General features: G+C 72.3%; 55 protein-coding genes and 4 pseudogenes (1 of these 59 running past the window's edge). 36 read left to right on the forward strand and 23 right to left on the reverse strand.

Annotation, left to right across the window (positions count from 1 at the left end; genetic code table 11):
* Positions 1-168: 168 nt before the first annotated feature.
* From IG99_RS44465 to IG99_RS35460, 4 genes are all read right to left on the reverse strand, one after another.
* Positions 169-648 (reverse strand): hypothetical protein, encoded by a 480-nt coding sequence (locus tag IG99_RS44465; protein WP_051866268.1) that lies wholly within the window; start codon positions 646-648, stop codon positions 169-171.
* Positions 645-2306 (reverse strand): polyprenyl synthetase family protein, encoded by a 1662-nt coding sequence (locus IG99_RS35450; RefSeq protein WP_037681582.1) that lies wholly within the window; start codon positions 2304-2306, stop codon positions 645-647. The genes IG99_RS44465 and IG99_RS35450 overlap by 4 nt, the downstream gene beginning before the upstream one ends.
* Entirely contained in the window at positions 2296-3363 is a 1068-nt protein-coding gene (locus tag IG99_RS35455; protein ID WP_234312068.1) for a hypothetical protein, read from the reverse strand. The genes IG99_RS35450 and IG99_RS35455 overlap by 11 nt, the downstream gene beginning before the upstream one ends.
* 151 nt (positions 3364-3514) lie before the next feature.
* Positions 3515-4351, reverse strand: a complete 837-nt coding sequence (locus IG99_RS35460) for an NAD-dependent epimerase/dehydratase family protein (protein ID WP_037681584.1) — start codon at positions 4349-4351, stop codon at positions 3515-3517.
* Positions 4352-4431: 80 nt separating this feature from the next.
* On the opposite strand from IG99_RS35460, the gene IG99_RS35465 reads away from it, so the two are divergent.
* A complete protein-coding gene (locus IG99_RS35465; protein WP_037681587.1) occupies positions 4432-5397 on the forward strand; it encodes an AraC family transcriptional regulator in 966 nt (321 codons plus the stop codon).
* Between the two features lie 76 nt (positions 5398-5473).
* Here IG99_RS35465 and IG99_RS35470 read toward each other — a convergent pair whose 3' ends face one another.
* A complete protein-coding gene (locus IG99_RS35470) occupies positions 5474-6505 on the reverse strand; it encodes a helix-turn-helix transcriptional regulator (protein ID WP_037681589.1) in 1032 nt (343 codons plus the stop codon).
* A gap of 247 nt (positions 6506-6752) precedes the next feature.
* Between IG99_RS35470 and IG99_RS35475 the strand changes: the two genes are divergently transcribed.
* The 5 genes from IG99_RS35475 to IG99_RS35495 are packed head-to-tail and all read left to right on the forward strand — an operon-like array spanning position 6753 to position 13103.
* Complete coding sequence (locus IG99_RS35475) at positions 6753-7787, forward strand: sugar ABC transporter substrate-binding protein (RefSeq protein ID WP_037681592.1); 1035 nt, start codon at positions 6753-6755, stop codon at positions 7785-7787.
* 10 nt (positions 7788-7797) lie between these two features.
* The gene (locus IG99_RS35480; RefSeq protein WP_051866270.1) at positions 7798-9405 is read left to right on the forward strand and encodes a sugar ABC transporter ATP-binding protein; all 1608 of its coding nucleotides are present in this window, start codon (positions 7798-7800) and stop codon (positions 9403-9405) included.
* Positions 9402-10400 carry an ABC transporter permease gene (locus tag IG99_RS35485; protein WP_037681595.1) on the forward strand — a complete coding sequence of 333 codons (999 nt, stop codon included), beginning with the start codon at positions 9402-9404 and terminating at the stop codon, positions 10398-10400. Before IG99_RS35480 ends, IG99_RS35485 begins: the two co-directional genes overlap by 4 nt.
* A gap of 37 nt (positions 10401-10437) precedes the next feature.
* Positions 10438-12156 (forward strand): amidohydrolase, encoded by a 1719-nt coding sequence (locus IG99_RS35490; RefSeq protein WP_037681674.1) that lies wholly within the window; start codon positions 10438-10440, stop codon positions 12154-12156.
* Entirely contained in the window at positions 12153-13103 is a 951-nt protein-coding gene (locus tag IG99_RS35495) for an LLM class flavin-dependent oxidoreductase (protein ID WP_037681597.1), read from the forward strand. The genes IG99_RS35490 and IG99_RS35495 overlap by 4 nt, the downstream gene beginning before the upstream one ends.
* An 81-nt stretch (positions 13104-13184) precedes the next feature.
* Here the strand turns inward: IG99_RS35495 and hypE are convergent, their stop codons facing one another.
* From hypE to hypA, 6 genes are all read right to left on the reverse strand, one after another.
* Complete coding sequence (gene hypE, locus IG99_RS35500; RefSeq protein WP_199815680.1) at positions 13185-14174, reverse strand: hydrogenase expression/formation protein HypE; 990 nt, start codon at positions 14172-14174, stop codon at positions 13185-13187.
* 70 nt (positions 14175-14244) lie between these two features.
* Positions 14245-15348: a hydrogenase formation protein HypD gene (gene hypD, locus IG99_RS35505; protein WP_037681603.1), complete on the reverse strand. Its 1104-nt coding sequence runs from the start codon at positions 15346-15348 to the stop codon at positions 14245-14247.
* Positions 15345-15677, reverse strand: coding sequence for a HypC/HybG/HupF family hydrogenase formation chaperone (locus IG99_RS35510; protein WP_051866271.1), 333 nt, complete (start codon positions 15675-15677; stop codon positions 15345-15347). Before IG99_RS35510 ends, hypD begins: the two co-directional genes overlap by 4 nt.
* On the reverse strand, positions 15677-18022 hold the full coding sequence (hypF, locus tag IG99_RS35515; RefSeq protein WP_037681606.1) for a carbamoyltransferase HypF: 2346 nt from the start codon (positions 18020-18022) through the stop codon (positions 15677-15679). Before hypF ends, IG99_RS35510 begins: the two co-directional genes overlap by 1 nt.
* Positions 18019-18828 carry a hydrogenase nickel incorporation protein HypB gene (gene hypB, locus IG99_RS35520; RefSeq protein ID WP_037681609.1) on the reverse strand — a complete coding sequence of 270 codons (810 nt, stop codon included), beginning with the start codon at positions 18826-18828 and terminating at the stop codon, positions 18019-18021. The genes hypF and hypB overlap by 4 nt, the downstream gene beginning before the upstream one ends.
* Positions 18828-19181, reverse strand: coding sequence for a hydrogenase maturation nickel metallochaperone HypA (gene hypA / locus IG99_RS35525; RefSeq protein WP_037681612.1), 354 nt, complete (start codon positions 19179-19181; stop codon positions 18828-18830). Before hypA ends, hypB begins: the two co-directional genes overlap by 1 nt.
* 146 nt (positions 19182-19327) lie before the next feature.
* On the opposite strand from hypA, the gene IG99_RS35530 reads away from it, so the two are divergent.
* From IG99_RS35530 to IG99_RS51490, 10 genes are read left to right on the forward strand one after another with little or no spacing between them, the layout of a single operon-like run.
* Positions 19328-21025 (forward strand): hydrogenase maturation protein, encoded by a 1698-nt coding sequence (locus IG99_RS35530; protein WP_037681614.1) that lies wholly within the window; start codon positions 19328-19330, stop codon positions 21023-21025.
* 50 nt (positions 21026-21075) lie between these two features.
* Positions 21076-22131 (forward strand): NADH-quinone oxidoreductase subunit B family protein, encoded by a 1056-nt coding sequence (locus tag IG99_RS35535; protein ID WP_037681618.1) that lies wholly within the window; start codon positions 21076-21078, stop codon positions 22129-22131.
* A 46-nt stretch (positions 22132-22177) separates the two neighbouring features.
* A complete protein-coding gene (locus IG99_RS35540; protein WP_037681620.1) occupies positions 22178-23968 on the forward strand; it encodes a nickel-dependent hydrogenase large subunit in 1791 nt (596 codons plus the stop codon).
* An 11-nt stretch (positions 23969-23979) separates the two neighbouring features.
* Complete coding sequence (locus IG99_RS35545) at positions 23980-24507, forward strand: hypothetical protein (protein ID WP_051866273.1); 528 nt, start codon at positions 23980-23982, stop codon at positions 24505-24507.
* Positions 24507-25175: a DUF5947 family protein gene (locus tag IG99_RS35550; protein ID WP_063768369.1), complete on the forward strand. Its 669-nt coding sequence runs from the start codon at positions 24507-24509 to the stop codon at positions 25173-25175. Before IG99_RS35545 ends, IG99_RS35550 begins: the two co-directional genes overlap by 1 nt.
* Positions 25160-25366 carry a hypothetical protein gene (locus IG99_RS35555; RefSeq protein WP_037681622.1) on the forward strand — a complete coding sequence of 69 codons (207 nt, stop codon included), beginning with the start codon at positions 25160-25162 and terminating at the stop codon, positions 25364-25366. The genes IG99_RS35550 and IG99_RS35555 overlap by 16 nt, the downstream gene beginning before the upstream one ends.
* A complete protein-coding gene (locus IG99_RS35560) occupies positions 25363-26124 on the forward strand; it encodes a DUF6084 family protein (RefSeq protein ID WP_051866275.1) in 762 nt (253 codons plus the stop codon). Before IG99_RS35555 ends, IG99_RS35560 begins: the two co-directional genes overlap by 4 nt.
* The gene (locus tag IG99_RS35565; protein WP_037681624.1) at positions 26121-27143 is read left to right on the forward strand and encodes a hypothetical protein; all 1023 of its coding nucleotides are present in this window, start codon (positions 26121-26123) and stop codon (positions 27141-27143) included. Before IG99_RS35560 ends, IG99_RS35565 begins: the two co-directional genes overlap by 4 nt.
* Entirely contained in the window at positions 27140-27913 is a 774-nt protein-coding gene (locus IG99_RS46495; protein WP_037681626.1) for a hydrogenase maturation protease, read from the forward strand. The genes IG99_RS35565 and IG99_RS46495 overlap by 4 nt, the downstream gene beginning before the upstream one ends.
* A complete protein-coding gene (locus tag IG99_RS51490; protein ID WP_267882585.1) occupies positions 27910-28041 on the forward strand; it encodes a hypothetical protein in 132 nt (43 codons plus the stop codon). Before IG99_RS46495 ends, IG99_RS51490 begins: the two co-directional genes overlap by 4 nt.
* 100 nt (positions 28042-28141) lie before the next feature.
* On the opposite strand, the gene IG99_RS35575 is transcribed toward IG99_RS51490, so the two are convergent.
* The gene (locus tag IG99_RS35575) at positions 28142-28636 is read right to left on the reverse strand and encodes a lamin tail domain-containing protein (protein ID WP_037681628.1); all 495 of its coding nucleotides are present in this window, start codon (positions 28634-28636) and stop codon (positions 28142-28144) included.
* A 499-nt stretch (positions 28637-29135) separates the two neighbouring features.
* Between IG99_RS35575 and IG99_RS48130 the strand changes: the two genes are divergently transcribed.
* The 5 genes from IG99_RS48130 to IG99_RS35595 are packed head-to-tail and all read left to right on the forward strand — an operon-like array spanning position 29136 to position 33639.
* Positions 29136-29246, forward strand: coding sequence for a keywimysin-related RiPP (locus IG99_RS48130; RefSeq protein ID WP_107056101.1), 111 nt, complete (start codon positions 29136-29138; stop codon positions 29244-29246).
* Positions 29247-29272: 26 nt separating this feature from the next.
* Entirely contained in the window at positions 29273-31123 is a 1851-nt protein-coding gene (locus tag IG99_RS35580) for a lasso peptide isopeptide bond-forming cyclase (protein ID WP_037681630.1), read from the forward strand.
* A 28-nt stretch (positions 31124-31151) separates the two neighbouring features.
* Positions 31152-31406 (forward strand): lasso peptide biosynthesis PqqD family chaperone, encoded by a 255-nt coding sequence (locus tag IG99_RS35585; protein WP_037681632.1) that lies wholly within the window; start codon positions 31152-31154, stop codon positions 31404-31406.
* Positions 31403-31840, forward strand: coding sequence for a lasso peptide biosynthesis B2 protein (locus IG99_RS35590; RefSeq protein WP_037681635.1), 438 nt, complete (start codon positions 31403-31405; stop codon positions 31838-31840). The genes IG99_RS35585 and IG99_RS35590 overlap by 4 nt, the downstream gene beginning before the upstream one ends.
* Positions 31837-33639 (forward strand): ABC transporter ATP-binding protein, encoded by a 1803-nt coding sequence (locus IG99_RS35595; RefSeq protein WP_037681637.1) that lies wholly within the window; start codon positions 31837-31839, stop codon positions 33637-33639. Before IG99_RS35590 ends, IG99_RS35595 begins: the two co-directional genes overlap by 4 nt.
* 17 nt (positions 33640-33656) lie before the next feature.
* Here IG99_RS35595 and IG99_RS35600 read toward each other — a convergent pair whose 3' ends face one another.
* The 3 genes from IG99_RS35600 to IG99_RS51770 form a co-directional block, all read right to left on the reverse strand.
* Positions 33657-38012, reverse strand: coding sequence for a cation-translocating P-type ATPase (locus IG99_RS35600; RefSeq protein WP_037681639.1), 4356 nt, complete (start codon positions 38010-38012; stop codon positions 33657-33659).
* A 9-nt stretch (positions 38013-38021) separates the two neighbouring features.
* Positions 38022-38660, reverse strand: coding sequence for a hypothetical protein (locus IG99_RS50795; protein WP_051866276.1), 639 nt, complete (start codon positions 38658-38660; stop codon positions 38022-38024).
* Between the two features lie 113 nt (positions 38661-38773).
* Positions 38774-38905 (reverse strand): hypothetical protein, encoded by a 132-nt coding sequence (locus tag IG99_RS51770; RefSeq protein ID WP_324606158.1) that lies wholly within the window; start codon positions 38903-38905, stop codon positions 38774-38776.
* On the opposite strand from IG99_RS51770, the pseudogene IG99_RS51775 reads away from it, so the two are divergent.
* From IG99_RS51775 to IG99_RS35620, 3 genes and pseudogenes are all read left to right on the forward strand, one after another.
* Positions 38897-40362 (forward strand): annotated as a pseudogene (locus IG99_RS51775) (aminotransferase class I/II-fold pyridoxal phosphate-dependent enzyme). The gene IG99_RS51770 and the pseudogene IG99_RS51775 sit on opposite strands and share 9 nt — an antisense overlap.
* A gap of 76 nt (positions 40363-40438) precedes the next feature.
* On the forward strand, positions 40439-40705 hold the full coding sequence (locus IG99_RS35615) for a hypothetical protein (RefSeq protein WP_037681642.1): 267 nt from the start codon (positions 40439-40441) through the stop codon (positions 40703-40705).
* Positions 40702-41535, forward strand: a pseudogene (locus tag IG99_RS35620) (YqjF family protein). The gene IG99_RS35615 and the pseudogene IG99_RS35620 overlap by 4 nt, the downstream one beginning before the upstream one ends.
* A gap of 9 nt (positions 41536-41544) precedes the next feature.
* Here the strand turns inward: IG99_RS35620 and IG99_RS35625 are convergent.
* Complete coding sequence (locus IG99_RS35625) at positions 41545-42339, reverse strand: IclR family transcriptional regulator (RefSeq protein WP_037681685.1); 795 nt, start codon at positions 42337-42339, stop codon at positions 41545-41547.
* Between the two features lie 27 nt (positions 42340-42366).
* Here IG99_RS35625 and IG99_RS35630 point away from each other — a divergent pair, with 27 nt between their 5' ends.
* Complete coding sequence (locus IG99_RS35630; RefSeq protein ID WP_267882589.1) at positions 42367-42783, forward strand: zinc-binding dehydrogenase; 417 nt, start codon at positions 42367-42369, stop codon at positions 42781-42783.
* 47 nt (positions 42784-42830) lie between these two features.
* The gene (locus IG99_RS35635) at positions 42831-43187 is read left to right on the forward strand and encodes a hypothetical protein (RefSeq protein WP_037681645.1); all 357 of its coding nucleotides are present in this window, start codon (positions 42831-42833) and stop codon (positions 43185-43187) included.
* A gap of 215 nt (positions 43188-43402) precedes the next feature.
* Here the strand turns inward: IG99_RS35635 and IG99_RS52410 are convergent.
* Positions 43403-43780 (reverse strand): annotated as a pseudogene (locus tag IG99_RS52410) (SCO2400 family protein); the annotation flags it as partial.
* A 276-nt stretch (positions 43781-44056) separates the two neighbouring features.
* On the opposite strand from IG99_RS52410, the gene IG99_RS35645 reads away from it, so the two are divergent.
* Both IG99_RS35645 and IG99_RS35650 read left to right on the forward strand, forming a co-directional pair.
* Entirely contained in the window at positions 44057-44608 is a 552-nt protein-coding gene (locus IG99_RS35645) for a hypothetical protein (protein WP_051866278.1), read from the forward strand.
* Positions 44609-44802: 194 nt separating this feature from the next.
* Positions 44803-46112: pseudogene (locus IG99_RS35650) on the forward strand (phytase).
* Positions 46113-46144: 32 nt separating this feature from the next.
* Here IG99_RS35650 and IG99_RS35655 read toward each other — a convergent pair.
* A complete protein-coding gene (locus tag IG99_RS35655) occupies positions 46145-46369 on the reverse strand; it encodes a hypothetical protein (RefSeq protein WP_037681650.1) in 225 nt (74 codons plus the stop codon).
* A gap of 86 nt (positions 46370-46455) precedes the next feature.
* Positions 46456-46869, reverse strand: coding sequence for an ATP-binding protein (locus IG99_RS35660; RefSeq protein ID WP_037681691.1), 414 nt, complete (start codon positions 46867-46869; stop codon positions 46456-46458).
* A 189-nt stretch (positions 46870-47058) separates the two neighbouring features.
* On the opposite strand from IG99_RS35660, the gene IG99_RS35665 reads away from it, so the two are divergent.
* From IG99_RS35665 to IG99_RS51515, 4 genes are all read left to right on the forward strand, one after another.
* Entirely contained in the window at positions 47059-47424 is a 366-nt protein-coding gene (locus tag IG99_RS35665; protein WP_037681652.1) for an STAS domain-containing protein, read from the forward strand.
* A gap of 182 nt (positions 47425-47606) precedes the next feature.
* Positions 47607-47897, forward strand: coding sequence for a zinc-ribbon domain-containing protein (locus tag IG99_RS35670; protein WP_037681653.1), 291 nt, complete (start codon positions 47607-47609; stop codon positions 47895-47897).
* Positions 47898-47967: 70 nt separating this feature from the next.
* On the forward strand, positions 47968-48093 hold the full coding sequence (locus IG99_RS51510) for a hypothetical protein (RefSeq protein ID WP_267882587.1): 126 nt from the start codon (positions 47968-47970) through the stop codon (positions 48091-48093).
* A gap of 82 nt (positions 48094-48175) precedes the next feature.
* Positions 48176-48280 (forward strand): response regulator transcription factor, encoded by a 105-nt coding sequence (locus IG99_RS51515; protein WP_199815676.1) that lies wholly within the window; start codon positions 48176-48178, stop codon positions 48278-48280.
* A 21-nt stretch (positions 48281-48301) separates the two neighbouring features.
* Here the strand turns inward: IG99_RS51515 and IG99_RS35675 are convergent, their stop codons facing one another.
* Positions 48302-48976, reverse strand: a complete 675-nt coding sequence (locus IG99_RS35675; RefSeq protein WP_051866281.1) for an expansin EXLX1 family cellulose-binding protein — start codon at positions 48974-48976, stop codon at positions 48302-48304.
* A gap of 132 nt (positions 48977-49108) precedes the next feature.
* Between IG99_RS35675 and IG99_RS35680 the strand changes: the two genes are divergently transcribed.
* Both IG99_RS35680 and IG99_RS35685 read left to right on the forward strand, forming a co-directional pair.
* The gene (locus tag IG99_RS35680; RefSeq protein WP_037681654.1) at positions 49109-49834 is read left to right on the forward strand and encodes a DUF6333 family protein; all 726 of its coding nucleotides are present in this window, start codon (positions 49109-49111) and stop codon (positions 49832-49834) included.
* A 168-nt stretch (positions 49835-50002) separates the two neighbouring features.
* Entirely contained in the window at positions 50003-52447 is a 2445-nt protein-coding gene (locus IG99_RS35685) for an LAETG motif-containing sortase-dependent surface protein (protein ID WP_051866283.1), read from the forward strand.
* 65 nt (positions 52448-52512) lie between these two features.
* Here the strand turns inward: IG99_RS35685 and IG99_RS35690 are convergent, their stop codons facing one another.
* Genes IG99_RS35690 through IG99_RS35700 form a run of 3 tightly spaced genes read right to left on the reverse strand, consistent with a single transcriptional unit; the run spans position 52513 to position 55074 of the window.
* A complete protein-coding gene (locus tag IG99_RS35690) occupies positions 52513-53319 on the reverse strand; it encodes a hypothetical protein (protein ID WP_051866285.1) in 807 nt (268 codons plus the stop codon).
* Positions 53316-54581 carry a glycosyltransferase family 4 protein gene (locus IG99_RS35695; protein WP_037681655.1) on the reverse strand — a complete coding sequence of 422 codons (1266 nt, stop codon included), beginning with the start codon at positions 54579-54581 and terminating at the stop codon, positions 53316-53318. The genes IG99_RS35690 and IG99_RS35695 overlap by 4 nt, the downstream gene beginning before the upstream one ends.
* A 25-nt stretch (positions 54582-54606) precedes the next feature.
* The gene (locus IG99_RS35700; protein ID WP_063768372.1) at positions 54607-55074 is read right to left on the reverse strand and encodes a ribosomal maturation YjgA family protein; all 468 of its coding nucleotides are present in this window, start codon (positions 55072-55074) and stop codon (positions 54607-54609) included.
* A gap of 266 nt (positions 55075-55340) precedes the next feature.
* Here IG99_RS35700 and IG99_RS52135 point away from each other — a divergent pair, with 266 nt between their 5' ends.
* Positions 55341-55565 (forward strand): FAD-dependent monooxygenase, encoded by a 225-nt coding sequence (locus tag IG99_RS52135; protein ID WP_394298061.1) that lies wholly within the window; start codon positions 55341-55343, stop codon positions 55563-55565.
* Positions 55566-55567: 2 nt separating this feature from the next.
* A protein-coding gene (locus IG99_RS35705) for a flavin reductase family protein (protein ID WP_051866291.1) crosses the window boundary here: on the forward strand, positions 55568-55790 show its 5' end (the start). The gene runs 269 nt beyond the window's last position; only the first 223 of its 492 coding nucleotides appear in the window; the start codon lies at positions 55568-55570; its stop codon lies beyond the right edge, outside the window.

A 55790-nucleotide genomic window follows, 5' to 3' on the forward strand; every position in this document is an offset into this window, starting at 1 on the left:
TCCTTCCGTCACGGCCGGGCAGCCGACGCCTCGTCAGCTGAACGACCCGGTCTTGACGTGATCCACCGTCAAACAGCCACACCGATCCCACCACTCCAGACGCTCACTCGGGCGAACGGGACCGCTCAGGAGGCCCCTGACCCCCCCGGCGGCACCGGTCGCGGCCCGCTACGGAGCGGCCGGCTCGGCACCCAGCAGCAGACAGCACGCCTGCCACGCGCCGAGCGTGACGTCCTGGTAGAGGTACCTGCCGCTCTCCAGCTGCGGAAGATCCTCCGCCGCCGGGGCGGCCGGGGCGACCCACTCACCGTCGAAGGCGTCCGACACCCGGGCGGCGGCCGTCCGCAGCCACGTCAGGGGAAGCCCCACGGTGTCGATGGCCTCGCCGAGCGGAAGGGGCGGGGGCGGGTCGCCGTCGAGCATGAAGTCCTCCCACTCCATGAGGTCGAAGAGGAACTGCCCGGCCTTGTAGGGAGGCCACGGCGCGAGCGTGTCCAGCAGGTGCCGGGCCCGGTCGGCGTCGTCCCGCCGTAGCGCCGCGCCGTGGCGGGCGAGCGTGCAGAGGGCGGCACGCGTCCACTGGTTGGCCGTGTCGAGGACTTCGCGTACCCGCTCGTCGGAGGCGTGCGGTGAGGGAGGGGTGGTCATAGCGGCCTCGACGTGACGTAGTGGGCGATCTGACGGAGTACGGCCTTGCCCTGGTTCTCCGGGACGACGTCGAGGTCCCGCTCGAAGTGGGCGATGCCACGAGCGGCGAGGTCGTCGGCGAGCGCCACGGCGTAGTCGACACAGCCGTGGCGGTGCATCGACCGCAGCACGACACGGACGTCCGCGTCGTTCTGCTCGTGCCGGGGCCGCAGCACGATCTTGCGCAGCAGCGCGCGCTCCTCGGGGTCGGGGACCGTGCGCAGCAGGTGGATGAGCATCACGGTCCGTTTGCCCTCCCAGAGGTCGCCGAGGGCCTCCTTGCCGTAGAGGACCTCGTCGCCGACGAGGTTGAGGACGTCGTCCTGGATCTGGAAGGCGATGCCGATCAGCCGGAACGCCTCGTCGAAGCGGTCCAGTACCGCCGGGTCGGTGACGCCCGCGCACACGGCACCGATCCGGCACGGGCTGATGCAGGTGTACCAGCCGGTCTTCTTGGTGCTCATCGTGAGGTACGAGGTGTCGTCGGCGGGCACCTCGCCGTGCCGGATCCAGCCCAGTTCCATGGCCTGGCCCTCGACGCTCTCCCGGCACATGTGCAGCGTCTCCCGGATCAGCCCGAGCGTGCGGGCCAGACCGAGGGTCGTCAGGTTCGACAGCAACGCGTCGACAGCGAGCAGGTTCAGCCCGTCTCCCACGTTCACCGCCAGCCCCGCACCGTGCGCGACCTGAAGGGTGGGCAGCCCGCGGCGGTGCGTGGACTCGTCCGCGATGTCGTCGTGGACCAGGAAGCCGTTGTGGAACAGCTCCAGCGCCGCCGCACTGCGTACGGCGTCCTGGGCGCGCCCCCCGAACGCCACGCACGCCGCCACGGTGAGCGTCGGGCGCAGCCCCTTGCCCTGGCGCGCCGGGTAGGCGCGCATCAGGTCGTACAGGTCGCGGCGCGGTTCCCGGTCGGGGATCAGCCGGCGCATCTCCCCCGCGACCCGGTCCCGGCAGACCCGCATCGTCTCCACCAAGTCCGCGTCGGTGAGGGGGAGCTCCTCCCACCAGGGGGCCGCGGCGCGACCGTCCCACAGGAGGCGGGGAGCGGTCGCCGGGCTCCAGTCGGGGGCGGCTCCCCCCGGCGCGGCCGGGGCCGGGCGACGCCGGTTGAGGTAGTCCAGGGCGGTCCAGCCCGTCGCCTCCGGTACGTCCGCGGTGCCGCCCCCCGCGGGCACGGCGCCCCACAGGCCGGGGGAGCGGCGCCGGTACTCCTCCCACAGCCGCTGGACGAACCGTAGTCCCGACCCGCGCTGCGACAGCAGGGTGAACGCCCGCCACACCGCGAGCACCTGCTCCGGCGCACCCCGTACGTCGAGGCTGCCGGGCAGCACCTGGTCCACCGGACGGCACTGCAGGTCGAACAGCAGGTTCATGGCCCGGTCGTCGAAGACCACCTCGACGTCCGCCGCGTCCGCCCGTCCGGCCCCCACCACCAGGCGCCCGCGACGCGGGGTCAGCGAGGCGGCCGTACCGTCGTTGAACGACAGGCCCAGTCGGATGCCGCGCAGCTGCTCCGCGGCCGCGGCCACCACGGCGGGCGCCCGCTCCGACAGCGCGACCACCGTGTCCCGCAGCAGCGCCGCGCCCGTACCGGCGTCCGCTCGCTCAGTACTCATCGGCTCCCCCGGCGAACTCGACGATGCCCCGCGTGTCGAATGCCACGGGCCGCCCGGAGACCACGCCCCGCACCCTGCACGGGCCGAGCGTCTCGTGCACGCTGAACGGCCGCAGACCGCGCTCGCACGGGTTCGCGATCCGTGCCGCCGCACGGCTGGTGAAGTCCACCAGCAGATGGTCCCGGCCCATCCGGGCGCTGAGCACCAGTCGGCCCGGCACCATCGCGCACACCGGCGCGTCCAGCAGCTCCGCCAGCGGCGGCACCAGCACGACGGAGTCCCGGTCCAGCCCGCCCTCCACCGCCACCTCCAGACACCGGCGGGGAAAGTGCCGTACCAGCCTGCCGTCGCGCCACAGCATCAGCGATCCGTTGGCGGCGTCGCCGGGGGAGCGGGGCTGCACGAGCGTGAAGACGACGGACGCGGACGGGGGAGCGGGCTCCGCGTCCACGACCGCGCAGCCGGGGGCGTCGTGGGCCGCGTTGACGAATCCGAACACCCAGCCGCCCAGCGCCGGCCAGCTCCACCGGCCCCGGACGCGCTCGTGATAGCCGGTCAGCTCCACCTCCCGTGCGCGTCCGTGCGCCGTGACCACACCGGAGCCCAGCACGCCGGGCTCGGACTGCCAGCGCAGGAACTCGCCGTCGCCGAACGGCGCGCACTGCGACGTGCACGCGCGTCCGGTGCCGCGCAGCCGCACGTCGAGCGCGGGCGAGCCGGCCACCGCCGCCACCGTGAACCTCTCCGCACCACGAGGCCGCGGCAGGCGGAACGACGACCACGGCACGTCCTGTTGACTGGCGTTGAACTGACTCGCCTCCCACCCGCCCCCCTCGTCGTGCACCAGCACGATCCCCCGGCGGTGCGGCGGCTCGTCCGCGCCGTCGGCTCCCAGGACCGACAGATTGGCGATCACGGCCAGGTCGCCGCCCCGGGACAGGAACGCGTAGTGCAGCCACTGCCGCTCCAGCGGGCCGCCCCGCAGCCCCCCGGGCACACCGGCCGGGAACGGGCCCGCCGGTCCCAGGGACCGCTCGTCCACCACTGCTCTCGTCATCACGCGCAGACGGTAACAGCCAGTGACTGATGACTACTTATTGTCGTGGTGCTGGGTTGACGTCAGGAGCCGGACGCGCGGGGTGTTGTCGCCGGACCGAACGCACCGAGGGGTCACTCGTCAGGGTGAGCCCACCTCCGGTCGTCGCGCCTCACCGGTGCCACACCCCCGTGGCGGCCGTGTGCCGCGCGTAGTCCGTGAAATCGCGGGGCTCGCGACCCAGGGCGCGTTGGACGCCGTCGGCGAGGTCGGCGAAGCGGTTCTCGCCGATCCAGGCGTAGAGGGTGTTGAGGAGGGCGGCGTAGTCCTCGGACAGGCCGCGTCCGGTGGCGTAGGCCATGTGGTCGGCGGGGGAGATGGGGTGGTGGGTGAGGCGACGGCCGGTGGCTCGGGCGATCTCGGCGGTGACGGCGGCCAGGCTCAGTCGGCGCGGGCCGGTGAGTTCGTACGACTGCCCGGCGTGGCCGTCCTGGGTGAGGGCCGCGACGGCGACGTCGGCGATGTCGTCAGCGTCGACGAACGGCTCCACTCCGTCCCCGGCCGACGTCACCACGTCGCCGTCCACGATCTGCCGGCGGAAGAACGCGTCCTCGCTGAAGTTCTGCGCGAACCAGGCCGGCTTCAGGATCGTCCACGCCGCGCCCGACTCGCGCACCACACGCTCGGAGGGCAGCTTCTCCTCGCCGGCCGGCACCACCCAGTCGCGGTTGGACAGCAGCACCAGCCGTTCGACCCCGCCGTCCACGGCGAGTCGGCTGAAGTCCCGCAGCGTGCCGGCGGCGTCATCGAGCTGGGAGTCGATCAGGTAGGCCGCGCCGACCCCCTTCAGCACCGGCTCCCACGTGCTCTCGTCACTCCAGTCGAATCGGGCCGGCCCGTTGCGGGACGCCGCCCGGACCTCGTGCCCGCGCTCCCGGAGCCGGGAGGCCACCCGGCGTCCCGTCTTGCCCGTGCCGCCGAGGACCAGAATCGGTCGTGTTGTCGTCATGGGTCCAGCAAACCGGGCCGCGGCGAGCGGGAGAATGGCTGATCGGCTCATCCCGATGTCTCAGCGTCTAACCTTGCCCCATGGACGCGTTGGGGAGCCTGCTGTACGAAGTCCGGTCCGACGGTGCCTTGTTCAGCCGGAACTTCGTCACCCCACCGTGGTCCGTACGCTTCGCCGACCGGACCCCGCTCACCCTGATCACCATGCTGTACGGCACGGGCTGGGTCGTCCCCGGCGACGATGACGACGGTGACGGCGTCCCGCCCGTCGCACTCGCTCAGGGCGACGTGGCCGTCGTGGTCGGACCGGAGCCGTTCACCGTCACCGACGACGCCGACACCCGCAGAGCACCGCTGTACGTGGTGCACGCCGACCACTGCACGACGGCCGGCGGCGAGGACATCAGCGACGACGTCATCCTGGGCCTGCGTACCTGCGGCACCGGCCAGGACAGCCCGACCGTCCTGCTCGCCGGCGGCTACCAGGTCGGCGGCCGGGTCTCCGAACGGCTGCTGAGCGCGCTGCCCCGGGTGGTCGTGGTTCCCCGCGACGGCACCCCCGCCCCGATCCTGGACCTCACCGCCGCGGAGGTCGGCCGGGACGCACCTGGACAACAGGCCGTCCTCGACCGGCTCCTGGACCTGTTGCTGCTGTCCACGCTCCGCGCGTGGTTCGACCGTCCGGAGGCGAAGCCGCCGGGGTGGTACCGAGCCCTCGGCGACCCCGTCGTGGGCCGGGCGCTGCGGCTGATCCACGACAGACCGGCCCGCTCGTGGACCGTCACGGCCCTCGCCGAGGAGGCCGGGGTCTCCCGCGCGACCTTCGCCCGCCGCTTCACCGAACTGGTCGGCGAACCGCCCATGACCTACCTCACCGGCTGGCGCCTGGCTCTCGCGGCCGACCTGCTGACGCGCACCGAGGCCACCGTTGACTCGATCGCCCGCCAGGTCGGCTACCAGAGCGCCTTCGGTCTGAGTGTGGCTTTCAAGCGCGTCCACGGGACCCGCCCCAGCGAACACCGGGCGGCGGCCCGCCAGGACGCCTGACCGGTCAGGGCCGACCGACCCCGCCGCACCGGTTCTCCCCGCCGCGGCCGGCCCGCTGCCTCGGCACCGGCTCCGTTCAACCGCCCGGCACCCGCTCCACGAAATGTTCGAGGTCCTCGGGGGTGGGTCGCAGGACACCGTCGCGCACGGCGAGCGCCGTGGCCTCGGCGCGTGACGCGCAGCCCGTCTTGCGCAACAGGTGCTCGATGTGGCTGTGCACCGTCCGCGGCGACAGGAACAGGGCCTGCGCGATGGCCTGGTTGGTCTGGCCCCGCGCGGCCCGCGTGAGCACCTCCAGCTCACGCGGACTGAGCCCGTACGGCAGCTCCACCGGCACCTCGGACACCAGGACCGCATGCCGTACGAGCGTCGAACCGGCCGTGCACCGGCGCAGTTCCACCCGGCACCAGCCGCGTCCGCCGACCGGCCACAGGAGCCGCAGCCGCAGGCCGCCCGAGTCGGCGAACGCGCGCACCAGCCGGCCGAACTCGTCGTCGGTCAGCACCTCGGCGGGCTCCCGCCCCGGCAGACCGACGACGCCGGCGGCCGTGACGAGGTTCGCCCCCGCCTGGCCCGGCAGGTCGTGCAGGTCGTCGGTGTGGGCCGTCGGGTCGGCGAGGGCGCCCAGTGCGGGCAGGACCGAGGCCAGCAGTCGCCGCGCCTCCGTGTCGTAGACGTCCGGCCCCGCGGTGGAGAGGTGGACCAGGCCGACCAGCCGTCCTCCGTGGCGCAGCGCGCCGGTCAGGCCGTCGCGGAAGCCGGCCGGCCGGACCCTCTCGGCGTAGAACCAACCGTGCCGGAAACGCTGGCCGGCGTCCTCGGAGTCCTCGGCGATGGACGGGGGGAGGGGCTGCCTGACGACGTTGGCGTACCAGGGGGTCGAGACGAACTCGGCGGCCAGCGACTCGGACGTCACGGCGGTGTATCCGATGCCCGCCACCTGCACATGCGCGCCGGTGACCGGGTCGATCGCCAGCAGGGTGGCCGCGTCGAGAGGCAGGGCCAGGCCGAGCTCCCGCAGGGCCTGGGTGCAGGCCGACGTGGTGTCGCGTTCACGGGTGAGCATGCCGATGCGGGCGGCTGCCGCGAGCTGGTGGTGGCTGACCATGCGGGCCTCCGGGAACCCCACGACCGACGATATCGTTTGAACCCTAACGATATGCGGGAGGGGCGCACACGACAACCCGTTCGCCGTTTGCCGCCGCCGCGTGCGCTCCTGACACGCCGAATCACCGGGCCGCTCGGACAGTCGGTATTTGTACGGATGGCGGGGCGGGACGCCCGGGTCTTTCCTGTTCGGCACAGCCGGACACCCGACGCCGACGCTGTCGGCCCGCCCTTCGGAGACCTTCGCCATGAACAGAACCCCGTACGCCCCCTCGGCCTCGCGCAGGCGGTTCCTCGCCCTGTCCGGCGGTGCCGCGGCCACCGGTCTGCTGGCCGCCGCGGGCTGCTCCGCTCCGGACGACGGCACGAGCACCGCGAAGGCCGGCGACGCGGCGGCCGGGCCCAGGACCCTCACCCGGATCGGGCTCGACTACCCCTTCACGCAGCTCCCGCTCTACTCGACGCTCGTGAAGCTCTCCACCGCCGCCGCGAAGAAGAAGAACGTCTCCGTGCTCACCACGAGCGACGCGAGCAACGCCGACACGCAGGCCACCAACCTCACCACCTGGGTCTCGCAGAAGGTCCCCGCCATCGTGTCCTTCCCGATGGTCTTCGAAGCCACCGAGGCCGTCGCCAAGGCCGCGCTGGACGCCGGGCTGATCTGGGTGACGTACGGCGGCACGCTGGAACACCAGAGCGCGGACATCCAGTTCAGCTTCCTCAAGGGCGGCACCCTGCTCGGCGAGGCCGCCGCGACGTGGGCGAACGAGCAGCTCGGCGGCAAGGGCAAGGTCGCCTTCCTCACCGACAGCACGATCCAGCTCGGGCGCGAACGCACCAAAGGCATGATCGACGCCTTCACGAAGCACGCGCCCGGCGTCGACGTGGTGGCCCGGGAGCAGGCCATCGACCCGGACACCGGACTGTCCAAGACGCGTGCCGTCCTCGCCAAGCACCCCGACCTCAACATCGTCCTCGGCGTCACGGACGCGGCCGCCTACGGCGGGTACAAGGCGCTCCAGCAGACCGGCCGCAAGTCGACGGACGCCAAGACCTTCGTCGGCGGCCAGGACGGCGCCGCTCCCTCCCTCGTCGCCATCAAGCAGGGCACCTTCTACCGAGCCTCGGCCGCCCTGGCGCCGCAGGACATCGCCAACGCCGTCGTCGACGTCCCCCTCGCGGTCGCCGCGGGCAAGGCGAACGCGGGCGCCCAGGTGCCCATCACCCTCGTCCAGCACGGCGACACCGCGCGCATCGACGCCCTGCTCGCCCAGAACTCCTGAGACGGTGGCCATGACGGAGCCCAACCTCCGCATCCGCGGGCTCAGCAAGTCCTTCGGCGGGGTCAAGGCCCTGGACGGTGTCGACCTCACCGTCCCGGCCGGGCAGGTGCACGCCCTCCTCGGTCACAACGGCGCCGGGAAGTCCACCCTGATCAAGTGTCTCGGCGGGGCCTTCCCGCCGGACGCGGGCACGATCGAGGTGGGCGGCACGCGCCACACACGGCTCAGTCCGCGCGAGTCGATCGCCGCGGGCGTGGCGATCATCTTCCAGACGCTCAGCGTCGTCGACTCCCTCACCGTCGCCGAGAACATCTTCCTCGGCCAGGAGTGGACCCGGCACGGCCGGATCCACCGCCGGGCCCAGGAAGAGGTCGCGGCCGGGCTGCTCCAGCGGGTCGCCGCGAGTTGCTCACCCCGCGACCGTGTGGGTGAACTTCCCATGGGACAAAGGCAGTTGGTGGAGATCGCGAAGGCGCTGAGCCGCAGTGCCTCGGTCCTGGTCCTCGACGAACCCACCGCCGCCCTCTCCGGAGCGGAGAGCGCCGCGCTCGCCGAACGCGTCGAGGACCTGCGCGCCCAGGGACTCGCCGTCGTCTACGTCACCCACCTGCTCGCCGAAGTGGAGCGCCTCGCGGACGCGGTGACGGTCCTGAGGGACGGGCGGGTGACCCATCACGCGGCGGTGTCGGGACAGACGCGACGCGAACTGGTCGACGCCATCGTCGGAGCGACCACCCCGTCCGCCGGCCACGAGCCCCCACTCCTTCGGCGGCACACCGCGGGCACCCCTGGCCCGTACCGCCTCACGGTTGACGGCCTCTCCGGCCCCGGCTTCGGACCCGTCGACCTCAGGGTCGCCGAGGGCGAGACCGTCGGGCTGTACGGCCTCATCGGCTCCGGCCGTACGCGCATCCTGGAGACCCTCTTCGGCAGGCGACGCGCCTCGGCCGGCACCGTGCGGCTCGGTGAGCGGACCATCAGGGCCCACCGCCCCGCCGACGCCCTCGCCGCGGGCATCGCGCTCGTCCCCGCGGACCGGCGCAGACAGGGGCTGTTCCCCCTGCTGAGCGCACAGGACAACGCCCTCCTGCCGACCGTACGACCACTCTCCCGGCACGGAGTACGGGCGCTGGGCGCCGAGCGGAGGATCTTCGGCGCCCTGGCCGAGGCGGTGGGCCTGCGTCCCGCCCGCCCCCGGCTGCCGGCGTCGGCGTTCTCCGGCGGCAACCAGCAGAAGCTGGTCCTGGGACGGTGGATCAACGAGGCCCGCGACGTCGACGTCCTGCTCCTCGACGAACCCACCCAGGGCGTCGACGTGGGCGCCCGCCAGGAGATCTACCGGGTGGTGTCCTCCCTCGCCGCCCACCGGGGCACCGCCGTGCTGTTCGCCTCCAGCGACCCCGAGGAGATCGTCGCCCTCGCCGACCGCTGCCTGATCGTCTCATCGGGCCGCGTCGTCGGCGAGCTGACCGGCACCGACCTCTCGGAAGCAGCCCTCCTCTCGGCGATCCACGACGCCGACGACAGCCGACCGACGCCGAACGCCCCGAAGCCGGCGACGGCGCCCGACGGCAAGCCCGACAATCCCCCGCCCCCCGCCTCGAAAGGAGCGGCATGACCACCGCGACCACCACCCCCGCCGAACGTCCCCTGCCGAGCCCACGCACCCTGGTGGACGGCGGGACACGTACCGTACGGCGCCACCCGCTCCTCCTCGTCCTGGCGCTCATGGTGCTGGTCTTCCAACTGACGACCGGCAGTTTCCTCGACACGGGCAACCTGCGCGGAATCGCCACCGACGCCGCCACCCTCGCGATCGTGGCGGTACCCCTCGCCCTGCTGGTCATCAGCGGCTACCTCGACCTGTCGGTCGGCTCCACGCTCGCCCTCGGCGGACTGGTGGCCGGCTGGCTCGCGGGCCAGCAGCACCAGTCGCCGGTCGTCGCCGTGCTCGGCGCGGTGGTCGTGGGCGCGGCGGTGGGCGCCGTGAACGGCATCCTCTGCTGCTACCTCGGACTCTCCGCGTTCATCGTCACACTGGGGATGCTGACCGCGGTGCGCGGACTGGCACAGCAGCTCTTCCCGCTGCCCCTGAGCAGCTTCGGCCCCGGATTCGCCTGGCTCGGTGGTTCACGCATCGCCGGGCTCGACGCGCCGGTCGTCATAGCGGCCCTCGTGCTCGTGGCCGGCGCCCTGTTCCTGGCGGTCACCCCCGCAGGACGGCACGTGTTCGCGATCGGCGTCAACCGCGAGGCCGCCTACCTCTCCGGCATCAACGTGCGCCGTACGCCCTTCACCCTGTTCGTCGTCACGGGCGTCGCCGCCGCCCTGGCCGGTGCCATCAAGGCGTCGGTGCTGGACAGCGTGGTCGCCGGGACGTCCGGCGCCGGCTTCGAACTGACCGTGCTCACCGCGGTCCTCCTCGGCGGCGTCGCCCTCACCGGCGGCTCCGGGTCGGTCTTCGGCGTCCTGCTCGGCGTGCTCTTCCTGGGTTGTCTGCAGAACGGCCTGACACTGCTGAGTGTGCCGACCTTCTGGCAGCAGATGGCCCAGGGCACCGCCCTGGTGGCAGGCGCGGCCCTCGCGTACTTCGGTCCGCGACTGAACCGGTGACGCAGTGACCCCCCACTCCGACAGGATCGATACGAACGTGAACGACACGAGCCCCGCCCCCACCCTCGTCCTGACCGGCGGCCAGGTTCTCACCGTCGACTGCGACTTCACCGTCGCCGAAGGCGTCGCCGTGCACGGCCGCGACATCGTCGCCGTCGGCAGCGACGCGCAGATGCGCGCCCTGGCCGGACCCGGCACCCGGGTCGTCGACCTCCGCGGCCGCACCGTCCTGCCCGGCATCAACGACTCCCATCTGCACGGAGCCGCGTACGGCATGACGAAGCCGCCCTTCGCCCTCGACGTCGGCCACCCGACGGTGGGGTCGATCGCCGACATCGCCTCCGCCGTACAGCGCGCGGTACGGGCCGCCCGGCCCGGCGAGTGGATCGTGGGCCTGGGATGGGACCCCGGCTACCTCGCCGAGTGCCTGGCCGACCCGCGGCGCTTCCCGCACCGGCGGGACCTGGACACGGTCGCGCCGGAGAACCCGGTCTGTCTGACCGACTTCTCCTCGCACATGGTGTGGGCCAACAGCGCGGCTCTACGCCGCTCCGGCATCGACGCGGCGAGCGAGGCACCGCCCGGCGGCGTCGTCGACCTGGACGCCGACGGGGAACCCACCGGCATCCTGCGCGAGGCCGCCCAGGCGCTCGTGCTGGCCGAACTCCCCTCACCCACGGTCGCCCAGCGTCGCCAGGCCATCCAGGGCGTGGTCCGCGAACTGCACGCCCGCGGGATCACCAGCTACACCGAGCCGGGCCTCGGCCCGGGCGGCGCCACCACCTTCTTCGGCGGGCTGAGCACCGACAACTGGACGGCCTACGCCGACCTGGCCGCGGACGGGGCACTCCAGGCCCGGGTCAGCGTGCTGCTGCTGCCCGCGCCGATGGGCGGCTCCGCCGCCGACGTACGCAAGGGCCTGAGTGAACTGCGGCGCCCCGATTCGACGGACGAGCGCGTCCTGCGCGCGATCGGCGTGAAGATCTTCGCCGACGGGGTGCCGCCCAACCGCACGGCCTGGATGAACGAGCCCTACGTAGACGGCGGCCACGGCGCGCTCTGCGTGCACGGCGCCACCCCCGCCCTCCAGGTCGACGAACTGCGCGAGATGATCCGCGTCGCCCACGAGGCCGGCTTCCAGCTCGGCGTGCACGTCACCGGCGACCGCGCCATCGACACGGTCGTGGACGCCTTCCTCGCGGCCAACGCCGCCGCGCCACGCCCCGACGCCCGCCACTACGTCATCCACGGCGACTTCATCGGCGCCGACAGCCTCACCAAGCTGGCCGCCCACGGTTACGGCGTCAATATGAACCCCGCGATCAAGTGGACCATCTCCGACCTGATGGACGAGGTCGTCGGCCCCGAGCGCTCCGCGTACCAGTGGCCCGTACGGTCCGCCGTCGAGGCCGGTGTCACGGTCTGCGCCAGCTCCGACGCGCCCATCACCCAGCCCGACTGGCGGCAGGGGGTGGCCGCGATGATGCTCCGGGAGTCCAAGGCCAGCGGCCGCCGCAGCGGACCCGAGCAGTGCGTGTCCCTCGCCGACGCCCTGCGCGCCTACACGATCAACGCGGCCCGTCAGGACTTCGCCGAGGACTGGAAGGGAACCGTCGAGCCCGGCAAGGTCGCCGACCTCTGTGTCCTGGACCGCCCGCTGCTGGGCCTCGACCCGCACGAGATCGGGGACGTGGAGGTGGACCTCACGGTCTTCGACGGCCGGATCGTCCACGAGCGCGAGGGCAGTGCCGTATGACCGCGACGACGGCCTCTCCCCGCCTGCTGCTCGTGCTGAGCGAGAACTGGACGCTCACCGGCGGCCGGGCCGACCTGCCCGCCGCGGTCCGCTGGGCGCGCGAGGCCGAGGACGCCGGCTTCGACTCCGTCATGGTCAGCGAACACATCGTGCTCGGACCTGATGCCGCCGCCGACGGCATCATGGGCAACCCGCGCGACTACGCCCTCCCGGGCAACCAGGACCCGTACACCCCCTGGCCCAACTCCCTGCTCCTGCTCGCCGCCATCGCCTCCGTCACCGAGCGCTTGCGCCTGGCGGCGGCTGCGGTGCTGGCCCCGCTGCGACACCCCCTGCTCATGGCACGCGAGCTGGGCACCCTCGACCTGCTCAGCGAGGGCCGCCTCCTTGTGCAGCCGACGGTGAGCTGGAGCGAGGACGAGTACGACGCGCTCGGTGTCCCCTTCGCCCGGCGCGGCCGGCTGCTGGACGAGCACCTCGACATCTGGGCGAAGGCCTGGGGCCCGTCCCCGATCTCGCACGAGAGCGACCACTACACCTTCCGCGACGTGTACTTCGAGCCCAAGGCGTACCGCCCCGAGGGCCCGCGCCTCTGGTTCGGCGGTCAGCGGCTGCACGGCCCCGTCCTGCGCAGGCTCGTGCGGTACGGCCACGGGTTCCATCCCTTGGGCCGCCCGACGCCACAGGACATGCAGCTGCTCAAGGACGCGATGGCGGCCGCCGGCCGGGACATCACCGAACTGGAGATGATCGGCGGCACTCAGGCCACCTTCCCCGACGACCACTCCACGGCGGACCTCGGCGCGGCCCTCGCGAGCATTCCTGAGCAGCTGGAACAGGGGTTCACGACGTTCTGCCTCAAACCCAACCAGTTCATCGACGACCCCGACGGGATCGGTGCGTTCTGCCGCGAGGTGATGCGCCGCGTGGAGGCACTGACGGGCTGACCCCCGCCTTGTCCATGCGTTCGAGCCGTGCGGCCGACCGGGACACCGTCCCCGCCGACCGCACGGCCGTGCCGTCACCGCTCAGCAGATACGCGGCAGTTGTTCCCCCAACGGCAGGTCCACGACCCGGGTGCCGCCGAGACCGGTCCGGGCGACGACCATGCCCGGATGGTCGGCCACGCACGTACCGATGACCGCCGCCCCCGCGCCCTGCGGGTGCGCCCGCATCGCCGCGAGGACGGCGTCGGCGTGCTCGGGCGGTACGAAGGCCACGAGGCGCCCCTCGTTGGCGACGTACAGCGGGTCGAGGCCCAGGAACCCGCAGGCCGCCGCCACGGAGTCGGGCACCGGGACCGCGCTCTCCGTGATCATGACACCCGTGCGGGACGCGGCCGCGATCTCGCAGAGCGAGGTGGCGAGCCCGCCCCGCGTCGGATCGCGCAGCACATGCACGTCCGGCGTGACCTCCAGCATCGCCGCCACCAGCCCGCCCAGTGGCGCGGTGTCGCTGACGACGTCGGAGCCGAACCGCAGCCCCTCGCGCACGCTCAGTACCGCCACACCGTGCGCCCCGATCGGGCCGCTCACGATCACCACGTCACCCGGCGTCGCCCGCTGCGGACGGATGTCGACGCCGGCCGGGATCAGCCCGATGCCGGAGGTGTTGATGTACACGCCGTCACCGTGGCCCGACTCGACGACCTTGGTGTCCCCGGTCGCGACCGTCACCCCGGCGGCGGAGGCGGCCGCGCCCACCGCTTGGGCGACCCGGCCGACCACGTCCAGTTCGACGCCCTCCTCCAGGATGAACGCCGTCGACAGGTAGGCGGCCCGCGCTCCGCTCATCGCCAGGTCGTTCACCGTGCCGTTGACGGCCAGGTCACCGATGCTCCCGCCGGGGAAGAACAGCGGCCGTACGACGTAGGAGTCGGTGGAGAACGCCAGCCTGGCTCCGCCCAGTTCGACGGCGGCGGAGTCGGTGAGCGCGCCGAGGATCTCGTTGCCGTAGGCCGCCGCGAACAGGTGCTGCGTCAGCTCGCCCGAGAGCGCGCCGCCGCCCCCGTGGCCCATCACGACCACCGGATGGTCGCGCAGGGGAGCGGGGCAGGACCAGTTCGCGGGGTCGACGACCGTGTCCGTGTCAGCCAACGGGGGCCACCTCCAGCCGGCGGTAGAGGTAGTACGCCGCGCAGGCACCCTCGCTGGAGACCATGGTGGCGCCGAGCGGGGTCCGCGGCGTGCAGGTCGTGCCGAAGGCGGGGCACTCGTTGGGCTTGATCAGGCCCTGCAGCACCTCGCCGCTACGGCACTCGGCGGACTCGACCGTCTTCACGTCGCCGACGTCGAAGCGGTACTCGGCGTCGTACTCCCGGAAGGCCTCCGACAGTCGCCAGCCGCTGTCCGGGATGGTGCCGATACCGCGCCAGCCCCGGTCGGTGACCTCGAAGACCTCCTCGATCATGCGCAGCGCGGCCGGGTTGCCCGCGTCGCGCACCGCGCGCGGGTAGGCGTTCTCCACCCGGTGCTCCCCGCGCTCCAGCTGACGAACGGTACGGCGCACGCCCTCCAGGATGTCGAGTGGCTCGAAGCCGGTCACCACGATCGGCACCCGATGGCGTTCGGCCAGCTCCGGGTACTCGGCGGTGCCCATCACACTGCACACATGGCCCGCCGCGAGGAAGGCCTGGACCCGGCACTCGGGCGCCGTCATGATCGCCTCGACCGCCGGCGGCACCCGCACGTGCGACACCAGCAGGCTGAAGTTGCGGATCCCGAGCCGACGGGCCTCGTGCACGGTCATGGCGTTGGCCGGGGCCGTCGTCTCGAAGCCGATGCCGAAGAACACGACCTCCCTGTCCGGCTCGCGCCGGGCGATCTCCAGGGCGTCGAGCGGCGAGTACACCACCCGCACGTCACCGCCCTCGCCCTTGACCCGGAAGAGGTCACGCCCGGTACCGGGCACGCGCAGCATGTCGCCGAAGGAACAGAAGACGACGTTCGGGCGGGCCGCGATGGCCAGCGCCTTGTCGATCATCTCCAGCGGCGTCACACACACCGGACAGCCCGGACCATGAATCAACTCCACCTCGTCCGGCAGGAGTTGGTCGATGCCGTGCCGGATGATGGAGTGGGTCTGCCCACCGCAGACCTCCATCATCGCCCACGGACGGGTGACCGTGGCGTGGATCTCGTCCAGCAGCCGGCGGGCCAGCTCCGGGTCGTTGAACTCCTCGATGTACTTCATCGCGCACCCTCCTCACCGGCGAGCTCGGTGGCGGGACCGGCGGCGGGCCGCACGGCCGCCCCCTCGGCCTCCGCCCGGGCCCACGCGTCGCCGAACTCCTCCTCCAGCAGCCCTAGTTGCTCGAACAGCTCCAGCGATGCGCGAGCCGACTCCTCGTCCAGCCGCTGCAACGCGAAACCGACGTGGACGATGACGTACTCGCCCACCTGCGCCTCGGGGACGTAGGCGAGGCACACCTCCTTGACCACGCCGCCGAAGTCGACCCGCGCCATGCGCGTGCCGTCCCGGTCCTCGATTCCGACCACCCGGCCGGGTACCGCCAGGCACATCAGCGTCCTCCTTGTCGCTCGTGTAGCTCGGAACGATCCGTCCGCGCCGCCAGCACCAGCTGGCCGAGCGCGAGACCGCCGTCGTTGGGCGGCACCCGCCGATGGCGGAGCACCGTGAATCCGTCCGCCGCCAGCAGCGCGGCACACTCCGCGTCCAGCAGCGTGTTCGCGAACACCCCACCCGACAGCGCCGCCACCTCCGCCCCCGTCTCCCGGCGGGCGGCCCGGCAGACGTCCGCCACGGCCGCGGCGACCGCGCGGTGGAAACGGGCGGCGATCACCGGGACGGGCACCCCGCGCCTCAGATCGGCGACGACCGCGCCCAGCACCGGCCCCGGATCCAGACCCCCGCCGAAGGCGTACGCCCCGCTCTCCTGCGGCCAGGCGGGCAGCGCCGCCGCCTCCAGCTCGATCGCGGCCTGCGCCTCGTAGCGCACGCGGTGGCAGATCCCCACCAGCGACGACACCGCGTCGAAGAGCCGCCCCATCGACGAGGTCGGCACACAGGCCGTCCCACGTGCCAACTGCTGCTCCAGCAAACGCAGTTCCCCGGCCGTGCACGCGGCGACGCACGGCAGGTCGGCGTCCCACGGCAACCCGGCCGCGCGCAACCGGGCCAGCGCCATCCGGCACGGATTGGCCACCCCCGCGTCACCGCCGGGCAGCTGCGCGTACCGCAGGTGGGTGAAGCGCTGGAAGCCTGCGTAGCCCCCGACCAGCACCTCCCCGCCCCACACCGCCCCGTCGTCGCCGTACCCGGTGCCGTCGAACGCGACGCCGATGACGGTCGCACCGGCGTCCAGCCCGTGCTCGGCCATCACCGACGCGACATGGGCGTGGTGATGCTGCACCAGCCGCAGCGGCAGCCCGCCCGCGTCCGCGGCCCGCCGCGCCCAGCGGGCCGAGTGGTATCCCGGGTGCCGGTCCGCCGCCAGCAGCCCGTGCTCGATCCCGGTCAGCGCCCGCAGCCGCCCCGCCGCCCCCTCGAAGGCCCGTACGGTGGCCAGGTCGCCCATGTCACCGATGTGCGGGGAGAACCAGGCGCTGCCTTCCGCGCCGAGGCACAGGGCGTTCTTCAGGTCACCGCCCACGGCGAGGGCGGCGTCGACGGCGACGGGCAGCGCGAGCGGCTGCGGAACGTGCCCGCGCGACCGGCGCAGCACCACCTCGCCGCCCCCGTCCGGCCGGACGCGGACCACCGAGTCGTCACAGGGCGCCTCGATCATCCGGTCGTGCCACAGCCAGGCGTCAGCGATCCCGGCGAGCCGCTCCAGTGCCTCGCCGTCATCGGTGACGATCGGCTCCCCGGAACGGTTCCCGCTGGTCATCACCAGCACTCGCGGGCCCGGCGGATCACCCGGCAGCCCGAACAGCAACCGGTGCAGGGGGGTGTACGGCAGCATCACGCCCACGTCCGGACTGCCCGGACACACCGCCTCGGCGAGCTCGCGGGCCCCCTCCCGCCGCCGCAGCAGTACGATCGGCCGCCGCCGGCCGGTCAGCACCGCCCGTTCCTCCGGGCCGACGTGCGCCAGCCGCTCCGCACCCGCGGGGTCGGCGCACATGACGGCGAACGGCTTGCCCCCGCGCTCCTTGCGCGAGCGCAGCGCGGTGACCGCCCGCTCGTCGCCCGCGTCGCAGGCCAGGTGGTACCCGCCGAGCCCCTTGACGGCCAGCACGGCGCCCTCCGCCAGCAGCCGCCGAGCCTGAGCCAGCGCCGCCTCACCCTCGCGGGGGCGGCTGCCGGGGACGGTGAGCCGCAGTCGCGGTCCGCAGTCGTGGCACGCCACCGGCTGCGCGTGGAAACGCCGGTCGGCGGGATCCGCGTACTCGGTTGCGCAGTCCCGGCAGAGCGGGAAGACGGCCATGGTGGTCGTCGCCCGGTCGTAGGGCAGAGCGGTGGAGATCGTGAAGCGGGGACCGCAGTGCGTGCACGTGATGAAGGGGTGCCGGTGCCGGCGGTCCGCCGGATCCGCCAGCTCCCGCAGACAGTCCTCGCAGGTCGCGGTGTCCGGCGGGATCAGCGTCCGGCCCGGTCCGTCGCCCTCGGACGGATGGATGACGAATCCGGCGTCGCCGACGGCCGGGACGGTCTCGTACGACACTTCCCGGACGTCCGCCAGCGGCGGCGGCCGCTCGGTCAGGGCCCGGCAGAAGCCGGCCACGGCCTCCGGTGAGCCCTCCACCTCGGCGACCACACCCGCGACGCCGTTGCGGACATGACCCGAGAGACCCAGCTCTCCGGCCAGCCGGTGCACGAACGGCCTGAACCCCACGCCCTGCACGGTCCCGCGCACGGTCACCCGCCGCCGTTCAGTGCCCTGGGCGGTCGTCGTGGAGGTCACGCGGTGCGGGGCCGAACGGCGGGCCCGTGGTCGTGGTCGTGACCGCGCGCTGGTGCGTGGTCGTGAGCGTGACCATGGCTGTGCTCGGGCCCGTGATCGTGGCCGTGCGCGCGCAGATGGTCCGCCGCGAGCAGCGGGGTGTGCGGCGCGTCCCCGTCCGCGACCGCGAGCACGCGGTCCAGGAGAGAGTTGACGCCCTGTCCGTCCTTGGCCGAGGTGCGCAGGATCTCCACCCCGGGGTTGACGCGCTCGACGGCCTCCGTGAAGGCGGCGCCGTCGAAGCCGACGGCGTCGGCGAGGTCCGTCTTGGTCAGCACCACGAGATGGGCCGCCCCGAAGGCGGCCGGGTACTTCAGCGGCTTGTCCTCGCCCTCCGTCACCGACATCAGCGTCACGCGCAGCGTCTCACCCAGGTCGTAGGAGGCGGGGCAGACCAGGTTGCCCACGTTCTCCACGAACAGCAGCCGGGTCCCGTCCGGCAGCCAGCCGTCGATGAGCCCGCGCAACTGCGCCGATTCCAGATGGCACAGCCCGCCGGTCAGCACCTGCTTCACCGGCGCCCCGGAGCGGGCCAGGCGACGGGCGTCGTTCTCCGTGGCCAGATCGGCGGTGAGCGCGGCGATGGCCACCCCGCGCTCCAGGGACCGACGCAGCACCAGCTCCAGCAGCGCGGTCTTGCCGCTGCCCGGACTGGAGAGCAGGTTGACGGCGGTCACCCGCCGGTCGGCCAGGTCGGCGCGGAGCTCCGCCGCCAGACCGTCGTTCTTGGCCAGTACGGCCGTCCGTACGTCGACGCTGCGGCACATCACGGGCTCCCTGCCATTCGTACCTCCGCCAGTTCCAGTTCGCGCCCGGTCAGCAGTTCGGCCGCCGCGGTGTCGCAGTGCGGGCACCACAGGGCGGGTGGCGAGCCGACGTCGAAGCGCGCGTCGCAGCCGCCGCAGCGGGCGCGGGCCGGCACCTCTTCGATGACCAGTTCCGCCCCGTCCAGCGCGGTGCCCTCGGCGACCAGTGAGAAGGAGAAGCGCAGCGCGTCAGGGACGACACCCGCCAGTTCGCCGATCCGCAACGTCACGCCCGCCACCGCGTCCGCACCGTGTTCGCGGGCGACGTCCTCGGCGCTCTCCACGACGGCGGCGGCGATCGACAGCTCGTGCATGGTCCGCCACGCTAGGCACGGCCGGAGCGCCGCGGCCGCACGCCGAGGCGGACGGGAGCCGTTTTCCCCCGCCCGGCCCAAGCGCGCGGCCCCGAGGGGCGCGCCTCGCGTCCCGTGCGGCGGTCGCCGGGCAGCATCACCGCGTGATGCGGATTCTGCTTCTTGCCAGCGCGTACAACAGCCTCACCCAGCGGGTCCACGCGGAACTGCGGGACCGGGGACACCCGGTCGCCGTGGAACTGGCGCTCGGAGACGGCCGGCACCTCACCGAAGCGGTGCGCCGCCACGCGCCCGACCTGCTGATCGCCCCCATGCTGACGACCGCCGTCCCCGAAGAGGTCTGGTCGCGGTACCCCTGCCTGATCGTCCACCCGGGCCCGCCCGGCGACCGGGGCCCCTCCTCCCTGGACCGGGCGGTGCAGGAGGGCCGCGACCGCTGGGGGGTGACCGTCCTCCAGGCGGTCGCCGAGATGGACGCGGGCCCGGTCTGGGCGTCGGCGGAGTTCCCTGTGCCGCCCGGCGTCGGCAAGAGCGACCTCTACCGAGGCGAACTGGCCGACGCGGCCCTGAAGGCGGTCCTCCTGGCCGTCGACCGCTTCACCTCCGGCACTTACACCCCCGTCACACCCCCCAGCCACACCTGGCAGCCCTACCTGACCCAGGCCGAACGCCGCATCGACTGGCACACCGACCCCACGGAGACAGTCCTCCGCAAACTCCGCGCCGCCGACTCCCAACCCGGCGTCCTGGACACCTTCCTGGGCACCGAGTGGTACCTCCACGGCGGCCACCCGGAACCCCACCTCAAAGGCGCCCCGGGCGAACTCCTGGCCACACGGCACGGAGCCATCTGCCGAGCAACGACAGACGGCGCGGTCTGGATCCCGGAACTGAGACCCAAGCGAGTTCCCGGAGGCCCGGCAACATTCAAGTTGCCGGCGCAGCCGGCACTTGAGGGGCGCGGGGAACCGCGCGAGAAACCCCCCACCACCCGCACCAAAAGCACAACAGGCGGAAGCTACTCAGACATCACCTACGAAGAAAAAGGCACCGTCGGCCACCTGACCTTCCGCTTCCCCGGCGGAGCCATGAGCACGGCCCAGTGCCGAAGACTCCTCACCGCCTACCGCCACGCCCGGACCCGCCCCACCGACGTCATCGTCCTCGGCGCCAAGAGAGACTTCTTCTCCAACGGCATCCACCTCAACGTCATCGAGGCCGCCCCCGATCCCGCCGCCGAATCCCTCGCCAACATCGAGGCCATCGACGACCTGGTCGAGGAAATCCTCACCACCACCGACCGCCTGGTCATCACCGCCCTCCCCGGCAACTCCGCCGCCGGAGGCACGATGCTGGCCCTCGCCGCGGACGAGGTCTGGTGCCGCCGGGGCGCCGTCCTCAACCCGCACTACCGTCTGATGGGCCTGTACGGCTCCGAGTACTGGACCTACACCCTGCCCCGCAAGGTCGGCCCGGCGCTCGCCGCACGCCTCACCGAGGAGGCCCAGCCCCTCACCGCGACCACGGCCCACTCCCTCGGCCTGGTGGACCGCGTCATCGACTGCACACCCACCGAGTTCGCGCACGAGATCACCCGAACGGCCGACCATCTGGCCCGTTCCGCGAACCTCCCCGCCCGGCTCGGCGCCAAGAAGGCCGCCCGGGAGCGCGACGAGGCCGTACGCCCCCTCAGCGCCTACCGCGCCGCCGAGCTGGAACGCATGCGTGCCGTGTTCGACGACCCGGCCGCGCCCTACCACGCCCTGCGCTCCGCCTTCGTCCGCAAGCGTCGGCCGGACGGGACACCGGACCACCTCCGAACGGAGTGTCCGAATGGTGCGTGATTGCGTGCCATGTCAGCCTGCTACGGGGGACGCCGCCAGGAAGGGATCCCATGAGCACCGACACCCAGGCCCCCGCGGCCGTGGAGGAAGTTCACATCCTGTGGACCTCGGAGGGCATGAGCTGCGACGGCGACACCGTCTCGGTGACCGCCGCATCGCTGCCCAGTCTGGAGGACGTGGTCCTCGGGGCCATTCCAGGACTGCCCAAGGTCGTCCTGCACAACAAGGTGCTCTCCTACGAAAGTGCCGACGACTTCACCCGGCCCTTCCATCAGGCCGCCGACGGTGAACTCGGCGCCCCGTACGTCCTCGTCGTGGAGGGCTCGATCCCCAACGAGCGCATCAACGGCGACGGCTACTGGACCTCGATGGGCAACGACCCCCGCACGGGCGAACCCATCACCTTCAACACCTGGATCGACCGGCTCGCCCCCGGCGCCTTCGCCGTCGTCGCGATCGGCACCTGCGCCACGTACGGCGGTATCCACGCCATGGCGGGCAACCCCACCGGCTGCATGGGCCTGGCCGACTACCTGGGCTGGGACTTCCGTTCGGCCGGCGGGCTGCCCATCGTCAACGTACCGGGCTGCCCGGTCCAGCCCGACAACTTCATGGAGACCGTGACCTGGCTGCTCTACCAGGCCGCCGGAATGGCTCCGCCCATTCCGCTCGACGACCAGCTGCGCCCCACCTGGCTGTTCGGCAAGACCGTGCACGAGGGCTGCGACCGCGCCGCCTACTACGAGCAGGGCGACTTCGCCAAGGACTACAACTCGCCCAAGTGCCAGGTGAAGATCGGCTGTTGGGGCCCGGTCGTCAACTGCAACGTGCCCAAGCGCGGCTGGATGGACGGCATCGGCGGCTGCCCCAACGTCGGCGGCATCTGCATCGGCTGCACCATGCCCGGCTTCCCGGACAAGTTCATGCCGTTCATGGACGAGCCCCCCGGGGGCAGTGTCTCCTCCGGCCTCATGGCCTCCACGTACGGACCGCTGGTGCGCACCATGCGCGCCATCACCAACCGTTCGGTCAACAGAGAACCCAAGTGGCGCCACAACCGCACCGAGCTCACCTCCGGCTTCGCGCCGCGCTGGCCCGGCAAGTGACCGCCGAACCCACCCGCACGCCCCTCGTGTGAAAGGAACCCGTCGAGTGACGACGAGCCAGGCCGCCCCCACGGAGCAGCGCACCCTCACCGATGTCGCGTTCGATCCGATCACCCGGATCGTCGGCAACCTCGGCATCTACACGAAGATCGACTTCAACGCCCGCGAGGTCGTGGAGTGCAAGAGCACCTCCTCGGTCTTCCGTGGCTACAGCGTCTTCATGAAGGGCAAGGACCCTCGCGACGCACACTTCATCACCAGCCGCATCTGCGGCATCTGCGGGGACAACCACGCCACCTGCTCGGTGTACGCGCAGAACATGGCCTACGGCATCAAGACGCCACCGGTCGGCGAGTGGATCATCAACCTCGGTGAGGCCGCCGAGTACATGTTCGACCACACGATCTTCCAGGACAACATGGTCTTCGTCGACTACTGCGAACGCATGGTCAAGGAGACCAACCCGGGCGTGTGGGAGCGGGCCGAGCGCACCCCGGCCCCGCACGCGGACCAGCACGGGTGCCGCACCATCGGCGACATCATGCGCTCGTACAACCCCTTCGAAGGGGCCACGTACAAGGAGGCGCTCGTCATGAGCCGCCTCACCCGCGAGATGATCTGCCTGATGGAGGGCCGCCACGTGCACCCCTCCACGCTCTATCCGGGCGGTGTGGGCACGATGGCCACGCCCCAGGTCTTCACCGACTACCTGGTGCGGCTCACCCGCTGCCTCGACTTCATCAAGCGGGCCGTCGCCATGAACGACGACGTCTTCGACTTCTTCTACGAGGCGCTGCCCGGCTACGAGGAGGTCGGCCGCCGACGCACGCTGCTCGGTTGCTGGGGCGCCTTCCAGGACCCCGAGATCGTCGACTACAGCTACAAGAAGATGAACGAGTGGGGCAACCGCATGTTCGTCACCCCGGGCATCGTGGTCGACAACCAGCTCGTCACCACGGACCTGGTCGACATCAACCTCGGCATGCGCATCCTGCTCGGCAGCTCCTACTACGAGGACTGGACGGGCGAGGAGACCTTCGTCGACAAGGACCCGCTGGGCAACCCGGTCGACAAGCGCCACCCCTGGAACCAGACGACCCTGCCCGCGCCGCAGAAGCGTGACCTCGACGGGGGCAACTACAGCTGGGTGATGAGCCCGCGCTGGTTCGACAAGCGCACCAACGACTTCCTCGCCCTCGACACCGGCGGCGGCCCCATCGCGCGCCTCTGGGTCACCGCCCTCGCGGGGAAGGTCAACACCCCGTTCGTGCGCTCCACCGGCCACAGCGTGCAGATCACCCTGCCGAAGACACCGTCCTCGCCCGAACGGCGGCTGGAGTGGACGCCCCCGCCGTTCCCCAACACCATCGAGCGCAACCGCGCCCGCATGTACTTCGTCGCCTACGCCGCCGGCATGGCGCTGCACTTCGTCGACCAGGCCCTCAACGAGGTCCGTTCCGGCGTCACCAAGACCTTCCAGGACTTCAAGGTGCCCAAGGACGCGATCGGCGTCGGCTTCCACGAGGCCGTACGCGGCGTCCTCAGCCACCACATGGTCATCCGGGACGGCAAGATCGCCAACTACCACCCGTACCCGCCGACCCCGTGGAACGCCAGTCCTCGCGACTTCTACGGCACCCCCGGCCCGTACGAGGACGCGGTGCAGGGCTGCCCGATCTTCGAGGAGAACGGGCCGGAGAACTTCAAGGGCATCGACATCATGCGCACCGTCCGCAGTTTCGACCCCTGCCTGCCCTGCGGCGTCCACATGTACCTCGGCGGCGGACGCACCCTCACCCAGTCCCACTCGCCGACTTTCGGCACCCTCGCGGGCTGAGGCGGCCGGCGATGACCTGGGAACCCTGGGGCGACGCGCACGCCCGCGGTCAGGTGGCGCTGGCCGAGGAGCGGCTGTCCGGTCTGGACGCCCTGCCGGACGGCCTCGCCGCCAAGCGCGCCGCGGAGACCGTCGAGACACTCGTCGGGCTCTACGGCCAAGGCCTGGGCCGGATCACCGCCCACCTGGCGGACCACCCCGACCTGCTGCGGCGGCTGGCCGACGACGAACTCGTCGGCCACCTCCTCCTCGTCCACGACCTGCACCCCGACCCGGTCGAGACCCGGCTACGGCAGGCCCTCGCCGCCCTGCCCGGCCCTCCGGAGCTGGTGGAGCTCTCCGGGACCGCCGTACGGATCCGCGTCCAAGGCGGCGGCTGCGGCTCGGCACAGACCGAGCAGGCCGTACGGGACGCGGTGGCCGCCCGGGCGCCGGAGATCGAGGACGTGGCGGTGGAGAGCGGTGCGGCGGACGGGGCGCTGATCCCCGTCGACGCGCTGTTCCGCGACCGGACGCCCGTCGGCGGAGGCGCCCGCTGATGAGCGGACTGCGACGTGTGGCCAGGCAGGCCTCCCGGACCGAGGAACAGCAGACCCGGGAGGAGCGGTGCGACCTGTGCGCCGAGCCGCTGCCGACCGGACTCCCGCACCGCCACGTCCTGCAGACCGCCACCGGCGCGGTCTCCTGCGCCTGTCGCGCCTGCGCGGTGCTGTTCGACCACGGCGCCACCACGGCCGGCGGCCACCGGCTGCTTCCGCTGGAGCGGCGCCGGCTCGACGGCTGCCGCATCGACGACGCCGCGTGGGCGGGCCTCGGCGTCCCCGTCTCCCTCGCCTTCTTCACCCGTTCGGGCGAGACATGCGAGGTCACCGCGGCCTACCCGAGTCCCCTGGGCGCACTGCGCTCCGCCGTCCCCGCGGACAGCTGGCGCGAGGTCGAGCGGTGCCACCCCGACCTGCCCGAGCACGTCACCGACGTACGGGCGCTGCTGGTGCACCGTGGCCGTGGGGCCGACGAGCACTGGCTCGTCCCGCTCGACGACTGCTACCGCCTGGTCGCCGTCGTGCGCGCACACTGGAAGGGACTGGACGGCGGCCCCGAGGTGTGGCAGCGGGTCGAGGACTTCTTCCGCGGACTGACCGAACCGACTCCACCCACCCCACCCACCCCCTTCACCACCGAGGAGGCGTCATGGGCATCACCGTAGGCAAACCCGACGTCGAGCCCGACAAGCCCGCCCACGTGGCGGGCGTACGGCGCGGCAACCACCGGGGACTGATCAAGCACCAGCCGGGACACCGCCGCAACGACCGGACAACGGCCCGCAGCTACACCGGCATCAACGCCAAGCGTCGTAATCCGGTCGACCCGGACATGCCGAACCTGCCCACCCCATGACGGGGTCCCCCGCCCTGTCCGCTCCGGCGGCGGTGGCGCCGGTCCTGGCGTTCGCCGTCACCGGAGCGCAGGAGGAACCCTTCGCGGCGCTGCCCACCCTCCGCTTCGACCTGGAGATCGCCAGGACCGGCGGCCAGCCCGTCGGCTCGGTCGCGCTGACCACCGTCGTCCGCATCGACGTCGCCCGCCGCCGCTACGGCCCCGAGGCCCACGAGGCACTCGGCGAACTGTTCGGCGCGCCCGAACAGTGGGCGACCGGCATGCGCCCCCTGACCTGGGCCCGGACCACCGTCCACGTCCCGCCCTTCGACGACCGCACGACGGTGCGCATCCCCGTCGAGTGCTCCTACGACACGGAACTGGCCGTCACCAAATACCTGCGCGCGGTCGGCGACGACGGCGACGTGCCGCTCGACTTCCTCTTCAGCGGCACCGTCTTCCACCGGACGCCCGGCGTGCCCGGGCTCGCCGCCTCCCGCATCTCCTGGTCCGACGGCGACACCCGCTACGCCCTGCCGGCCGCCCTCTGGCACTCCCTCACCGACCGCTACCACGCGGGCAGCCCCTGGCTGCGGCTGTCCCGCGACACCTACGACCGCCTCGACGCCTACCGCGTCCGAAGCGTCCTCGGTACGCCCGACGACGCCGTACGCGCCCTGCTCGACGGCGTCGCACGCCATCGCCCGGACCACCCGGACCACCCGGACCACCCGGACCACTCAGAACACTCGGACCACTCGGGGACCACCACCACATGACCCTCACCGACCTCTCGGACCACTCCGATCTCTCCGACGTCGAGAAGATCACCCGGACCTGCCTGTACGAGGGCTACCTGCTCTGGCCCTACCGCAAGTCCGCGCTGAAGAACGCCAAACGCTGGACCTTCGGCGGCGTCTTCCCCGCCGCCTGCGCCGACGTGCTCGGTGAACCGGCCACCATGACCACCCAGGTGCTCCACGAGGGACCCGCCGACGACCTCACCGTGCGCGTGCGGTTCCTCCAGGTCGTGGACCGCACCGTCGTCCAGGACGGGCAGCCCGTCGACGAGCTGACCGTGTCGGGGGAGCGGTACGTCAGCTGGCAGGAGGTCACCGAACGCGAGGTCGTGCTGACCGGTGCCCCCGCCGCCGTGACCGTCGACATCCCCGAGGGCACCGACACCGAGAAGCTGCCCGGCGACGCCGCGAGCCTGGTCCGCGGCTGGCGGCGGCTCTCCGGCACCGTCGAGGTCACGGCCGAGCCGGTCGCGGACGGCGTACGCCGGCTGACCGTGCGGATCGCGAACAGTACGCCCGCCCCGGTGCCGGACCCCGGCGACCGGCACGCTCGGGAGAGGACGGCGCCGTACGCCTTCGTCTCCACGCACACCGTGCTGCACAGCGCGGGCGGCCGCTTCGTCTCCCTCCTCGAACCGCCCGCCGACCTGCGCGACCACGCCACCGCCTGCCGCAACAAGGGCACCTGGCCGGTCCTGGTCGGCGCCGACGAGGGGGACGGACGGGCGCGCACGGTGCTCTCCTCGCCGGTCACGCTGTACGACTTCCCGAGGGTCGCCCCCGAGAGCCCGGGAGACCTGTTCGACGGGACCGAGATCGACCAGTTGCTCGTGCTGAGCGTGCTGAGCATGACGGAGGAGGAGCGGGCCGAGGCGCGGGCGAGCGACCCCCGCGCGCGCGAGATCCTCGACCGCTGCGCCGGTCTCGGCGTCGATGACCTGATGAACCTGCACGGCACCATCCGCGAGTTCCGCGCGGCCACCGGGGAGGCACGGTGAACGGCGCATCCTTCCGCCCCGGCACGCGCGTGCGGCTGAGGCCGTCCCGGCGGGCGGACATCATGGACTTGGCCCTGACCGGGAGGATCGCCGAAGTCGCCGCCGTGGAGGAGGACTTCGAGGGGCAGGTGCATGTCGCCGTCGTCCTCGAAGGGGACCCCGGCCGCGATCTCGGCGCGGCGAGCCAGATCGGCCACCGGTTCTTCTTCGCCCCCGACGAACTCGAACCGCTGCCCGGATCCGAGGGTCGGGCGCCCGCCCACCGGGTGCTCGTCGCCGGCGTCGGCAACATCTTCATGGCCGACGACGGCTTCGGCCCCGAGGCCGCCACCGCCCTCGCCGGCCGCCCGCTGCCCGACGGTGTCCACGTCGCCGACTTCGGTATCCGGGGCATGGACCTCGCCTACCGCATGCTGGACGGCTACGACACGGTCGTCCTGCTGGACGCCACCCCGCACGGCCGGCCGCCCGGCACCCTCAGCGTCATCGAGCCCGACCTCGCCACGTTGCCCGCCGAAGGTGCCCCCGAGGCCCACGCCATGGACCCCGTCAAGGTCATCGCCCTCGCCCGGCAGCTGGGTGACGGGGACCTGCCCCGTCTGCTCGTGGTCGGCTGCGAGCCCGAGGTCCGTATGAAGGGCGATGAGGTGGACGTCGTCGTCGGCCTCAGCGAACCGGTCCGCGAGGCCGTGGAGCGCTCCGTGCCCTTCGTCGAGTCGCTGCTCGCCGACATCCTCGCCGCCGCCCGAGAGGAGGTGAACCTGCCATGAAGAAAGGCATCTTCATCCCCGCCAACGTAGTGAGGGCCACCGTCGGAGCCGTCTCCGCCGCCCTGGTCCTGATCGCCCTGACGGAACTGCCCGAGGCACGCCGCTACTTCAAACTGAAGGGCATGTGATCCCCGAGAGCGGCTTCGACCTCCTCGCGGCCTGAGGACGTCGTCGAGCGAAGGCGGGCGCCGTGCCCCGCGATGGCCAGCGGGGCACGGCGCACGTGTGTCAGCCGTGGTACGTGATGTAGCCGTTGCCGTCGCGGTCGTTGGCCGACTTGGTGTAGGAGTGCACGTCGGCGCGGCTGCCGGAAGGCTTGTAGAGGTAGATCGTGTCCTTGTCGTTGTTCCATATGAAGTTGCAGTTCTGGCGGTACACGACGTTGCCCCCGTCGGAGTCCGTACCACGCCCGCCGCGCAGCTTCACGTAGTCGCCGGGCTGGAGGTAGTGGTTGGCGCCGAAGGTGAACTTGTTGCCGGCGGCGTCCTTGACGACGTAGCCCTTGAGGTTGACGGTCGCCGTGGCGGAGTAGTTCTTGATGGTCAGGAACTCGTCCCGGGTGTTGCCGCCGTCGCACCGGTTGGAGTCCCGGCCGGGTGCGTCGTACTGGACGCCCTTGATCTTCAGTGCCGACGAGTACTCGGTGGCCTGCGCCGGGGCGGCGGCGAGAGCTGCGAGCGTTCCGGCGGTGACGGCGGTGGCCACGATGTGGCGCTTACGCATGAGGAAGTCCCCCCTCGGTGGTGCGAATGGAGCGCCTGGAGCATACACATAAGATGATCGTCAGGTGATGGTGAAGTGGCGAAAACGTGAAGACTGATGGTGGTGGTGCCGTCACTTCAAACTGAAGGGGATGCGAGATGGGCGCGTCCCGGCGTTCTCAATGCGCCCCGGCGGCGCCTGCCCACGATCCCGGGCCCGGGCGCGTCCGGACAAGGCCTCCGCCCGCGTCGGAGCGCAGGTGCAAACGTTTCTGCACCGCGCACGCGCGGGGTCTCGACAGGGGCGGGGCGTAGGCGGTCGGTGCCAGCCGAACAGTCGATGCGGGCAGTAGTTTCGCGGCTTTTACATATCATCCGAGTTCTGTAAACGACCTTGTCCTCTCCTCCCGTTCTGCAGCTAGCTGGATGCCAGCCCGCTTCGTCACCCGAGTTCCCGATGAGCCCTGGGTGGGCCGACGGCCCAAGGAGGCGGGTGTGACGCCCGTATGTGAGGAGTGGTCATGAAGAAGGCTTACGAGGCACCGACGCTCGTCCGGCTCGGAACGTTCCGCAAGGAGACGGGACTCCTCGGTCGCGCCGGCAACGACCGGCTGATCCTGAGCAAGAACTGACGACCGGCGGTCCTTGACGCGACGTCATGACTGAACTGCACGCAAGTGCGGGGACGGGCCCCGGCGACGCGCACTTCGCGGTCTTCACCGACCGCGCGGACGCGGCCGCCGTGGCCCGCTCCTTCGCCCGCCCCGGAAGCCGGACCCTCACTCACGCCTCCGGCCGCCCCTGGCTCGTCGGAAGCTGGCACGACGACGAGATCGTGACCGCGAGCGCCGGCCGCACCGCCCTCGCCGTCATCGGCTGCTGCCCGGTCGACGCCGACGAACTCGGCCGCCGCGCGGCACGTTTGCGCGACCTCACGGAACTAGACGCGCTGGCCCGCTCCCTGCCCGGCAGCTTCCACCTCGTCGCCACCCACGAGGGACGCGTCCGGGCCCAGGGCACGGCCTCCGGCCTGCGGCTGGTCTTCCACGCGCAGATCGACGGCGTACGCGTCACCGCCTCCCGCGCCGACACGCTCGCCGCCGCCCTGGGCGCCGACCCCGACCCGCAGGAACTGGCCGTCCGCCTGCTGTGGCCCGCCCCCCACCCGCTCTACGAGACCTCGCTCTGGCGCGAGGTCACCGCCGTGCCCCCGCAGGACGCCGTGATCGTGGCGGCCGACGGACGCACCGCACGGCACACCCGCTGGTGGACGCCCCCGGAACCGCGTGAGCCACTGGCCACGGCGGCCCCCGTGATCCGTACCGCGCTCGAACGGGCCGTCGGCGCGCGCACCCGGCAAGGTGGTGTGATCAGCTGCGACCTGTCCGGAGGACTGGACTCCACCTCCATCTGCTTCCTGGCCGACCGCTCTCCGGCCCACGTGGTCGCGAGCACCTGGCCCGGACGGGACCCCGCCGACACCGACCTGTACTGGGCCGAACAGGCGGCACGGCACCTTCCGGACATCGAGCACGTGATCTGGGACGCCGACGCCTCCCCCTTGGTCTACGAGGACCTGCTCGGCATCGACGACCTCATCGACGAGCCCACCATCGGCGTCATGGACCGCTCCCGCGTCCTGCACCACCTGCCGGCCCTCGCCGAACGCGGCAGCCGACTGCACCTGACGGGCATCGGCGGCGACCATGTGGCCTGGTGCTCCGAGGCGTACTACCACCGGCTGCTGCGCACCCGCCCACTGTTCGCCCTGCGGCAGCTGCGCGGCTTCCGGGCCCTATGGCAGTGGCCGCTGGGCGGCACCGCCCGCGCGCTCGCCGACTCCCGGCCCTACGGGAGGTGGCTCGCGGACGCCGCCGACCATCTGCGCGCCCCCGCGCCCGCCTCCGTCGCCACCGGCCTCGGCTGGGGCATGGCCCCGCGGCTGTTCGGCTGGGTGACCCCCGACGCCGAGCGCGCGGCCCGCCCGGCGCTCCTGAACGCCGCGGCGACCGCCGCACCCCTGCACCCGGACCGCGGACTGCACAGCGACCTCGAACAGATCCGTTCCTGCACCCGCGTCATCCGGCAGTGGGACCGCATGGCCGCCCTCACTGGGCTGCCCATGGCCTCACCCTTCCTCGACGACCGCGTCATCGAGGCGTGCCTCGCCGTACGGCCGGAGGACCGCGTCACTCCCTGGCGGTACAAGCCCGTCCTGAGCGCCGCGATGCGCGGCATCGTCCCCGAGGCCTGTCTGCGGCGCACCAACAAGGCCGCGGCCTCCATGGACGCCGCCAACGGGCTGCGCGAGCACCGCGCCGACCTGTTGGCCCTCTGGGAGGACTCCCGGCTGGCCGCACTGGGCCTGGTCGACGCCGCCGAACTGCGCCGCCTCGCCCTGCGGCCGGCCTCCCGAGGACTCTCCGACGCCATCCTCTACTCCACCATCGCCGCGGAGGTGTGGCTGCGCGCGCTCGACCGCCGCCGCACCCGCGTCCCCCACCCCTGACCCCACCACCCGTCAGAAAGGCGGCCCCATGCCCCTGCGGTTCGGCGCCGACGTCTCCACGGCCGAGACCGACTACGGCACAGTCCTGCTAGACCAACGGTCCGGCGCCTACTGGGAGTTGAACCCGACCGCCACTCTCGTGGTACGGACCCTGCTCGACGGCGGTGAGGAGGCGGACGCGGCCGCCGCGCTGGTCCGCGAGTTCGACATCGACCGCGCCCAGGCCCTGCGGGACGTCGAGACGCTCGTAGGTCAGCTGCGCGGTTCGGGGCTCGCCTCATGACCACCCCCAGCGCGCTGGAGCGCCCCACCGACGTGCCGCTGCCCCGGCGGATCGCCGCCCTCCTCGTCCTGCCGGCCGCAACCGTCCTGGCCTTCCTGCCGCCCCGGCACATCCGTGCCGTCCTCGGCGTCCTGCGTCGCGGCGCCGTGCCCGCCACCCCCGCCGAGGCCCAGCGCGCGCGGGACGCCCTGTGCGCCGCCAGCCTGCGCTGCGCCGGGCCGAAGGGGTGCCTGCCGCGTTCCCTGGGCGCGGCACTGCTGTGCCGGCTCGGCGGAACCTGGCCGACGTGGTGCGCCGGCGTGCGCGTCGTCCCGCCGTTCACCGCGCACGCTTGGATCGAGGCCGCGGGCGGCCCCGTCGGCGAGGGCGTGCCGGAAGGCTACTTCGCCCGACTGGTGGCCGTGCCCCCGCGGTCCCGGCCGACGGACCGATGACCGGCACCCCGACGCCGACCGCCGAGCCCGACAGGTCGACCCGCGCCGCGGTGGCCACGCTGTACCGGCTCACCGCCGGACACCGGGCCGCCGTGGCCGTCGCCACGGTACTGACCCTGGCCGGCTCCGCCCTCGGGCTGGCCCAGCCGCTCGTCGCCAAGCACCTCGTCGACGCCGGTGGCCGCGGGCAGATCGCCTGGCCCCTGCTCGCCCTCCTCGGCGCCCTGTTCGTCACCGAGGCGGCGACCGGATCCGCCGGGCGCTTCGTCCTGGAGCGCATGGGGGAGGGCGTCGTACGACAACTCCGCCACGCACTGGTGGCACGACTGCTCCGGCTGGAGATGCGGGAGTACGACCGGCACCGCGCCGGCGACCTCGTCTCCCGTGTCACCGCCGACACCATCCTGCTGCGCGAGGTCGTCTCGCAGGCCCTCGTCGACCTCGTGACCGGCAGCCTGGTCGCCGCCGGAGCCATCGTCCTCATGGCGTGGCTCGACCCGCTGCTGCTGCTCCTGGTCGCCCTCACCGTGGCCGCCGCGGCTGTCGTCGTCGCCTCCCTGCTCACCGGCATCCGACGGGCGTCCGAGCACATGCAGGACTCGGTCGGGGCCATCGCCGCCGACCTGGAACGCGCCCTCGGCGCGCTGCCCATGGTGCGGGTGCACCGCGCCGAGGACCGCGAGGCGGCCCGTATCGGGTCACGCGTCGACGCGGCCTACGGCGCGGGCGTCCGCACCGCGAAGCTCGCCTCCGTGATGAGCCCCGCCGTCGAACTCGCCGTCCAGGGCTCCTTCCTCGTCGTCCTGGTCATCGGCGGCCTGCGCGTCGGCGGCCACACCGGCTCCCTCGGCGACCTCGTCGCCTTCCTGCTGTACGCCTCGTACCTCGTCCTGCCGCTGTCCTCCGTCTTCCGCGCCGCGAGCCTCGTCCAGCGGGGGATGGGCGCCCACCAGCGCATCGACGAGGCGCTGCGGCTTCCCGTGGAGCCCGTCGCCCCGCCCGTCCCGCGGGCCCGCGAGGCGCCGGTGGCGAAGAGGGTGTCGGTCTCCGCCCCACCCGCCCTCGAACTGCGCGACGTCCGCTTCGGCCACCACCCGGGCCGGCCGGTCCTGCGCGGGGTCTCCCTCACCGTCGCGCAGCGCCGCCAGGTCGCGCTGGTCGGCCGCTCGGGCGCCGGGAAGAGCACGCTCTTCGCGCTCGTGGCCCGGTTCTACGAGCCGGATGCGGGAACCCTGCTCTTCGACGGCCTGCCCGCCACCGAACTCGGCCGGGACGCATGCCGACGGCGCATCGCCGTCGTCGACCAGAACACCCACGTGGTCCACGGCACCCTCCGCGACAACATCGCCTACGCCGTGCCCGACGCCACGGACGCGGAGGTCCGCCGGGTCGTCGAACTGGCCCGACTCGACGAGGTCGTCGCCCGGCTGCCCGACGGGCTGCACTCCTTCGTCGGCGAGCGCGGCGGCACCCTCTCGGGCGGCGAACGCCAACGCGTCGCCCTGGCCCGGGCCTTGCTGGCCCGCCCCTCACTCCTCCTGCTGGACGAGCCCACCTCCCACCTCGACGCCATCAACGAGTCGGCGCTCACCACGGTCATGAAGGACGTCGCCGAGGAGTGCGCCGTGCTGGTCGTCGCCCATCGCCTGTCCACCGTGCAGCACGCCGACCGGATCGTCGTCCTGCACGACGGTCGCGTCACCGCGTGCGGCCGCCATGAGGAACTGCTGGTCGACAGCCCCCTGTACCGGGAACTGGCCGCGAGCCAGATGCTGAAACACGGCAGCCGGCCCGACTGAGCACGGGCGTCGCCCCGTCACCCCCCAGGGTGCCCGGGCAGCAGCGCCAGCGGTGACCGGGCGGCGTCCGGCCACCGCTTCAGGATCGCCTCCTCCACGTACGGCACGGCCCGCTGCCCCGCCAGCGCCAGGGCGATCGCCGCGGCCACGCCGGCCCACGCGAGGGGGCCCAGCGGCGTGCAGCCGAACATGTGGCTGGCCGCCGGTGTCTGCACCAGCGCGACCAGCGCCGCGGCCGACCCCAGGGACGTGACCTGCACCAAGGGGCTGCCACGGCGGTCGGCCAGCGTCTGGGCGAGCTGGGTGCCGACCACGGCGCACAGCGCCATCGTCGTCGAACGCCGGGCCGTACCCGGAGTGAAGCGACCGAACAGCCAGGCCGCCGTCGCGCCCAGACACGTCGTCAGCGCACGGTGCCGGATCTGACGGATCAGCGGCTCACCGAGAACGGCCGTACCCAGCGGCTCGTCCGTGCCGCCCGCCCCGGCTTCCTCACCGTCCACCCCCTCCTTCGGCGTCACCGCCACCGCCATCGCCGGGAACAGGTCCGTGAACAGGTTCACCAGCAGCATCTGACGCGTGGACAGGGGAGCGCGGCCCGACAAAATCGTGCCGACGATGCCGAAGCCGACCTCGCCCGCGTTGCCGCCGATCAGGATGGCGATCGCGTCGGCGACGCTGTGCCACAGGGAGCGGCCCTCGCGCACCGCCTCGACGAGCACCAGCAGGTCCTCGCCGGTGACGACGAGGTCGGCGGCGTTGCGGGCGGCCGCCGAACCCCGCGCGTTGATGCCCACGCCGATGTCGGCGGCCCGGATGGCCGCCGCGTCGTTGGCGCCGTCACCGACCATGCCGACCACCCGGCCCGCGTCCCGCATCGACTCCACCACCTGGAGCTTCTGCTCGGGTGCCACTCGGGCCACGATGTCCGCGTCGCGCAGCATCCTCGACCGCGCCGACCGGTCCGCCGCCGCCAGCTCGTCGCCGGTGACCACCGTCGTGTCCTGCGGCCACCCCAGGTCGGCGGCGATCGCGCGGGCGGTCTGCGGATGGTCGCCGGTCAGCACCACCGGCCGTACCCCCGCCTCACGCAGCCCGCGCACCAGCGCCGGGGACGTCTCGCGAGCCACGTCGGCCAACGCCAGCAGACCGGCGAACTCCAATCGGTCCAGGGGCTCTTGGAGTACGTCCTGGGCCACCTCGTCCGCCGCCAGCGGGCGCCGGGCCACCGCCAGGACGCGCAGTCCGTCGCCGGCCAGCGCGTGAGCCGACTCGGAGGCGTGGGACGGCAGGCCGGCGCACGCCGGCAGCACCGTCTCGGGCGCGCCCTTGACCACGAGCACGGGCGAGCCGTCCCCGGCCCGGCCGACCGCGGCGGCGTACCCGCGGGAGGTCTCGAACGGCAGTCCCTCGTCCTGCGTCCAGTCCGGGTCGGCCCCGGCCGCGTCCAGGACCGCCTCGTCGGTGGCGTGCGTCGGCCGCGCGCCGTCGCCGTTCAGACGCGGACAGGCGCGCGCGGCGGCCCGTACGACGTCCGCGACCTCGGACTCGCCCGTCCTGTGGACCGTGCCGTCCACGGCGGCGACCCGGACCAGACGCAGCCGGTTCTCGGTGAGGGTTCCCGTCTTGTCGAAGCAGATGGTGTCCATCCGGCCCAGCGCCTCCAGCGTGCGCGGGGTACGCACCAGAACGCCGCGACGGCCGAGCCGACGCGCGGCCGCCAGCTGCGCCACCGTCGCCACCAGCGGCAGCCCCTCCGGCACGGCGGCCACCGCCACCGCCACACCACCACTGACCGCTTCCCGCACGGGCGTCCCGCGCAGCAGCGAAAGACCGGTCACCGCGGCACCGCCCGCCAGGGTCAACGGCAGCGCCTTGCGGGTGAGTTCCTGCAACCTGGCCTGAACCCCCGCGGCCGACGGCGTCCGCGCGGCGAGGGAGACCGCCCGGGCCGCCTCGGTGCGCTCACCGGTGTCCACGACGACGGCCTGGGCACGCCCCGCCACCACGGTCGTGCCCTCGAACACCATGCAGTGACGCTCGGCCACGGGCGCCGAAGGGGCCGGGGAAGTGGACTTGTCCACCGGCAGCGACTCACCGGTCAGCGCCGACTCGTCCACCTCCAGACCGTCCTCCCACAGCAGCCGCGCGTCCGCCGGTACGACATCGTCGGCCTTGAGCTCGATGACGTGGCCCGGCTCCAGCTTGGCCGCGTCCACGACGTGCGCCTCGGCCGCCGCCTCCTGCGATTCCTCTTCGGCGACCCGGGCCTTCTGCTTCTGCTGGGCGAGCAGCCCGGCCAGCGCCCGCTCCGCCCGCAGCCGCTGCACGCCCCCGACCAGCGCGTTCAGATCGAGCGCGCCGACCACCAGCAGCGCGTCCACGACGGACCCGAGGATCGCCTCGGCGGCCGAGCCGACCGCCAGGACCGGAGTGAGGGGATCGTCCAACTCGCCGCGCACCGCTCGCGCCAGGCCCACCGCCCAGCGCGCCGGGGCCAGCGCGGACACCTCGCCCGCCCGTTCGGCCACCCCGCGCATCCGGGCGCCCGCCCTCTCCAGCGCGCTCGGCTCGGGTTCGTGCTCGTGCTCCCTCGCCAGTCGCTCGCGTACGTCCTGCGGGTCCAGCGCGTGCCACGCCACCCGCGGCCGGGGGTGCGGGGCGCGGGCCCCGGCGACCCCCAGGGCCGCGCGCACCCCGGACAACAGAGCCGTCGCCGCGCTCGCGTCGACCGGCGCGTGCCGCAGCCCGGGCAGTGACGTACGACGGCCCCGTCCGGACTCGCCCACGGCCACCAGCAGCCCGGACAGCGCGGCGCCGGACCGCGCCAGCACCTGTGAACGGCGCCCCACCGTGCGGGCCGCCGGCACCGCCCGCAACAGCCGCCACACATCGGCCAGACCGTGCGGGGCGAGGACGTCCGCGCCCCAGGCCACCGCACTGTCGCCGTCCGTCAGAGCGATGGCCACGTCACCGCTGAGCAGCCCGGCCAGCACCTCCGGGGGATCGCCCGGCGCCGGACGCACCACAGTGACGACGCCACCGTCCTCCTCGCGCAGCTCACGCACCACGTCGCCCAACGGCCGCCCGGCGCCGACGACCTGGTCGGCCAGCCCGGTGAAGTCGGCCAGCGCCGGATCCTCCACCATGACCACCCGCAACCCGGCCCGCCGCGCCGCGTCCAGGACGGACTCGGCCCACGGATCGGCCCCCGCACCCGGCGTGCGCAACGCGCTCGGATCCAGCACGACCGTCCCGGCCATCTCCAGCTGCCGCAGCCGGTCGGGATCACGCACCAGCACACCCGTCCGCGACAACGCCCCGCTCAGTACGGCGTGGAAGGCGGCCGGCCCGTACCGTGCCGCCTTCGGCGAACCCGAGAGCACCGCCTCGGCGGCCTCGGCCACATCGTGCTTGACGAGCAACGCGGCCACCGCTCCCAGCACACTGCCGGCCGAGGCGTGCGCGGCGTACTGCTGGGCCGGGGAGGTGCGCAGCGGCGGCCGCACCGACCGGCCCCCGGGCAGGCTGTCCCGGCCCGGCGCGCACAGCTCGTCGTGCACCACCTCGAAGGCGGCGCCCCGCGCCACGGCCTCCGCCAGCTGGCAGGCGCGCAACGTCCCGTCCAGCACCAGCGAGGTCGGACTCTGACCCGCGCCGTGCACGGCCGCGTTGGCCACGGCCAGCGCCACGTCCATACGGGCGTTGCCGAGCCGGCCGCGCAGCCAGCCCCGGAACGCCGGGTTCTCGCGCAGCATCGTCGACACCGCCGTGACCAGCCGCGGCGAGGGCGGCAGACGTAGCGCCGACGCGGTCACCGCGGCGCCCACACCCACCACGTCGGCGGCGAGCGCCGTGGCCACGGTACGAACGGAGGTGGGGTCACCCGGATGATCGAAGTCCTCCACGGGGTCGTCCGAAGGCACCAGCCCGTGCCGTTCGGCGAGCTCGGTGGCCCGCTCCACCACGTCGTCGCCCACCGCGTCCTCGACCGCGGTCACCACCAGCCGGGACAGCCCGCGGTCCCAGTACGCCACCGCCACGTCCGGGTGCTCGGCCAGCGACTCCGCGACCCGGCGCGCCACCTCCTCCATCCCGCCGGCCCGGTGCACCTCCTCCGCCACCAGCGGCCGCAACGCGAGGTGCGCCCGCGTACCGGCCCGCCAGTGCGGGGTCTTGCCGGGCAGCGCCGCACGGGCGACCCGGGCCGCACGCGCGGCGAAGTCCGCACCACGTACACCGGCCCGCGCGGTCGCGGCGGCCGCCCCCGCGGCGGCGCCCACCGCGGGCGCCGAGCCGCGCGCGAGCAGCCGTGGCCCGGCCAGGACGGCCGCGGTCACGGCACCCGAGGAACGCGTCAGAAGTCCGCCCATCGCCTGTGATCAGCCTGCCTTTCCCGTGCGTGTCGTCGAACCGCCGGCCCCGCCGGCCGGAGGTGCCTTCCGCTGCCCCCGGGCCGTGGTGCCACCGGCGGGGGCGGTGGCACCGGTGCCCTCGCCGCCGGCCTGGAGGGCCGTGGTGTCCGCGGCCTGGGACGCGGCGTCGCGGTGGGCACTCGTGGGGCCGCCACCCACCGGACCGGTCCCTTCGGCTCCGGGACGGCCCGCGTCGTCCACGGGGCCGGTCCCTCCGTCCACGGGTCCGGTTCCCGAGGCTCCTTCGATGCCCGCGGTGCTCGCGGCACCCGCGGCGGGACCGGCGTCCTCGGACGCTCCGACCGCCTCGGCGCCCCGTCCCGCCTCGACCGGCGGCTGCTTCTGCTGGGAGCGCGGCCGCGTTAGCCACGCCACCGCTGCCCCGGTGACGGCGACCGGCCACTCCACGACGCCGGTGACGCCCAGCACCCCGGCCCCGGTGTAGACCGCCATCCGCCGCCCGCGCGGCGACACGGCGCCGATCCTGTCCAACGTTCCAGCGGTCGCTCTGCTCACCATCCCGGAGCCCGGCACCTTCTGCAGCGTCCAGGCCGCCGCACGGAGCGGCTGCGGGAGGCGTTCCTGCGCCGACTTCTGCTCAGCCATGACTGTCCTCGCCTCTGCGAATCTCACTCTTGCGGAACACCCGAGTTCCCGCACTTCGGAGGCTCATCCCGACGTCGCGCGGGCGGGATGGGGAGAGATGGTGACGGCGCGTGTCAGCGCTCCATGGCGGCGCGGTGCCGCGCCCACGCCTCCTCACGCAGGTCCGTCCGCAGCAGTACGTCCGTCGCGGTGCAGGCCAGTGCCTCGGTCGCCGCCGACAGCACCTGGGAGGAACCATGGATCACTCGCGGGTACCCGTGCTGGAGGCGCTGCAGGAGTTCCGGCGCCGGGGAGACGTGGCCTACGGGTCCGCCCGGACACAAGCAGGGCCGGGGCGTGGATCCGCGCGTGGCGGAGATCGTCGGACTCGACGTGTTCCGCTCGGACGTTCTGTCCCTCAACGGCCTGGACGACCGGCGGCAGTCCCAGGGCGTGCTCAGTCGGGCCCAGGACCTCATGGCGGACGCGGTCGGCGCCGACCAGGCGTTCTTCTCCACCTGCGGCAGTTCCCTGTCGGTGAAGACCGCGATGCTGGCCGTCGCCGGCCCCGGCGAGAAGCTGCTGCTGTCCCGTAACGCGCACAAGGCCGTGATCGCGGCCGTCGTCGTCAACGGCGTGGAGCCGATCTGGGTCCACCCCACCTTCGACACCGAGCGGCACATCGCCCACCCGCCCGAGCCCGACGACGTACGCCGGCGGCCTCGAGGAACACCCGGACGCCAAGGGCATGCTGCTGATCACCCCCACGGACTGGGGGACGTGCGCCGACACCAGGGGCGTCGCCCGGGTGTGCCACGAGTTCGACGTCCCCCTCATCGTCGACGAGGCGTGGGGCGCCCATCTGCCCTTCCACCCCGCGCTGCCCGCCTGGGGATGGACGCCGAGGCGGACCTGGTGGTCACCAGCGTGCACAAGATGGGCGGCGCGATCGAGCAGAGCTCCGTTTTCCACCTCCAGTACGACCGGGTGTCCCCGGAGGCCCTCAAACAGCGGGAGGACCTGCTCGGCACCACCAGCGCATCGTCCCTGGTGTACGCCACCCTCGACGGCTGGCGCCGCCAGATGGTCGAACACAGGCACGACCTCCTGGACACCGTCCTGCACCGCGCGGAACGCGTCCGCAGGACGGCCGCCGACCTGCCCGGCCTGCGGCCCCATGGGCCGAGAGGTCGTCGACGAGGGACTCGCCGCCGCCTTCGACCCGCTGAAGATCGTGATCGACGTACGGCAGCTGGGCATCAGCGGCATGCAGGCGGCCGAGTGGCTGCGCGCCCAGCGCCACGTGGACGTCGGTGGCTCCGACACCTGCCGCATCAGCGCCTCGATCACCTACGCCGACGACGACGAGACCGAGAAGGTCCTGATGGACGCCCTGCACGCCCTCGTCGAAGGCGCCGCCTCCATCGAACGGCAGTCGCCGGTACGGCTGCCCGAGCCCTCCGCCCTGGAGCTGGAACAGGCCATGCTGCCCCGCGAGGCGTTCTTCGCCGAGGTGGAACACGTGCCCGCGGAGCGGGCCGCGGGGCGGATCTCCGCGGAGATGGTCAGCCCGTACCCGCCGGGCGTGCCCGTCATCGCCCCGGGAGAGGTGATCACCGACGACGTCCTCGACTACCTGCGCAGCGGCGTCGACCACGGCGTCCTGATCCCGGACGCGGCCGACCTCGACGTCCGGACGCTGCGCGTGGTGGCGGGACGATGAGGCCGCACGCTTCCCCTGCCTGAGCCGGGCCCCGCTCGAGGACCGATTGTCAGTGCCGGATGCGATCGTTTCGGTCATGGATGAACTGGAGTTCATGCGTGGCCGGGTGTACGGGGCGGACCACGACGACGCGGCCCCGAGGCGCGGACGCGTCTACGTGGAACTGGTGGGCGGACCACTGGACGGGCTGCTCCTGGACGTCACCGACCGACCCGACGAGGAGGCGCGCGCGGGCGTGGCCCTGCCGACGGAGATAGGCCGCCACGGACCCGGCGGCCGATCCCTCTACGCCCCCCGGGAGGCCGACGGACGCCGGTTCGACTGGCGCGGTGACATCCCATGAGGCCGGGGGAGTGGGAGAGCACGCGTGCCGGGGACGACGACAGCGAGGCGACGCCGCCGACGCCACGGTCAGGCCCCCCTGCGTCCCCGGACCCGATCTCGGCCGACGCACCGGCGGCCATCCACCGCCCACTGCTCACCCAGTCCTGGCTCGACCTCACCTTCCTGCACTGAGCGGCGGACCCCGCCGTCATCGCAGGTCTGCTGCCGCCGGGGACCCGCCCCGACACCCTGGGCGAGGTCACATACGTCGGTCTCGTCGCCTTCCGCATGCACCGCGTCGGCTGGTTCCGCCTCCCTGGTGTCCCGTACCTGGGGACGTTCCCCGAGACCAACGTCCGTCTGTACTCGGTCGACGCCCACGGGCGGCGCGGTGTGGTCTTCCGCTCGCTCGACGCCTCGAGGCTCGTGCCGGTGGTGGTGGGCAGGATCGGCTTCGGGATGCCGTACGTCTGGTCCCGGATGGCCGTCCGAAGCCACCGCGACACGGTCACCTACACCAGCTCCCGGCGCTGGCCCGGCCCACGCGGTGCTGACAGCCGTATCACCGTGCGCATCGGCGAACGGATCGACGAGGCGACGGAGCTGGAGCACTTCCTGACCGCCCGCTGGGGCCTGCACAGCACCTTTCTCGGCCGGTCGCTGTACCTGCCCAACGCTCACCCCCGCTGGCCCCTGCACCGGGCCGAGCTGGTCGACTGCGAGGAGGACCTGGTGGCCGCGGCAGGGATGCCCATGCCGCTGGGCGAGCCGGTGAGCGTCCTGTACTCACCGGGCGTACCGGTCCGCTTCGACCGCCCGGCCCGCCCGGCCGGCATCCCCACCCCCTGACGCGCGAGGTCAGTGGGCGCGGCTGAGCGGGTGGCTGAACCCCTGGTCGGAGATGAGCGCGGCGGCCTCCGTGAGGTCGGCGGCGAAGCGCTCCACCGCCTCGTACGGGAAGCGCTGACTGGGTCCGCTCACGGAGAGGGAGGCGACGACCGAGCCCGAGCGGCCGAGGACCGGCGCGGCCACCGCCGTCAGCCCCTCGTCCCACTCGCTGCTGCTGACCGCGTAACCCCGCTGGGCGGCGTCCTGGGCACGGGCGCGGAGCTGATCGAGGTACGACTCGCCGTGCGGCGAGGACGCCGCGACCCGGCGCAGCAGGGTCTCGGAGGCGTCACGCAGCAGGACCTTGGACGAGGCTCCCGCCCACAGGGGCTGCTCGTCACCGACGTCGACGACGTGACGCAGCGGGTGCGGGCTCTCCTCGTGGGCCACACAGACACGCTTGACGTCACGGGCGATGAAGATGTTCACCGTCTCGCCGAGCCGGTTGGAGAGGTCGCGCATGACCTTGCGGGTCTCGCGCGGCACCTCCCACTGGCTGCGCGCCAGATAGGCCCAGCGCCACAGACCGGGGCCCGCCGTGTAGCCGGCCGGATGCGACCACAGCAGCCCGCTCTCCTCCAGGGTCTGGACCAGACGCAGCACCGTCGTCTTGGCCAGCCCGGTGGTGTCGGTGATCTCGCGCAGGGTGATGACGGGACGGTCCTCGCTCAGCAGGCCGAGGATGTCCAGAGCGCGCCGCACGCTGCGTACACCCGTGCCCGGCTGTTCTCGCCCCGCCTCGTCCTGTGCGTCCCTGTCGTCCACGCGGAACCCTCCCCGTACCGTCTCGGCATCGAGCCGGTCGTCACCGAACCGCACCCGCTCCGACTCGAACGGGCCGAACGGCTCGGCGCCACCCCCGACGACGGGCGAACCGGCTTCACCTACGTCTTCGAGACCTCGGGCCACGCACCGGCCCTGCGCCCGGCCGTGGACCGCGCCGCTCCCGGCGCCACCGTGGTTCTCATCGGCCTCAACCCCGACCCGCTGCCGCTCACCACCGACGACGTGGTCCGCCGCCAGCTGACGCTCCGCGGGTCGATGATCTACGACCATCCCGGCGACTTCACCACCGCGATCGCCGAACTGCCGCAGGTCCTCCCCGGAGCCGTCGTCGAGGCCGGCTTCCCGCTCGAGCGGGCCCAGGAGGCGTTCACCGGCGCGGCGGAACGCGCCGGGAAGACCTGGATCCGCATCGGCCGGGTATAGCGGACGGCGTCCCGGCCGGAGGAGCGTGGCGCTGCCTCCGTCAGCCGATGCAGAGCACGAGCACGCATATCTCGCCCGACGGCGAAGTCGCGCTCGGCGAGGTCCCCGACTGCGACGTTCCCGAGCTGGTGCCAGTGCCAGTGCCAGTGCCAGTGCCGGTGCTGCTGCCGCTGCTGCTCGTACCGCTGTCGCTGCCGCCGTTGGCGTTGCCGGTGGGGGCGGGCGCCGGCGTGGACGCCGTGCCGGAGTCGTCGGAGGCCGACCCGCTCGAAGTCGACCCGCTCGAAGTCGACCCACCGGAAGTCGACCCGCTTGAAGTCGACCCGCCGACGCTCCGGGAAGCGGTCTGCGGCTGCGGTGCCGGCTTGGCGGCCGAACGCGGCTGTTCGGCGGAGTCCGGCTGAACGTTCGACGGCGTGTTCCCGGCCGGGGCGGCGGCCCGCTGACGGGGCACCGCGGGCGCGGGTGGAGTGGGGGAGGAGCGGTGTGCGTCGGGGTGTGCCGCTGTCGGGAGGCTGGTGCCCTGCGGCGACTGGTCCTCCTCGCCCGGACCCGCGATGTCGGGCGCGCTGGCCGCCTCGGCCTGGTTCGAGGAGTGCCGGTCCATCGTGCCCAGCGTCAGGCCCCCTCCGACGAGGGCGACCGCGGTCGCGACCACGGCCCGGCGCTGGTTCTTCTTCCATCGGGCCCGCTGGCGACGCCGAGCCGCCCGACCCTCCGCCACCGGCGATACCGCCGCGAGACCGCCGGACTGCTCGGGGTACGGGGTCTCGTCCGTGCCCGTGTTGTGAAGGCCGCCGTCCTCGTCCTCGTGAAGTCCACCGCCCGGCCAGGTCTCGGAGCCGGGCGACCACGCTGCCGTGGTGCATACGGTGGCCGGGCCAGGGACGGTGTGACCGTCCTCGGTGGTCGGGGCGATGTCCGGGGCGTAGGCACCACACCCGGGGCACACCAGGGCGCCGTTGAGGTGCCGACGGCACGACGAGCAGTAGTCCATCTGCGGTCTTCCTGAGTTGACAAGCCGCCGGCCCGCCAAGGAGGCGGCCCCGTCACGTTCGTACACGGAGTGGAGCAGCCAGCAACGCTAACGACGGTTTCGGAACGGGGTGTGCAGTCTCGGTGAGACTCATGGGGGGATTCTTTGAGACGTGTGTGCGGGACGTTTCGATGGCCGACGTGTGTGGTGGAGCCGTGTCGGGTCACTCGGTGCCTGTCAGACGGCCGGGCCGAAGACCGATCGCCCGGCCGGCCGCAGGCCACGAGGGGACGAACGATGCGCACGCTGGAAACCCGGGACAGGCAGCACACACAGGGCACGCGCGCCGACCTGCTCGGCATCTACCTCAACGACCACCTGGCGGGAGCGACCGCCGGTGTGGACCGCTCCCGGTATCTGGCCGAGGCCGAGCAGGACACGGCTTTCGGAGCCGCTCTGGGCCCGCTCGCCGACGAGATCGCCGAGGACCGGGCGACACTGCTGGAGATCATGCGACGGCTCGACGTCCCGGTACGCCGGTACAAGGTCGTCGCCAGCCATCTGGCCGAGAAGGCGGGCAGGCTGAAGGCCAACGGCCGCCTCCTGCAGCGCTCCCCGCTCACCTCACTGGTCGAGCTTGAGCTGCTGCGTACGGGCGTGACGGGCAAGACAGCCGTGTGGGAGGCGCTGCGCCGCCTCGCCGACGAGGACGAGCGTCTGGACGCCGGGCAGCTGGACACCCTGCTGGAACGCGCCCACCGTCAGTTGGCCACCCTCGAACGGCTGCACGCGCAACAGACCACGCGCACGTTCGACCGGACCACCGATGAGCCGCACGGCCAGGACTGACGCTGTCGGCCTCGGACGCTTCACCGTGGTCCGACACCTCTTGCCCGGGTAGCTCGCTTCGCTCATGGCCGGTTGCGGGACTTCTGGATGCCGCCGTCCGCCGTCAGGATCGTCGTGATCTCACACCTGATCGCACCAGTGTTCGCACAAGTGATCCGGCTGTGATTCTTCAGCGATCCGACAAGGAAGCTCCTGTGACCACGACCCGCACCTCCCGAAGAGCCGCCCTCCTCGTTTCGGGCACCGTCCTGCTCACTGCCCTGGCCACGTCGCCCGCCCAGGCGGCGGACCTGCCGGTGGTGACGGCCGCCCGTGAGACCGCCGCACTCCACGACGACGTGGCCAGCGGCAACGCCGACGCCGACGACCCCGCGATCTGGCGCAACGCCGCCGACCCCGGACGCAGTCTCGTCGTCGCCACCGCCAAGGAGGGCGGTCTGCGGGTCTACGACCTCGACGCCCGCCTGGTGCAGTCGTTACCCGCCCCGAGGCCGCCGGCCGAGGACGATGCCCCGGGCCGCTTCAACAACGTCGACCTCGTCTCAGGCCTGCGCACACCCTCAGGCCCGGCCGACGTGGCGGTCGTCAGCGACCGCGGCAACGACCGCCTCCGCGTCTACCGGATCGACCCCTCCCGCCCCGGCGGCCCCCTGACCGACATCAGCGACCCGGCCGCGGCCCCGGTCTTCTCCGCCGACCAGGCCGAGATGAACGGCCAGCGCACCCGTACGGCCTGGCCACCTGGAAGGACCGGGCCACCGGCCGCGGCTACGCCCTGGTCAGCCGGCGCGAACGCACCCGCCTCGCCCTGCTCGAACTCCTCCCCACCGCCCGCGGCACGGTCGGCTACCGCACCGTCCGCACCCTCGACCTGCCCTCCGCCTTCCGCCTGCCCGACGGCACGGCCTGGAGCCCCTGCGCCGAGCCCGGCGAACACCCGCAGGTCGAGGGCATGACCGTCGACCCCGCCACCGGCACCCTCTACGCCGGTCAGGAGGACGTCGGCATCTGGCGCCTGCGCGCCGACCTCACCGGCAGGCCGGTCCTCGTGGACAGGGTCAAGGAGTACGGCGTCCCCGGCACCTACGACGAGGGGACCGAGGAGTGCACGCCGGGCGACGACCCCGGCTACGGCGGCAGGCATCTCACGGCCGACGTCGAGGGCTTGACCATCCTCCAGGAACCCGACGGCGACGGTCTGCTGCTCGCCTCCAGCCAGGGCGACAACACCTTCGCCCGCTACGACCGTGCAGTGCGCGAGGCCAACGAGTACGAGGGCGGCTTCCGCGTCGGCGCCGCGTCGGACACGCTGGACGGCGTCGAGGAGTGCGACGGGGCCGCCGTACTGAACGCTCCACTGGGCGCCCGCTACCCGCGCGGCCTGCTCGTCGTCCAGGACGGCCGGGACACCCCCGACGTGCCCGGCGAAGACGGCGGCCCCCGCACCGCGACCGGCTTCAAGTTCGTCGACCTCGGTCGGGTGCTGGACGCCACCGACGCGTGAAGTGTCGGTCCCGGGCGCGGGATGAACCTCTGTCAGTCGCGCGGCGTGGGATACAGCGGCCGCACGCGGGCCCAGTAGCACCGCACATGGTCCTCGGCCTGCCGCAGCACCGGTTCCATCGGGACGGCGGCGGCCGACTCCTGTTCGTCCTGCCGCCGGGGAGCGCCGGTGTTGCGGGTGGCGGCCCAGCGCAGCAGTAACACCAGGCCGGTGGACACGCCGGCGGTCAGGGCGGACAGGGAGTCAGGAGAAGACACGGTCGCAGACACCTCGGACAGCAGTGAAGGACGCCGGTCTCGCCAGGAGCGGCGCCGACCGGACGGCGGAAGGCTTCGGCACCAGGTCAGTCGAGCAGCGTGATACGGGCGGTGACGCGCTTGCCGACGGGCTCGCGCTGGACCTCGTATCCCGCGCAGACGGCCATCACGATCTCCAGGCCGTGCTGCCCCACCCGTCCGGGATCCGCCGCCCGCGCCATGGGCAGCGCGGGTTCGCTGTCCCAGACGACCACCTCGACCGCGTCGCCGGTGATCCGCAGCTCCAGCAGCACCGGCCCCGGCGCGTACTTTCTGGCGTTGGTGACCAGCTCGCTGACCACGAGCCGGGTGGTGTCCATCGCCCGGGCGGTCACCGGCACGCCGTACTCGCCCTGCGCCCGGGCGAGGAAGTCGGCCGCGCGGTGACGCGCCTCCGCGATGCAGGAGGAATCGTCTTCGAGAGCAACAGTGGTGTGAACACGACCACGCTGCGGCGCCATACGGCCTCCGCCACTGATCACCGATTGCATACAGTCCGCCCTACGTTCATGCACACGCCCGCGTGTACCCCCTGGCCCGCCGCGCACTCCTGTGTCGTACTCGAAAGGAGGCGGTCTCCCCTCGAAGGATCTCCAGGGGTAACCTGTCCCGGTCCGTGGCCGCCCCTGACCGACGCCTTTGGGGATACCGTGGCAGAAACCCAGGAACCAGCCGTCCCGCAGCGGCTGTCGATCGCTCATTCCGTGGTCGACGGCATCGATGTCGTCACACCGCACGGCGAGATCGACCACACGACCAGAGTCAGCTTCCACCAGGCCCTGCTCCCGCCCGAGGGCGCGGGCACCGCGCGGCTGGTGGTCGACCTCAGCGGAGTCACCTTCATGGACTCCACCGGCGTCAACACCCTGATCGCCGCCCACCAGGCCGCCCAGGCCGCCGAGGGATGGCTGCGCCTGGCCGGGCCCCGCAACCCGGTGCTGCGCATCCTGCAACTGGTGGGGGTCGACGCCGTCATTCCCTGCTACCCGGACCTTCAGCAGGCCCTGAAGAACTGACAGCGCCACGTACCGCGCCCCCTACCCGTTCCTGGCCCGCCCGCGTCGGCGTCGCGGCCGCTGAGACGTGGGGCACCCCGCCGTGTGACGGACGCGGCGGGGTGCACGACACTGTGCTCCGAGACCGCATGTCGCGACCGGCCGGCACCGTGCCCGCGGGCGATGAACCAGGAGGGACCATCATGATCATCTTTGGCACCAGGGGATACCTGTACCAGCTCGCGATACTCACGCTGCTGTGCGGCCACTGCGGCAATCCCGCTGCGCACACCCTCAGGAAGCGCGTCACGAAGTTCACCCTCTTCTTCGTGCCGCTGTTCCCCGTCTCCACAAAGTACGCGACGCAGTGCACCTTCTGCGGCGCGGAGCAGAAGGTGACCAAGGAGCAGGCGGACCAGCTGCTGGCGCAGGCCGCGAACCCCCACGGCGGTCAGCAGTACGGGCAGCCCCAGCAGCAGCCCTACCAGTCCTGAGGAGGCCGGGGCCGGTCCCGCCCGACGGATCGGGACGCCGGTCCCATGCGCCCGGGACACCGGGCGCGCCATGGTTGCCCCGCACAACGGCACCTTCGGCCCGCAAGCGGCCAGGGAGGGCCGCGGGTGGGCCTCGGGAGGCATCGCCACCGCCCTCGGCGGCCTCGCCGTGTTCGTCACGGCAGGGCCGCTGTGACCGTACGAGGACTCCGACATCCTCGACCTGGTGGTCAGGGGCTTGGACAACCTGACGATCTCCGGCGCCTCGTCCTCAGCCCATGACGATCCGCAACCACCTGTCCGACATCCTCGCCGAACTCCAGACGGCCACCAGGGCGGAGGCCATCGTCCGAGCCCGTCAGACAGGTCTGGGCGACACATGAGGGCCAGACCCCGTTGCCGGTTCAGCGCTTGCTGAACTGCGCCCGGCCGGCCTGGTCGACGTTCGGCCGGACGGCGATGCCCGTGTCGGTCAGCGTCTGGCCGTAGATGTCGGTGACGCGGATGTCGGAGCCGCAGCCGGCTCCGTTCTCCGAGACGAAGTAGTTGTACTCGTAGCGCGGCAGTTGGCGCCACGTCGAGCCGGTGCGGACCTCCAGGGTGGCGACCGGGTTGCGGTGGTTGCGGACCTGGATACCGCACCACCATTGCGAGGAACCCTCCTTGTAGCGATACGCGACGGGCCCGCCGATGTCCGGGCTCACCAGCTTCCAGGTGATCGGCACCCGCCCCGCCACCGGGTCGGCGATACGGGCGAAGGCACGCTCCCCGAGGTCGATGTCCCCGGGCCTGCACTCGGGGCAGCGGTCGACGATCTTCACGGTGATCTCGCCCCGGGGCCCCGTGACTTGGAGGTACGCCCCGCACATCCGCGCGTTCTCGTAGTCGGCGTGGTTCAGCGCCGCGATGCCGATGTCGGTGGTGGCGTCGTAGAGGCAGTTCCCCACGCCGGTCGCGCCGTAGAAGGTGCCCTCCCCGGAGTAGGTGGTGCCCGGCTGGACGCCGGCGTACGCCGGTGCGGTGGTCGCGCACAACAAGGCCGTGGCGCCGACGAGGAGAGCGAGGGGTCTGCCGCGCATGGGGATGCCTTTCGAGGACGGTGGGGACGCGCTCGAGCGGTGTGATCCTGGCAGCGTTGAAAGATCAATTGAAAGTGCAATTACAGCCACGGAAACACCGACACGTCACACTCAGCCCCTACGGTGTGCGGCATGAGCGACATCACCGACTACTGGACCGCGCCGCCCGATCGCATGGTGCACGGCGGGATGGGCCAATGCGACATCACGGTCCTCCAGCCCCCCTTCGACGTGGACGTCCACAACCTGCCGGCCAACGCCCCAGCCCGAGCGCGCGAGTTCGCCCGGACCTTCGGCACGGTCGAGGAGGTCTACGAGGACCTGGGCGTCAGGGCCGCGAACGAGGTGCCGTATCCCGCTGAGCGGACGGATCTCGACGTGATCCTGGCCGGTGCATGGGGGAACGTGCTGGGAATCAGTGACCCGGCACTGGCCGACAGCGGCGACGACACGCCGCTGCTGTACGAGGTGGGCCGGCTGCGGGAGCGGTATCCGGACGCGCGGATCGTCGGCCGGGTGGATTTCGACCGCGGCGAGTCCCACACCGAGGACATCGTGTGGCTCCCGGACGGCGCCATGTTCCATGCCTCCGGCTGGCCCGGAATCGGCCCTTGCGAACTGACCGGCGACCCGCACGCGGTGGCCGCCGCACTCGGCATCACGGACCGGACACTGCAGGACATCGACGTCGACCTGGACGCCGACCCCGAAGAAGTCGAGTGGGCCCCCTTCGTCTCCCTGGCCCTCGGGTCGGCCGATCCATGGCCCTGGTCCCAGCCCGAGGTGAGCGTCTTCCGGGTCCGGCACACGCAGACCCACACCCGCCGCATGGAGAGGCTGTTCATCCCGGGCGACTGACAACTTCCCCTCAATCTGCACAAGTTGACGCACCAACACAGCCTTATCTCCTTCTTATCCGTCGGCGTGGCGGTCTAGGGTGAGTGCGGGCGGCGCTCACGTCACGGGGGCCTCATGCGCCGCCCCATCACCCCTCAACGCCCCCACGACGAGGGAAGACAGAGCATCTTGAACAGATCGCTGCACATACCGAAGCGGTGGCGGCTGGTAGCCCGCTTCGCGGCCGCACTGGGTCTGGCCGGGGCAGTAACCCTCACCGGACTGCCGGGCATCCCGGTCGACGACGCGTCCGCCGTCCCCACCTCGGCCAAGCTCAGGCCGGGGACCGGAAAGCGGTGCGACACGAAGCACCTCGGCAAGACCTACGACAGGACTCCGGTCAACTCTGGCTTCCCCACCAGCCCGGGGGCCAACTTCGACAAGTGGAACGGCGACCCGAAGAACTTCAACTACCCGCTCCCGGGCAAGGCGTTCGACGCACTGAAGGCGCCGACCGCGGCGGAGAAGACGAAGGCGCTGTCCAAGGACCCGGATCCGGAGAAGAACGTCGACGCCTGGGAGGCCCAGGCCAAGGCGTCGGGGAACCCCGCCGACAAGACGATGGAGATCTACGCACGCTACCTGTCCAAGCAGCGTTCGCAGAGCTTCGAGCGCTGGTTCGACAAGATCTACATCCGCAACGAGATCAACCTCAACAAGGGCTCCTCCTTCGAGGGTCGGCTCGTCAAGGACTTCCAGCTCGTCGGTCCTGACTGGCTGTGCGAGGTCTACGTCGACATCTTCGACGAGAACGGCAAGCGGATCGGGTGGCGCAAGTACGACGCGTACAACCAGCGCACCAAGGAATTCAACGAGTTCAAGTCCAACAGCACGCTGACCAACAAGCAGCTCGCCCAGGACCGGATCGTCGCGAAATCCCTGTCCGACCACACCTTCCGCTACACCGGCGCGAAGAACTTCACCAAGGGCCAGCGCGACAAGATCGACGCGTTCAACCGCGAGGTCGAGCGGATGCGGCCGGGCAAGACGAACCAGGTCCGCGGCTTCCAGCGCCAGTACAACGCCATCCCGCAGACCAAGCCGATCCGTGGCTACTCCCGCTACGACACCTGGTTCGCGCCCGGCTGCCAGGGCGGACCGGCCGGACAGGCACCGCTGGCGGCCGCGAGCAACTGCGGCACCCGCGGACCCCTCAACGACCGTGTCAACGGGTCGGGCCGCACCCTGAACGAGGCCAAGCAGATCCAGGCCGAGGCCCGCCGGCTCGACACCCGCGGCACGCTCCCGCGCGGCGGCCCGGGCGGCGTCGACTTCACCACCCTCGAACTGCGCTACGTCGGCGGCCTCGCCAAGGGCAAGGGCATGCAGTACTCCATGAAGGCCGACCAGATGCCCGACCCGGACGAGAACCCGGGCTACGGCGGCCAGGCGAAGATGCAGCTCGCCTCCGACGCGCTGTTCACCTGGCTGGCGCTGACGCCGGAGAAGTTCTGGGTCAACCTGAACCCGGACGAGCCCGACCGCGTCATGGACTCCAAGTTCGCCTCCACCGACGCCGGCCGGGTCCTGCTGGAAGCCGACCTCCAGATGAAGCACGACTTCTACCAGGCCATGGACCCCAAGACCGACCTCGGCAAGCGCTATTGGGCGGCCCTGCCCAAGCACAACGGCTACCCCTGCATGCCCGGCCTGCGGAACTGGATCGAGCCCAAGCCCGCCAAGGTGCGTGAACAGGACGGCGGCATCTACATCCTGGACGCCCCGCTCGCGCTGAAGTCGACCGCGCAGAAGACCGTCACCCAGGGCCCGGGCGAGCCGATCTGCGACCCGAACGAGGAGGAGATCAAGGCCGCGCAGCGGGTCGTCGACTCGATGATCGTGCCCGAGGTCGAGAAGACCATCAACACGGCCCCGCAGTACGCCGACCTGCGCCGCGTCTACACCTCCCGCGTCGCCGCGGAGTGGATCCGGCAGCAGGACGCGAAGAAGGCGACCGACTTCCGGTCGATCATCGACAGCAACGACGTGAAGCGGTGGCCGCTGCGCGCCCCCAACCAGAACTGGGACAAGAACGAACTCTTCAAGCGGTACCGGAAGATCTACACCGAGGGCGAGTTCACCTACCAGATCGACACCGACCACGGCGTCCAGGTGTACATCGTCGGCGGCGTCGACTTCTCCAAGCAGCCCAAGCGGAACATCAGCCGCGTGGAGTTCACCCTCGACAACCGCACCCTGGACACGACCACCCAGACGTCCATGAAGTCGGACGACACCTCCTACCGGGACACCGACACCCTCTACCTCGGAGGTGACTCCTCCGGCGACACCAGCGGAGGCGGGGGCGGCACCGAGCCGACCCCCACGCCGACGTCCCCGGCGCCGACCGATCAGCCCACCCACAGCGCGACCCCGACACCCCAGCCGTCGGCCACTCACTCCGGCGGTAACACGCCGGTACCCACCGCGACCCCGGAAGACCCTGACGGGGACCTCGCCCACACCGGCTCCGACACCCCTGTCGGCCTGATCACGGGCGTCGCCGCCGCCGTGGTCGTCGCCGGCGCGGGCCTGGTGTGGTGGATGCGCCGCCGCCGCTCCGCCATCGAGTAACCCCAGCGGACACCGACGCCACGGCCCAGGGCCCCACCCTCATCCGAGGGCGGGGCCCTCACGCGTCAGCCCGCCTTCTTCACCTCGACGGAAAGGTCGTTGTCCGCGGTGTAACAGGGCCGCACGCCGACCCCGTTCACCGTCGTCGTCGGATAGACGAACACCTCCTGGCGGCCCGCCACGTCGTCGAGCAGACGGGCGACCCGCACGAGAGGTGCCTGTGCGGCGGGCCGTACGAACACGTCCCACACGCCGTGTCCGCCCGCCAGTTCCCCGTGATCAACCGTGAAGGAGAAGCTCCGGCCATCCTCCTCGACCCGCGGCTCCACCTCCCGTACAAGACCGTCGCCACTCCGAAGACGCAGGCACACCGCGGCTCCCGCCTCCAGCGAGGCACCGTGCAGGCGCGCGCCGACCGTCGTCGACCGGTCCGTGATGGTGACGCCGTCCACCTCGGCGTGGGCGGGGCGCAGCCAGGACCGCACCGCGAGGTAACCGTCGGCCGTGGCGTACGGCACCCGGACGGCCAGCGGCGCCTCCCAGTCCCGACGGTGCCCGTCGACGAGGGCCCGCAGGTCCCGCAGCCCCGGACGCAACCGCTGCCGTTCGGCCTCCGGCTCCCGCACCAAGTAGACGTCCCAGCGGCCCTCGACGAGAACGGTGTTCGGATCCAGGACGGCCTGACGGCCACCGTCGTCGGCCGGCTCCAGGTCGAGGACGTGGACAACCTTCTCGGGTTGCCCCTTCTTCGGCCGCAGCCGCAGCAACAACTGCCGTCCCTCGGCCGACTTCGACACCAGGTCGAAGACGATCCGACCCCCCGTCTCGACCACGCACCCCACGCGCGGCTGCACCGCCTGCTCCGCGCTCACCGCTGCCCCTTCCGCACCAAGCGCCGCGCGTTGCCCGCAGCGGCGAACGCCGCGTCCCGGGCGGCGAAACCCTGGCTGACCAGCACACGGTGCACACCGGTGCGATCCTGTACGACGGCCCGCCCCGCCCTTCTCGCCACGACCGCTTCGGACAGCAGACGCTCGGCCTGCTCGACCACCGGGCCGGGCGCGAACCGACGCGCGTTCTCCAGGGCCGCCCCGCGCATCCGACGGCGCCGCTCGTCGTCCCGGACCAGTTCCAGCAGGGCCGCGCCGAACGCGTCTGGGTCACCCACGGGCACCAGCCGCCCGTCGACCCCGTCCTTGATGATCTCACCGGGCCCGTAGGGACAGTCGGTGCTCACCACCGGCAGCCCGCAGCGCATCGCCTCGACGATCGTCATGCCGAACGGCTCGAAGTTGGAGGCGGCCGCACCGATCGAGCCCTTGACCCACTCCGCCTCCATGGGCGTCGCCGCACCCATCAGGAAGACGTTGTTCCACAGCTTGAGGTCCCCTATCAGCTTCCGCAGCCGGTCGCGTTCCTCGCCCTTGCCGTAGATGCGCAGCTGCCAGTCCGGATGTTCGGCCGCGACCGCGGCGAAGGCCTCTATGAGCAGGTCGTAGCGCTTCACCGGTACCAGCCGGCCCGCCGCGACGACCACCTTCGCGCTGCCGTCCGCGGCCGGCAGCACCGGATCCGGCACACTGTTCGGAAGGGCCTCCACCCGTACGCCGGGCAGCAGCATCTTGCGCCGGTAGGCGGCTGCGTCCGCCTCGGTCACCGTGGTGAGCACGTCGAGCCGGCGGTAGGCCCGGCGCAGCACGGTGCGCAGCCGTGGCGGATGGTTGTCGAGGGTCAGGTGCTCCTGCCCGATACGCACGACGTGCGGCGGAGCCTGGAGCGCGAGGTGCACGTTGAGACCCGGCCGGGTACCGATCACCACGTCGGCGTCGGTCGCGGCGATCCACTCGCCGATCCGCTGGTCCGTCAATTCGCTGTACTGCCGGTACCGGTACTCCGCGGAAGGGAACACCTTCGCCGGTCTGAGGTGTAAGGCGTGTTCCTTGTCCTGTCTGAGGTCCACCAGCGGCCGCAGTGACACCCGAGGGTCCAGCGTCAGGTTCGGGTGCTCCCGGTGCCGCAGGACGGACACGACCTCCACCTCGTGCCGCTCGGCCAGTGCGTGGGCCAAGTTGAAGGTGGTGGTGATGGTGCCTCCAATCCCGTACGCGTTATGAATAAGGAAAGAAATCTTCATGGCGGTTTAGACGTCGTCAAGTTCCCTACAGTTGTGGTTCGTTACCACTTCGTAGCGATCTCCGACGCCGGCCGCGCACCGACAGGCTGCGCACCGACACGGTGTGTACGAGCCACCCCACCGCCGCTCCGACCACGTACCAGAAGAGGTCGGGCGGGTTGAAGGTGGACCCCAGCACGAGCCGGGCGACGGCACTGCGCCGGGACAGCTCCGCCGGCACGTCACTCAGCTGCAGGAACTCCACCCCCCAGCTCAAGACCAAGGCGCTCACGGCGGCCACCCGTGGCGTGACCCGCGGCGCCACCACAACGACCAGTGCGACCAGCAGCAAGGTGTACAACGCGTCCCCGCCGTACTTGGCCACACTCCCGGTCGCCACACTCCGCAGGGCGAGGCCGGCCCCGACGACCACGACCGCGGCCCCGCCCGCCGCGAGACGGGTCCGTACTGGATCGGCGGCGGCACGCTCACGAACTGCGAAGACGATAGGCACAGTCGCATACTGCCGCACTTCCACCACGGTGCGCCGACCTTCCCGCGACACCGTGGCGGACCCACGGGCGAAGGCCCGCCGGCCCGGCTCGCAGCCAGTGCGGCTCCAGGTGACTATGGAGGGACAGGCCGGCCAGGACGAACCAGGTGAGGTCGGGCAGGGCAGCACGGACCAGAACGGGACTGGTCCTGGCGCGGTCGGCACCGGAGGCCCCCCGTGCCACAGACCTGACGCGCCCCGCAGGCCCGACAGCCGACCTACGGATCGTGGGCGCCGGCCCGACCGGTCTGAGCGTGGCCGCCGAACTGCGCCGGCACGGCGTGCGCCACCGACTCGTTGACCGACCGCCGACCCGCATGCCGTACGCACCGCGCCGGGTCACACCGCGGCCGGGTATGCCTCGCGCGTGCCGGGGAAAGGGTGACGGGGTCGGTGACGGCGTCCGGGTTGCCCGGAGCACAGGGAGGTACGGCATGGCGGGAGGACCATGAACATGCCGGAGATGGACGTTTTCACGGGCCGGCTGAATCCGGACATGTGCCTGGTGACGGCCAGGGCGGGTGCCGAGCGGGCGGGCTGCCTCGTCGGGTTCGCTTCGCAGTGTTCCATGCGCCCGTTCCGCTTCGTGGTGTGGCTGTCGAAGGTGAACCGCACGTTCGCGGTGGCGTGTGCGGCCGACTTCCTCACGGTCCACGTGCTGACGCCCCGGCAGTTCG

It is taken from the genome of Streptomyces griseus subsp. griseus, from assembly GCF_000720255.1.
GTDB lineage: Bacteria > Actinomycetota > Actinomycetes > Streptomycetales > Streptomycetaceae > Streptomyces > Streptomyces griseus_I.

Bases quoted from the DNA above. Each gene is read 5' to 3' on its own strand.
- IG99_RS44465 (WP_051866268.1), bottom strand. From the start codon at position 648: ATGACCACCCCTCCCTCACCGCACGCCTCCGACGAGCGGGTACGCGAA.
- IG99_RS35450 (WP_037681582.1), bottom strand. From the start codon at position 2,306: ATGAGTACTGAGCGAGCGGACGCCGGTACGGGCGCGGCGCTGCTGCGG.
- IG99_RS35455 (WP_234312068.1), bottom strand. From the start codon at position 3,363: ATGACGAGAGCAGTGGTGGACGAGCGGTCCCTGGGACCGGCGGGCCCG.
- IG99_RS35460 (WP_037681584.1), bottom strand. From the start codon at position 4,351: ATGACGACAACACGACCGATTCTGGTCCTCGGCGGCACGGGCAAGACG.
- IG99_RS35465 (WP_037681587.1), top strand. From the start codon at position 4,432: ATGGACGCGTTGGGGAGCCTGCTGTACGAAGTCCGGTCCGACGGTGCC.
- IG99_RS35470 (WP_037681589.1), bottom strand. From the start codon at position 6,505: ATGGTCAGCCACCACCAGCTCGCGGCAGCCGCCCGCATCGGCATGCTC.
- IG99_RS35475 (WP_037681592.1), top strand. From the start codon at position 6,753: ATGAACAGAACCCCGTACGCCCCCTCGGCCTCGCGCAGGCGGTTCCTC.
- IG99_RS35480 (WP_051866270.1), top strand. From the start codon at position 7,798: ATGACGGAGCCCAACCTCCGCATCCGCGGGCTCAGCAAGTCCTTCGGC.
- IG99_RS35485 (WP_037681595.1), top strand. From the start codon at position 9,402: ATGACCACCGCGACCACCACCCCCGCCGAACGTCCCCTGCCGAGCCCA.
- IG99_RS35495 (WP_037681597.1), top strand. From the start codon at position 12,153: ATGACCGCGACGACGGCCTCTCCCCGCCTGCTGCTCGTGCTGAGCGAG.
- hypE (WP_199815680.1), bottom strand. From the start codon at position 14,174: ATGGGCCACGGGGGCGGCGGCGCGCTCTCGGGCGAGCTGACGCAGCAC.
- hypD (WP_037681603.1), bottom strand. From the start codon at position 15,348: ATGAAGTACATCGAGGAGTTCAACGACCCGGAGCTGGCCCGCCGGCTG.
- IG99_RS35510 (WP_051866271.1), bottom strand. From the start codon at position 15,677: ATGTGCCTGGCGGTACCCGGCCGGGTGGTCGGAATCGAGGACCGGGAC.
- hypB (WP_037681609.1), bottom strand. From the start codon at position 18,828: ATGTGCCGCAGCGTCGACGTACGGACGGCCGTACTGGCCAAGAACGAC.
- hypA (WP_037681612.1), bottom strand. From the start codon at position 19,181: ATGCACGAGCTGTCGATCGCCGCCGCCGTCGTGGAGAGCGCCGAGGAC.
- IG99_RS35530 (WP_037681614.1), top strand. From the start codon at position 19,328: ATGCGGATTCTGCTTCTTGCCAGCGCGTACAACAGCCTCACCCAGCGG.
- IG99_RS35535 (WP_037681618.1), top strand. From the start codon at position 21,076: ATGAGCACCGACACCCAGGCCCCCGCGGCCGTGGAGGAAGTTCACATC.
- IG99_RS35545 (WP_051866273.1), top strand. From the start codon at position 23,980: ATGACCTGGGAACCCTGGGGCGACGCGCACGCCCGCGGTCAGGTGGCG.
- IG99_RS35550 (WP_063768369.1), top strand. From the start codon at position 24,507: ATGAGCGGACTGCGACGTGTGGCCAGGCAGGCCTCCCGGACCGAGGAA.
- IG99_RS35555 (WP_037681622.1), top strand. From the start codon at position 25,160: ATGGGCATCACCGTAGGCAAACCCGACGTCGAGCCCGACAAGCCCGCC.
- IG99_RS35560 (WP_051866275.1), top strand. From the start codon at position 25,363: ATGACGGGGTCCCCCGCCCTGTCCGCTCCGGCGGCGGTGGCGCCGGTC.
- IG99_RS35565 (WP_037681624.1), top strand. From the start codon at position 26,121: ATGACCCTCACCGACCTCTCGGACCACTCCGATCTCTCCGACGTCGAG.
- IG99_RS51490 (WP_267882585.1), top strand. From the start codon at position 27,910: ATGAAGAAAGGCATCTTCATCCCCGCCAACGTAGTGAGGGCCACCGTC.
- IG99_RS35575 (WP_037681628.1), bottom strand. From the start codon at position 28,636: ATGCGTAAGCGCCACATCGTGGCCACCGCCGTCACCGCCGGAACGCTC.
- IG99_RS48130 (WP_107056101.1), top strand. From the start codon at position 29,136: ATGAAGAAGGCTTACGAGGCACCGACGCTCGTCCGGCTCGGAACGTTC.
- IG99_RS35580 (WP_037681630.1), top strand. From the start codon at position 29,273: ATGACTGAACTGCACGCAAGTGCGGGGACGGGCCCCGGCGACGCGCAC.
- IG99_RS35585 (WP_037681632.1), top strand. From the start codon at position 31,152: ATGCCCCTGCGGTTCGGCGCCGACGTCTCCACGGCCGAGACCGACTAC.
- IG99_RS35590 (WP_037681635.1), top strand. From the start codon at position 31,403: ATGACCACCCCCAGCGCGCTGGAGCGCCCCACCGACGTGCCGCTGCCC.
- IG99_RS35595 (WP_037681637.1), top strand. From the start codon at position 31,837: ATGACCGGCACCCCGACGCCGACCGCCGAGCCCGACAGGTCGACCCGC.
- IG99_RS35600 (WP_037681639.1), bottom strand. From the start codon at position 38,012: ATGGGCGGACTTCTGACGCGTTCCTCGGGTGCCGTGACCGCGGCCGTC.
- IG99_RS50795 (WP_051866276.1), bottom strand. From the start codon at position 38,660: ATGGCTGAGCAGAAGTCGGCGCAGGAACGCCTCCCGCAGCCGCTCCGT.
- IG99_RS35615 (WP_037681642.1), top strand. From the start codon at position 40,439: ATGGATGAACTGGAGTTCATGCGTGGCCGGGTGTACGGGGCGGACCAC.
- IG99_RS35635 (WP_037681645.1), top strand. From the start codon at position 42,831: ATGCAGAGCACGAGCACGCATATCTCGCCCGACGGCGAAGTCGCGCTC.
- IG99_RS35645 (WP_051866278.1), top strand. From the start codon at position 44,057: ATGCGCACGCTGGAAACCCGGGACAGGCAGCACACACAGGGCACGCGC.
- IG99_RS35660 (WP_037681691.1), bottom strand. From the start codon at position 46,869: ATGGCGCCGCAGCGTGGTCGTGTTCACACCACTGTTGCTCTCGAAGAC.
- IG99_RS35670 (WP_037681653.1), top strand. From the start codon at position 47,607: ATGATCATCTTTGGCACCAGGGGATACCTGTACCAGCTCGCGATACTC.
- IG99_RS51510 (WP_267882587.1), top strand. From the start codon at position 47,968: ATGGTTGCCCCGCACAACGGCACCTTCGGCCCGCAAGCGGCCAGGGAG.
- IG99_RS51515 (WP_199815676.1), top strand. From the start codon at position 48,176: ATGACGATCCGCAACCACCTGTCCGACATCCTCGCCGAACTCCAGACG.
- IG99_RS35675 (WP_051866281.1), bottom strand. From the start codon at position 48,976: ATGCGCGGCAGACCCCTCGCTCTCCTCGTCGGCGCCACGGCCTTGTTG.
- IG99_RS35680 (WP_037681654.1), top strand. From the start codon at position 49,109: ATGAGCGACATCACCGACTACTGGACCGCGCCGCCCGATCGCATGGTG.
- IG99_RS35695 (WP_037681655.1), bottom strand. From the start codon at position 54,581: ATGAAGATTTCTTTCCTTATTCATAACGCGTACGGGATTGGAGGCACC.